Origin of the sequence: Methanocaldococcus jannaschii DSM 2661 (assembly GCF_000091665.1) — an archaeon.
In the GTDB taxonomy this organism is placed as follows: Archaea; AGJL01; Methanococci; order Methanococcales; family Methanocaldococcaceae; genus Methanocaldococcus; species Methanocaldococcus jannaschii.
Genome location: NC_001732.1, coordinates 1 through 57671 on the forward strand (window position 1 = coordinate 1; position 57671 = coordinate 57671).

Annotated in this window: 50 protein-coding genes and 5 pseudogenes (1 of these 55 running past the window's edge); 22 read left to right on the top strand and 33 right to left on the bottom strand. The window is 28.2% G+C overall.

Going from position 1 to position 57671, the window contains the following annotated elements:
• The first annotated feature begins 316 nt into the window (after positions 1–316).
• Complete coding sequence (locus tag MJ_RS08940; RefSeq protein ID WP_244409555.1) at positions 317–1051, top strand: hypothetical protein; 735 nt, start codon at positions 317–319, stop codon at positions 1049–1051.
• Positions 1052–1081: 30 nt separating this feature from the next.
• Here MJ_RS08940 and MJ_RS08945 read toward each other — a convergent pair whose 3' ends face one another.
• Positions 1082–1348 carry a hypothetical protein gene (locus MJ_RS08945; protein ID WP_244409557.1) on the bottom strand — a complete coding sequence of 89 codons (267 nt, stop codon included), beginning with the start codon at positions 1346–1348 and terminating at the stop codon, positions 1082–1084.
• A gap of 25 nt (positions 1349–1373) precedes the next feature.
• Positions 1374–1700, bottom strand: a complete 327-nt coding sequence (locus MJ_RS08950; protein WP_010890050.1) for a hypothetical protein — start codon at positions 1698–1700, stop codon at positions 1374–1376.
• A 233-nt stretch (positions 1701–1933) separates the two neighbouring features.
• On the opposite strand from MJ_RS08950, the gene MJ_RS08955 reads away from it, so the two are divergent.
• Entirely contained in the window at positions 1934–3253 is a 1320-nt protein-coding gene (locus tag MJ_RS08955; protein WP_010890051.1) for an ATP-binding protein, read from the top strand.
• A gap of 11 nt (positions 3254–3264) precedes the next feature.
• Complete coding sequence (locus MJ_RS08960; protein WP_010890052.1) at positions 3265–3453, top strand: hypothetical protein; 189 nt, start codon at positions 3265–3267, stop codon at positions 3451–3453.
• 330 nt (positions 3454–3783) lie between these two features.
• Here MJ_RS08960 and MJ_RS08965 read toward each other — a convergent pair whose 3' ends face one another.
• The 4 genes from MJ_RS08965 to MJ_RS08975 all read right to left on the bottom strand — a co-directional run bounded on the left by MJ_RS08965 (position 3784) and on the right by MJ_RS08975 (position 7388).
• Positions 3784–4134, bottom strand: a complete 351-nt coding sequence (locus tag MJ_RS08965) for a hypothetical protein (protein ID WP_010890053.1) — start codon at positions 4132–4134, stop codon at positions 3784–3786.
• Positions 4135–4278: 144 nt separating this feature from the next.
• Complete coding sequence (locus MJ_RS09545; protein ID WP_162484781.1) at positions 4279–4419, bottom strand: hypothetical protein; 141 nt, start codon at positions 4417–4419, stop codon at positions 4279–4281.
• 138 nt (positions 4420–4557) lie between these two features.
• The gene (locus MJ_RS08970) at positions 4558–5796 is read right to left on the bottom strand and encodes a DNA double-strand break repair nuclease NurA (RefSeq protein ID WP_244409559.1); all 1239 of its coding nucleotides are present in this window, start codon (positions 5794–5796) and stop codon (positions 4558–4560) included.
• A 32-nt stretch (positions 5797–5828) separates the two neighbouring features.
• Entirely contained in the window at positions 5829–7388 is a 1560-nt protein-coding gene (locus MJ_RS08975) for a helicase HerA-like domain-containing protein (protein ID WP_244409562.1), read from the bottom strand.
• Positions 7389–7530: 142 nt separating this feature from the next.
• Here MJ_RS08975 and MJ_RS08980 point away from each other — a divergent pair, with 142 nt between their 5' ends.
• The 6 genes and pseudogenes from MJ_RS08980 to MJ_RS09005 all read left to right on the top strand — a co-directional run bounded on the left by MJ_RS08980 (position 7531) and on the right by MJ_RS09005 (position 12486).
• A complete protein-coding gene (locus tag MJ_RS08980) occupies positions 7531–7740 on the top strand; it encodes an AbrB/MazE/SpoVT family DNA-binding domain-containing protein (protein WP_064496991.1) in 210 nt (69 codons plus the stop codon).
• Between the two features lie 39 nt (positions 7741–7779).
• Complete coding sequence (locus tag MJ_RS08985) at positions 7780–8106, top strand: hypothetical protein (protein WP_010890056.1); 327 nt, start codon at positions 7780–7782, stop codon at positions 8104–8106.
• Between the two features lie 51 nt (positions 8107–8157).
• Positions 8158–8787, top strand: a complete 630-nt coding sequence (locus MJ_RS08990; protein WP_244409564.1) for an AAA family ATPase — start codon at positions 8158–8160, stop codon at positions 8785–8787.
• A gap of 27 nt (positions 8788–8814) precedes the next feature.
• Positions 8815–9162, top strand: a pseudogene (locus MJ_RS08995) (AAA family ATPase); the annotation flags it as partial.
• Between the two features lie 2 nt (positions 9163–9164).
• Positions 9165–9890 (top strand): DUF3226 domain-containing protein, encoded by a 726-nt coding sequence (locus tag MJ_RS09000; RefSeq protein ID WP_010890059.1) that lies wholly within the window; start codon positions 9165–9167, stop codon positions 9888–9890.
• 796 nt (positions 9891–10686) lie between these two features.
• Positions 10687–12486, top strand: a complete 1800-nt coding sequence (locus MJ_RS09005; RefSeq protein WP_244409565.1) for a minichromosome maintenance protein MCM — start codon at positions 10687–10689, stop codon at positions 12484–12486.
• A 214-nt stretch (positions 12487–12700) separates the two neighbouring features.
• On the opposite strand, the gene MJ_RS09010 is transcribed toward MJ_RS09005, so the two are convergent.
• Entirely contained in the window at positions 12701–13939 is a 1239-nt protein-coding gene (locus MJ_RS09010) for a hypothetical protein (protein ID WP_010890061.1), read from the bottom strand.
• A 386-nt stretch (positions 13940–14325) separates the two neighbouring features.
• On the opposite strand from MJ_RS09010, the pseudogene MJ_RS09020 reads away from it, so the two are divergent.
• The 4 genes and pseudogenes from MJ_RS09020 (at position 14326) to MJ_RS09955 (ending at position 18767) form a co-directional block, all read left to right on the top strand.
• A pseudogene (locus MJ_RS09020) lies at positions 14326–15430 on the top strand (ATP-binding protein).
• Positions 15431–15446: 16 nt separating this feature from the next.
• Positions 15447–16544, top strand: coding sequence for an ATP-binding protein (locus MJ_RS09025; protein ID WP_010890063.1), 1098 nt, complete (start codon positions 15447–15449; stop codon positions 16542–16544).
• A 1029-nt stretch (positions 16545–17573) separates the two neighbouring features.
• On the top strand, positions 17574–17720 hold the full coding sequence (locus tag MJ_RS09550) for a hypothetical protein (protein WP_162484782.1): 147 nt from the start codon (positions 17574–17576) through the stop codon (positions 17718–17720).
• Between the two features lie 885 nt (positions 17721–18605).
• The gene (locus MJ_RS09955; RefSeq protein WP_394296061.1) at positions 18606–18767 is read left to right on the top strand and encodes a helix-turn-helix transcriptional regulator; all 162 of its coding nucleotides are present in this window, start codon (positions 18606–18608) and stop codon (positions 18765–18767) included.
• An 821-nt stretch (positions 18768–19588) separates the two neighbouring features.
• On the opposite strand, the gene MJ_RS09050 is transcribed toward MJ_RS09955, so the two are convergent.
• Together MJ_RS09050 and MJ_RS09415 are read right to left on the bottom strand one after the other, a co-directional pair.
• Positions 19589–19834, bottom strand: coding sequence for a hypothetical protein (locus MJ_RS09050; protein WP_064496996.1), 246 nt, complete (start codon positions 19832–19834; stop codon positions 19589–19591).
• A gap of 80 nt (positions 19835–19914) precedes the next feature.
• Positions 19915–20086, bottom strand: a pseudogene (locus MJ_RS09415) (histone family protein).
• Positions 20087–20585: 499 nt separating this feature from the next.
• Between MJ_RS09415 and MJ_RS09420 the strand changes: the two are divergent.
• The 4 genes and pseudogenes from MJ_RS09420 to MJ_RS09070 all read left to right on the top strand — a co-directional run.
• Positions 20586–20742, top strand: a pseudogene (locus MJ_RS09420) (IS6 family transposase); the annotation flags it as partial.
• Between the two features lie 139 nt (positions 20743–20881).
• On the top strand, positions 20882–21508 hold the full coding sequence (locus MJ_RS09055; protein ID WP_244409567.1) for a tetratricopeptide repeat protein: 627 nt from the start codon (positions 20882–20884) through the stop codon (positions 21506–21508).
• A complete protein-coding gene (locus tag MJ_RS09060) occupies positions 21498–22022 on the top strand; it encodes a tetratricopeptide repeat protein (RefSeq protein ID WP_010890066.1) in 525 nt (174 codons plus the stop codon). The genes MJ_RS09055 and MJ_RS09060 overlap by 11 nt, the downstream gene beginning before the upstream one ends.
• 827 nt (positions 22023–22849) lie before the next feature.
• Positions 22850–23293 carry a protein-tyrosine phosphatase family protein gene (locus MJ_RS09070; RefSeq protein ID WP_010890067.1) on the top strand — a complete coding sequence of 148 codons (444 nt, stop codon included), beginning with the start codon at positions 22850–22852 and terminating at the stop codon, positions 23291–23293.
• A gap of 1 nt (position 23294) precedes the next feature.
• Here the strand turns inward: MJ_RS09070 and MJ_RS09075 are convergent, their stop codons facing one another.
• From MJ_RS09075 to MJ_RS09085, 3 genes are all read right to left on the bottom strand, one after another.
• Complete coding sequence (locus MJ_RS09075) at positions 23295–24575, bottom strand: hypothetical protein (protein ID WP_244409569.1); 1281 nt, start codon at positions 24573–24575, stop codon at positions 23295–23297.
• A 275-nt stretch (positions 24576–24850) separates the two neighbouring features.
• On the bottom strand, positions 24851–25090 hold the full coding sequence (locus tag MJ_RS09080; protein ID WP_010890069.1) for a PQQ-binding-like beta-propeller repeat protein: 240 nt from the start codon (positions 25088–25090) through the stop codon (positions 24851–24853).
• 42 nt (positions 25091–25132) lie between these two features.
• Positions 25133–27604, bottom strand: a complete 2472-nt coding sequence (locus MJ_RS09085; protein WP_244409571.1) for an outer membrane protein assembly factor BamB family protein — start codon at positions 27602–27604, stop codon at positions 25133–25135.
• Positions 27605–28068: 464 nt separating this feature from the next.
• Between MJ_RS09085 and MJ_RS09090 the strand changes: the two genes are divergently transcribed.
• Positions 28069–28848, top strand: a complete 780-nt coding sequence (locus MJ_RS09090; RefSeq protein WP_010890071.1) for a ParA family protein — start codon at positions 28069–28071, stop codon at positions 28846–28848.
• Positions 28838–29170 (top strand): hypothetical protein, encoded by a 333-nt coding sequence (locus tag MJ_RS09095; RefSeq protein WP_010890072.1) that lies wholly within the window; start codon positions 28838–28840, stop codon positions 29168–29170. Before MJ_RS09090 ends, MJ_RS09095 begins: the two co-directional genes overlap by 11 nt.
• Positions 29171–29174: 4 nt before the next feature.
• Here the strand turns inward: MJ_RS09095 and MJ_RS09100 are convergent, their stop codons facing one another.
• The 4 genes from MJ_RS09100 to MJ_RS09115 form a co-directional block, all read right to left on the bottom strand.
• A complete protein-coding gene (locus MJ_RS09100) occupies positions 29175–30194 on the bottom strand; it encodes an ATP-binding protein (protein ID WP_064496998.1) in 1020 nt (339 codons plus the stop codon).
• Positions 30195–30567: 373 nt separating this feature from the next.
• The gene (locus MJ_RS09105) at positions 30568–31035 is read right to left on the bottom strand and encodes a C2H2-type zinc finger protein (protein ID WP_244409548.1); all 468 of its coding nucleotides are present in this window, start codon (positions 31033–31035) and stop codon (positions 30568–30570) included.
• Positions 31036–31530: 495 nt separating this feature from the next.
• Complete coding sequence (locus tag MJ_RS09110) at positions 31531–35349, bottom strand: DEAD/DEAH box helicase family protein (protein ID WP_010890075.1); 3819 nt, start codon at positions 35347–35349, stop codon at positions 31531–31533.
• Between the two features lie 867 nt (positions 35350–36216).
• The gene (locus tag MJ_RS09115; protein ID WP_010890076.1) at positions 36217–36420 is read right to left on the bottom strand and encodes a histone family protein; all 204 of its coding nucleotides are present in this window, start codon (positions 36418–36420) and stop codon (positions 36217–36219) included.
• Between the two features lie 634 nt (positions 36421–37054).
• Here MJ_RS09115 and MJ_RS09900 point away from each other — a divergent pair.
• Positions 37055–37146: pseudogene (locus tag MJ_RS09900) on the top strand (hypothetical protein); the annotation flags it as partial.
• 1 nt (position 37147) lies between these two features.
• On the opposite strand, the gene MJ_RS09120 reads toward MJ_RS09900, so the two are convergent.
• From MJ_RS09120 to MJ_RS09150, 7 genes are all read right to left on the bottom strand, one after another.
• Entirely contained in the window at positions 37148–37609 is a 462-nt protein-coding gene (locus tag MJ_RS09120; protein ID WP_010890077.1) for a type II toxin-antitoxin system VapC family toxin, read from the bottom strand.
• Positions 37596–37793, bottom strand: a complete 198-nt coding sequence (locus MJ_RS09125; RefSeq protein ID WP_064496999.1) for an antitoxin family protein — start codon at positions 37791–37793, stop codon at positions 37596–37598. The genes MJ_RS09120 and MJ_RS09125 overlap by 14 nt, the downstream gene beginning before the upstream one ends.
• A 1031-nt stretch (positions 37794–38824) precedes the next feature.
• Complete coding sequence (locus MJ_RS09130; protein ID WP_010890079.1) at positions 38825–40141, bottom strand: hypothetical protein; 1317 nt, start codon at positions 40139–40141, stop codon at positions 38825–38827.
• A complete protein-coding gene (locus MJ_RS09135) occupies positions 40122–41339 on the bottom strand; it encodes a hypothetical protein (RefSeq protein WP_064497000.1) in 1218 nt (405 codons plus the stop codon). The genes MJ_RS09130 and MJ_RS09135 overlap by 20 nt, the downstream gene beginning before the upstream one ends.
• An 888-nt stretch (positions 41340–42227) precedes the next feature.
• Complete coding sequence (locus MJ_RS09140) at positions 42228–43106, bottom strand: hypothetical protein (RefSeq protein WP_244409550.1); 879 nt, start codon at positions 43104–43106, stop codon at positions 42228–42230.
• A gap of 5 nt (positions 43107–43111) precedes the next feature.
• On the bottom strand, positions 43112–45004 hold the full coding sequence (locus MJ_RS09145) for an ATP-dependent nuclease (RefSeq protein WP_010890082.1): 1893 nt from the start codon (positions 45002–45004) through the stop codon (positions 43112–43114).
• A 386-nt stretch (positions 45005–45390) separates the two neighbouring features.
• Positions 45391–45825, bottom strand: coding sequence for an EVE domain-containing protein (locus MJ_RS09150; RefSeq protein ID WP_064497001.1), 435 nt, complete (start codon positions 45823–45825; stop codon positions 45391–45393).
• Between the two features lie 114 nt (positions 45826–45939).
• Here MJ_RS09150 and MJ_RS09555 point away from each other — a divergent pair, with 114 nt between their 5' ends.
• Positions 45940–46098, top strand: coding sequence for a hypothetical protein (locus tag MJ_RS09555; protein ID WP_162484783.1), 159 nt, complete (start codon positions 45940–45942; stop codon positions 46096–46098).
• A gap of 56 nt (positions 46099–46154) precedes the next feature.
• Positions 46155–46868 carry a hypothetical protein gene (locus MJ_RS09155; RefSeq protein WP_010890084.1) on the top strand — a complete coding sequence of 238 codons (714 nt, stop codon included), beginning with the start codon at positions 46155–46157 and terminating at the stop codon, positions 46866–46868.
• Here the strand turns inward: MJ_RS09155 and MJ_RS09160 are convergent.
• The 10 genes from MJ_RS09160 to MJ_RS09200 all read right to left on the bottom strand — a co-directional run.
• Complete coding sequence (locus MJ_RS09160; protein ID WP_064497002.1) at positions 46860–47189, bottom strand: hypothetical protein; 330 nt, start codon at positions 47187–47189, stop codon at positions 46860–46862. The two genes, MJ_RS09155 and MJ_RS09160, sit on opposite strands and share 9 nt — an antisense overlap.
• A gap of 4 nt (positions 47190–47193) precedes the next feature.
• Positions 47194–47964 (bottom strand): PIN domain-containing protein, encoded by a 771-nt coding sequence (locus tag MJ_RS09165; protein WP_244409552.1) that lies wholly within the window; start codon positions 47962–47964, stop codon positions 47194–47196.
• A gap of 80 nt (positions 47965–48044) precedes the next feature.
• Positions 48045–48194 (bottom strand): hypothetical protein, encoded by a 150-nt coding sequence (locus MJ_RS09560; RefSeq protein WP_162484784.1) that lies wholly within the window; start codon positions 48192–48194, stop codon positions 48045–48047.
• Between the two features lie 131 nt (positions 48195–48325).
• Positions 48326–49381 carry a transglutaminase-like domain-containing protein gene (locus MJ_RS09170; protein ID WP_010890086.1) on the bottom strand — a complete coding sequence of 352 codons (1056 nt, stop codon included), beginning with the start codon at positions 49379–49381 and terminating at the stop codon, positions 48326–48328.
• Positions 49382–49452: 71 nt separating this feature from the next.
• Entirely contained in the window at positions 49453–52524 is a 3072-nt protein-coding gene (locus tag MJ_RS09175) for a type I restriction endonuclease subunit R (protein WP_064497003.1), read from the bottom strand.
• Positions 52525–52609: 85 nt separating this feature from the next.
• A complete protein-coding gene (locus MJ_RS09180; RefSeq protein ID WP_064497004.1) occupies positions 52610–53899 on the bottom strand; it encodes a restriction endonuclease subunit S in 1290 nt (429 codons plus the stop codon).
• Positions 53900–53909: 10 nt separating this feature from the next.
• Entirely contained in the window at positions 53910–54245 is a 336-nt protein-coding gene (locus tag MJ_RS09185; protein ID WP_010890089.1) for a hypothetical protein, read from the bottom strand.
• A gap of 22 nt (positions 54246–54267) precedes the next feature.
• Positions 54268–55944, bottom strand: coding sequence for a class I SAM-dependent DNA methyltransferase (locus tag MJ_RS09190; protein WP_010890090.1), 1677 nt, complete (start codon positions 55942–55944; stop codon positions 54268–54270).
• A 239-nt stretch (positions 55945–56183) separates the two neighbouring features.
• The gene (locus MJ_RS09195; RefSeq protein ID WP_010890091.1) at positions 56184–57338 is read right to left on the bottom strand and encodes an ATP-dependent nuclease; all 1155 of its coding nucleotides are present in this window, start codon (positions 57336–57338) and stop codon (positions 56184–56186) included.
• Positions 57338–57671: the final stretch of an AAA family ATPase gene (locus tag MJ_RS09200; RefSeq protein WP_244409553.1), read on the bottom strand. The gene runs 635 nt beyond the window's last position; the window shows 334 of its 969 coding nt (coding positions 636–969); the start codon falls outside the window, past its right edge; its stop codon occupies positions 57338–57340. The genes MJ_RS09195 and MJ_RS09200 overlap by 1 nt, the downstream gene beginning before the upstream one ends.

Here is a 57671-nt window from a genome sequence, read left to right on the forward strand (position 1 = left end):
TATACTCTCGTAATTTATATGTGCTATTTTTGAACTTAGATACCTTTAGGTATCACCATATAATAAATAAATTTACTTTAGCTCTCATCAAGTATGTGAATATACTGTTATTAACTCATGCATACCAGGAATAAATTTTAATTAATTTAGATATTAATCTCATTATAGGTGTTAAAAATGGATTATGAGAGCAAAAAAGTTGATTATTTAGTTAATCCTAGCATAGAAAAACTAATCCAACTTTTAACTAGTGGAATTAACAACAGTGTTATAACCCTATTTACACATTGCAAGGTTTATTATGATGGGAGAGCAATTGGATTATCTTTTAAATATTGTCAAAAATGATAAAAAGTTTTTAGAAACTCTTAAAAACATGAAAATTGACGTAGATTCAGATGAAGAACTTAGTAAAATATTTTTTATAATAATAACATTCCCATTCTGGTTAAGATGTCATGATGATATCAAAAATGCCCTACGTCTAATAGACAAAATTACAAACAAGGGAAGTTTTACTAAAGTATTGGATAACTCAATGAAGGAATATCATGTATTCTATATTTATGATGTGGACAAACTATCTGACCTTATAGCTGAAGAATTAAAAAGATTATACCTTATATGTAAATCAGAAGGAAAAAGTTATTATGAAAATATATTTTTCAGATTGGATAGGAAGTCAATATTAAAATTATTTATGAAAATATCCCCTTTCAAACAATTAGATGTTATTAAAGGAAAGCTCAAAAATCAATTAGATTTCTTTGAAGAATATTTCAATAATATTGAAAAAATTGGTTATTTTTCAATAAGAATGGAAAATAGTCGTTATAATGAGCATATTAAATCACTTCATCCTAAATTAATAATATCATTGAGAGTAGATAAGGTGCATATACGTTTAGAAGCTCAAATAGACTACTACAATATAAATAACGAAAATGAAGAAGCATATAAGAAAATTTTAGAACTGATGAAACTCAATTTACTCACAATAGGTTATAAAGCAGTTGAAAAATTCCTTGAGGAAATTTATGAAGAAGTTTAACCAACTTCCAATATTGGTATAAAAATACTATTATAACTTGCTTGCAATTTCTATTGCAGTTTTTAAATCCTCTATTGTCCTTTGGGAGAGGATATAATTATCCACACAAAATTTTAGATTCTCTTTTAATGATTTTTCTTGGTCTAACAAGGATAATCTTTGGATTATTCTTTTAATTACACCCTGATAATAATAAACTTCTGAATTTTTACTACTCTCCATTTTTAAAATAAGTTTTTTCAATTTGTATATTGCTTCAATTGTTGGTAATTCTAAAAGTTCTTCAAAAGCTGTCATAATATCCCACCAAAATATTCTAAAGTTATTCATCTGGGAATAGACACAAATTACACTTGATAATCCACTTTTTATTCTTATCATCTGGATACACATCGATAATATTATGCTCATCATCAGCATACTCTAATCTTGAAGTCCATGGGAGTGTTTTTAGAGTGGAAATAAGAGCATTCAAAACATTCTTTCTAAAACTATCTTCACTTGAAGATTTTAACAAACTTTCCAAAGATTTTATAAATTCAACCAACTCCTCAATCTCTCCCCTCATAACCTCATCAAAAGTTAATTCTAAATCGCACTTTATAATCCATTCTCCAAAACCACCAACTTGAACCTTACAATCCCTCATTTAACCACCCACAATTAGAATATAATTTAAGTATTCTCATAAGATTTTGTTAAAACTTCTTTCCTTATAATATAAATAGCATCTCCATCGTTATTCCAAATAGCATATTTCTAAACTACTAACAATTAATATTAGGTAATGATACTTGAAGATGAGCGTTTTAAATATTTACCAAAACTCATAAAAATGATAATTTCAATTATCATAATTATAATTATCATTATGGGATTAGTATGTTTGTGGATAGAGAAGAAGAACTAAAAGCATTAAATGAAAAGTTAGATAGTAACAACTTTGAATTCATAGTTATTTATGGGAGAAGAAGAATAGGGAAGACAAAGTTGGCATTAAAAAGTGTAGAAAATAGGGAGCATATTTATTACTTAGCAGTTGAGGGAGATAATTTAAAGCATTTTAAAAGATATGCTTCAAAGGTTGAACCAACAATTGAATATGCTAAAGAGGATTGGGAAGCATATTTTAACTTTTTAAAAGATAAAATCATTATCATTGATGAGTTTCCAAACTTAATTAAAGAAAATCCTAATGTATTATCTCTATTCCAGAGAATTGTAGATATACATTTAAAAAATACAAAAACAAAACTTATTATTCTTGGCTCATCAATATCCATGATGGGAGAGAAGGTCTTAAGTTATAAATCTCCTCTTTATGGGAGAAAAACTGGAGTTTTGAAGATTAAACCATTGAAGTTTAAGCATTTAAAGGAATTTTTCCCAAAAGCTATTTGGGAAGAGTTGGTTGAAATTTATGGTTTTGCTGATGGTATTCCATACTATCTTGAGAAGGTAAAACTTCCATTTTGGGATTACTTAGATAAAGAGATTAAGAGAGTTGATAGTTTTTTGAGATATGAGGTTGATTTCTTGATGAAGTATGAGTTTGAGGAGCCAACAACTTATAAAAAGATTCTTGAGGCAATAGCTTTTGGTAATCACACACTTGGAGAGATAAAGAATTACTTGGGCTTTAAGCATTCAGATTTAACACCATATTTAAAAAACTTGATTGAGGTTGAATTTATAGAGAGGCAAACTCCTATTACAGAAAGTGTAAAATCAAAAAAGGGGAGGTATTACATTAAAGATAATTTTATTGCTTTTTATTTTAGGTATATTTTTCCAAATTTATCTGCAATTGAAGAGGGGATTTTTGATATTGAGGAGATAAAGGCTGATTATAATCAATATTTAGGATTTGTCTTTGAAAAAGTTGCTAAGGAGTTTTTAATTGAGCTGAATAAAATGAATAAATTACCATTTAAGTTTTTAAAGATTGGAAGATGGTGGCATAGGGGAGAAGAGATTGACTTAATTGCTTTAAATGATAATGATAAAAAAGCTTTATTTGTTGAGGTTAAATGGAAGGATTTGAAAGATAGAGATGTTAAAAAGATATATAGGGATTTGTATAGAAAGTCAAAACTTGTTGGATTAGATGATTATGAAAAATATTATGCCATTGTTGGAAAGAAGATTGAGAGTAAAGAGAATGGAGATTGTTTATTATTTGATTTGGAGGATTTCTCATAAAAGTTATTGGGGTGGAAATTATAGCATTATTGATTGAAGAAGGAATCATAATAATAAAAGATAAAAAAGTTGCAGAGAGGTTTTTAAAAGATTTAGAATCATCACAAGGAATGGATTGGAAAGAAATTAGAGAAAGAGCAGAAAGAGCTAAGAAACAACTTGAAGAGGGGATTGAATGGGCAAAGAAGACGAAATTATAATCCTACTAAAAATATTATTAGAAGAATATGATGAAGAAAAAGTAAAAGCTTTATTAAACTCTTTTCTTGCCACAAAAATTTAGATGTTGAGAATTTTTTTTAAAGAATTCTGCAATATTATTTGAAAAATTAAATAAGAGCAGAATATATCTAATTTTCAAAAGAGGGACTAATGATATTTTAGCATACTTCACTCTAACAATCTCTATCTTAAAAATAGTTGATGAAAAAATATCAAAAAAGACATTAATTTTGTATAGGATAATTTAAGTTTAGAATTTAAAATTTATAAATTTTATAATTTAATTGTTAATTGACTTTGAAGTCAATTCACCTTATCAATTTCTCATACTCTTTGTCAATGGCAGTTCTAAGTGCTTCCATCCAATTTTCTGAAAGTTTTATATATCTCCTCGGCCTATTTGCTGGAGCTTCCAATTTTCTTGTTTTTATTATACCCACTTCCTCCAAATAAGTAAAAACCCTCCTCCATTTTCTCAACACAAGAGTAGGATCTTCCTTCATCGCCTCAGCCAAGGCAATATTACACATTTCCATAGGACCACACTTACAATAACCACTCTCAAAATGCCTCTCACAAGCAAAAAGAACTTTTTTAAATTCTTCTGAATGTTCAAGAACTGCAATTAATCTAAATAATGTTCTAAGCTCTACACTCATAATCCCACTCCTATAAAGATGCCAAGGTATAAAAGTCTATTAGTGAATTGACTTTAAAGTCAATTCAGCATTATTATATAGTATATCCCTAATTGTTTATATTTCAAACGGAAAAATAAATATTTTGAAAATGAACAATAGCATTTATTTTTCACATTTTTCATTAGATTCATCTTTTTTAATTGGTTTATCCAACATTTTAGGTATTAAAAGTGTAAGAACAAGAACTAACACTATATACACCAACATTGCAGTAAGAAACACTAACAACCTTCCCTCAACCATTCTAATAACCTCCCAACAAACTAACTAATTTTTTATTCTAAAAAACTTATACTTAGATGCCATTGTGAATTGACTTTGAAATCAATTCACTCTCAAATTTGTATTCCAACAGTGACATGAAAAAGAAAATAAACTATATCATTCTCCCAAAACTTCCCTCCCACTCTGGAAAAATAAGCTAAAATCCCTATTTTTCTCTGATATGTATTTTATCATGAATAAAATTTGCTTTTTAAATTCTTTTTTACTGATTTTCGCCTTATTATGAGCATCTTTCAAATACCTTGGATAACCAAGTTTAGAGTATGGAATAAGCAAACTTATAACTTCTTCAATTGATTTTTTGTTAGTTCTTGGAACTTCAAGTGCTAATATTGGACTGCTCTCGGCAAATCTAACATAAGTTTTAGGAATCATCTCAAAAGGATTTTCCCTGATAACTTCTAAAAATTTGAAATAATCTCCAAACACATCACAAATCTTGTTAATGTGCCTCCTACTCCTTTTTTTATTATAACAATCTTCCAATTTAAGAGTAGTGTATCCCCTCCCTCTAAATATTTGATTTAGAAGTGTAGCATCAAGTAGGATATCAACATTTATGTTGTTTTCCTTTAATTTTTCTGTAATAATTGAATTCTCAAAATTTTTAGCTATGAATGTACAATCATACTCTAACAATCTATTTAAAGAGTGTAGCAATTCTATATACTCAAAATATACTCCCCAACATGCAATTTCCAATCTAGAATTGAGAATATTTGCTGCAAATAACTCTTCCCTAATATCTTCAACATATTCAGAATACGTACTATCAAACTTTTGAAAAATCTTTATTGCTAAGAGAGTATTATCGTAAATATTCCCATCTAAATTCTCCAAAACTTCGTCCCAAAAATTATCCAATGATTTTATAAACTTCCAACCCAAATCTTCAGCTAAATCTGGATAAACAGTTAGAGGGTTAGTATCTCCACTTAAAAGTGGTGGCATTATTAAAGCCCCTGACAAAGTTCCATCTAAAAGGATTAAATCAACATTCTTGCTAACAAGTGTTGCAAGCCTATACTCTAAAGTCATCATTAATCTTCTAACTCTATCCTCTTCTTTAAAAAATGGTAGAACACCCAATTCAAACATTCCCTTTTCAATATTCTTTCCAATAGCATAGGATGAGAGGCCATAAACAATACCACTACAGAATTCAACCTTCCCCCTACTACCATCTACCCCACATAATACCCCTTCAACACCTTTTGGCAACTCATTCCACACTACTTCATCATTTATAATATTTCCAATACTGCTTATATTTTTAAACTCCCAATCCACAAAATTGTAAATTATATCCAAATGATTTTTACTAATAATAAACATTTTTATCACCCCTAAACGTAAATTAAAGGTTTTTAAATTTTTAAATTTTTAAGACCATCTTCTCCTCCTAAAACTCCATCATATTTTTTAATTTTAACCAATGCTGGAAGTGGGAGTGAAGAACCAACTACTATTGCCTCTCCAGTTGATAATTGTGGTAAATCTTGAAGTAAATCCTCTCCAACATTCTCGGAACTCTCTAAAATATATTTTTGGTCTGTTGGCTCTACAATTCTTAAAATTATCTTAGTATTCATTTGAGATAAGACTGTAGGATTCAATTCTTTAGGCCTCTGACTTACTAAACCCAATCCAACTCCAAATTTTCTTCCTTCTTTTGCAATTCTATTAATCCAATAACCAGACCTATCCTTCAAATTCTTTGCTGCAAAAAGGTGTGCTTCTTCTATAATTACTAATGTTGGTTTTTCAAGTGCTTTAATTTCAACTATCTCATCATGGACTGATTTAATTCTCTCTTTTAAAACTCTTTTTAAGAATTCTCCTACAATTGTTATTGCCTCCTCATCCTCAATCTTTTGAAGTGGGAGAACATTTATTTTATCACTCTTAATGTCAAACATTCCCTCATTCTCTCCCAAAATATTTTTATTTTTGTTAATAAACCATCTCAACTTTTCAATAACTCTATTTATTGACATTTCATCATCTTTTTTTACAGTTTTAGNCCTACATCTTGTTCCATCATAATACTCGATATAGATTCTTTTTTTATCTTCAGAATTTGCAATTTTATCAGCACACTCTACAAGTTTTTCTTCAATTTTTTTCAAATATTCCAACCCAGAAATTTGTTTTTTATTCTCCTTACACTCATATTTTACAGTAAGTGCAGCATATACTAAAAATGACTTTTGAACTGAAGAATTCTCACCAATACCAAGTAATTTTGCCAAATGCTCTTCAGGAACCAATATTGGATTCAATTTTGCAGGTAGAATATGAGTATTCCTCATTTTCACGTATTCTCCATGCGGATCAACTATTACAATATTCATTTTTCCCTTATCCTTTTCAAACAATTCTTGGACTAACACGGCTATAGTATTTGATTTTCCAGCCCCAGTCATTGCCAATACAGCAAAATGCCTTGAACAAAGCTCTTTTGCATTTAATTTCACTTTTGTTGAAGACCTTACCTTTAAATAACCTACTTCAATACTACCATTTGAAAATATTTTAGCTAACAAATCATCCTTAGTCAAATAAACATTCTGAGGCACATTTATTGGATATACGTTAGATTCAATACTTCCACTTTCATTATTAATTACTCCCAAAATTTTTGCACTCGCTAAAAATTTAGAAGAATTATTTAACATTTCTTCAGAATATATAACACCCCTAATCTTAGCTAACTCACTAGCATCTTCCGATTTATCACCAATTAGAGCATTAACAGAAACAATCTTGGTAATTTTTGAAAGAAGATAGTCCCCATGTGTATTTTTTGTAATGACAAACTCTCCCTTCTTAATCTTGTCAATAACCTGGTTCTCAATTACAAACTCAAATTCATTAACATTTTTTGAAGCTACAACAGTCCCAACAACTACACTGTTTATAACCATCACCCAACTGTTGTGCGTTTGTCTGCGTTAGTATGTATATACAAACTTCTATATATACTTTTCGATATCTAATAGTGCAGAATAAAGTTTAATAGTACCTAAGGATTCTAGTATTATCATAGCCATAAAACAGGGTGAATGTATGAAAGTGTATGATATTAGAAAAATACAAAAGCGTGTTACAAAATCCAGAGGAAAAACCTACTATACCTATTATATTAACCTCCCAGCTGAATGGATTGAAGATGCAAATTTAAAAGAAGGAGATAAAGTTGAGATATCTGGAGATAAAGATAAGCTATGTTTAAAAGTCGTGTATAGACAAAAAGATGAAAATAATAAAAAACAATAAAATAAGCATACACATCAACATTAAAGGGTGAAAATATGAATGAATTATATGAAATTTATGTGGAATTCAGAAGATGGGTTTATTGTTGAAGAACAACATAAAGAAGAAATTCCATTTGAAGACTGGATTGTCAACACCGTAGAACAACTTAAAAATTTACAATATACTAGATATACTTTTGAAGAACTTACCCCCAAGACAAAAAATTTAGAAGCATACAACAAATTATTGGAAATCTTAAAAAAACATACAAATATGGACATAGAAAATAACGTAAAAAGAATTTATCATTGCATTGCTGAAAATAATAACTACAAATATGAAATTGCCTTTTATATAGTAATAAGTAAAAATTGGAATGAATAAAGAAACATAAAAACCAATTCTATGCATATCCATTTATTTAGGTGTCAATGTATGATTGAAACCATCCACATCAAAAATTTTAGAGGTATTAGAGAGCTTAAATTGGAAAATTTGGGACAGATAAATATAATTGCTGGGAAGAATAATGCTTCAAAATCAAGTATCTTAGAAGCTTTGGCATTGTTTTTAAGTGCAAAGGAGGGGTTTTCATTATTTATAAAAATTTTAAGGGAGATATTACTTTGGAGAGGATGGTATGGTGAAAAAAGTATTTATGATTTGTTCTATAAAAATTCTAAAGAACTTGAAGTAAGTGTTAAGTTCTTAAATCAAGATTTTGCAAATTTAACCCTAAAAAATTCTAATCAAAGTTTTGCAAATAAAAATATTGCAGTAGAACTTAAATCTGATAAAAATTCTTGGAGTGGACGTTTTGATTCACATTTAATACATCCAGATTATATATCATCAATATTAACCTCTGCAGAGGCTACACAAAGTAATTTTGAATTTATAACATCCTTAACATTAATAAAGTTTGGATATATTGAGAGCATATACTCTCAAGCCTATGAGACTCAAGTTTTACAGGATGCTATAAGATTGCTTAGAGAAGCATACCCAGAAGTTAAAAGTCTAAGCCCTCTCCAAAAGTATAACAAGTGGATAATTCATGTTTAAACTGAATATGGAGTTTATCCATACTATGTAATGGGAGAAGGGTTTAAAAGTGCTTTAATAATTGCATTATTAACCTCTATACTAAAAAATGGTTATCTTTTGATAGATTCAGCTGAAGCCTTTCATCACCCCTCCTCACTTGAAATTACTTCACAAATGCTTACAAAATCTGTAAAGAATAATAACGTTCAAGTATTTTTAACCACTCACAGCCTTGAATTGATAGACTTCCTCCTTGAACATGCCAGTAAAGAAGGTATAGAGGGCAGATTAATCTACATGCGTAGAGATGGGGAAAATTTAATTAGCAGTATGGAATCCTTTGAAAATGTTAGGGAAATGAGAGAAACTCTCGGAATTGATTTAAGGGGGTAATCATGAGGATTTTATTACTTGAGGGAATTACGGATGTTGCATTCTTCATTCCAATATTAAAGAAATTATATGGTTTTTCAGAAATTAGTTGTGATGGTATTATTAGAGCAGAAAAAATGGGAGATATATCAAAACCAATATGTTTAGAGAATGAAGATGTTAAGTTGATAGTTTTCCACTCTGGAGGAAAATCAAAACAAAAACATGCTTTGACAGCAATGCTTACGGCTATTAAAATGGGTTATTTATCTAATATTAAAATCTTGGGCATTGCAAGGGATATAGACCAAGAGCATGATGTCAAAAACTGGACAAAGAGTATAATAAAAAATGCTGGATTTGAAGTTAAAGAGGGTGACAAATTTTTGATTATAGAGGATTTAAACTTAAAAATAGCTGTTTTGGGTATTGCTAATTATGATGAGGATGATTTTAACATCCCATCATTTGAACTAAAAAGAGAACTCGAGGCAGTAATTACTGATATGGCTAAAGAAATCAGCATCATAGAAAAATTCAAAAACTCTTTAGAATCATTAAGTAACGATGCTGAAAGAAGATTAAAGCCAAAAGACATAACGCACGTTTTAGCCATTGCTAAAAATTTTGACGGAGACTCCATGTCTGGCTTATATAGGAAATTTATTGAAGAGCAGATAAATAATAAAAATAAAGTGAACTTTTTATTAACACTAATATGTATTCTACCATGCCTCACCATCTTTTAACTCTTTTAAACATTTTGATAAAGATTTATGACATCTTTTACATCCTTTACTTCGACAACATCCTCCTCAATCTTAAAAATCTGCACAATTACCTCAATGTTCAATATTTGGACTTTTATTTTTTGAGATTCCTAAAAAAACTCTAAGGATTGTGCTTATTTTAAAAACACTAACAGGGTGAAAATAAAAAGTTGCAACTAAAAATAAGGAATGTTTTATTAGAATATTTAAAATTAAATAAACACGTTTTGAGAGTTTGTAATCTAACAGTGAATTGACTTCAAAGTCAATTCACAAAAAAGACTCTCCATTTAGAATTACATTATAAAAGTCTCTAAAAATAGTGATATGATAAAATAAACTTATTTAACTTTTACTGTTTTCTTTTGCATGTTTTTGCTAAGTCGGCAGTTTCTTTATCTATTTCCAAAGCTAAATTCTCTAATATCCTCAAGCAAAGTATTCTGCTGCAGCCCTACTAGCTTATTCATTAAAACCTACAAAAATATTACCATTTTTGCATATATGCTGGATAAAAGTTGCTCTATCACTTAAAAGTTGCAGTTTTTTAATTGAAAGTTTTAAAGTTCTGATAATAGAAATTCAAACATTAAAAATAGTATGTTGGATAAAACCATATAAAAACTATTTTTCCATTGAAATCACAATTTTTTCATGATACACAAAAGTTTAAATACTTTTGTTTTGATAAAATTTTGAAAAAAATATTTATACTCGAAATTTTAAAGAAATAAGTATGTATAATCTCAGTTAAAAATTACTGAGGGTGATAAATATGTGTTATAATTTTGAAAATGTTAAAAAAGCTTATGAGGATCAACTTAAAAACTATATAAAAAATAGTTTAATTCCTAACCTCTCCTCACATGCAAATAATGAAGTAGTTAAAATTTCAATGAAAAAACTGGCTAACTTGGGTTTTGGATATTTAGTGGATAGTACATTATCAAGTATAACTGGATATTATAAAGTTAGAGATTGGATTGAAGAATTATTAAAAGAGGAATTACAGAAATCTGGAGAAAATAAATGTTGTAATATAGTATTATGTGATTATCCAGAAGAGTTTGAGATTAGCATGAGGGAAATTCCTTATTATGTTAATAAGGTTGTAAAATTTAATGGTGTTATTATTTCAGCATCATATCCTTGTGTTCTTTCTAAAAAACACTTATATATATGCCCTAAATGTGGAAGGATAAAAGAAGTTTATTTTAGTGAATTATTTTGGGATGATAAGGTTTTTTGTGAATTTTGTGGAGGAAAGATGGAATTTGCAAATGTGATGGATTATGAAAATTTTCAGGAATTAGTAGTCCAAGATTTATCTGATGAGAGTGAGTATTATGGTATTGAAAAAAACCCAATAGTTTGGTACTGTGGTGCAAAACCATATTATTTTGGACATGTGAAAATTACGGGAATTGTAAGGGAAGTTCCCAGAAGCTCAAAAAGTCGTATTTATGAGTTGATAGTTCAAGCTATAAATGTTGAAAAATTGGGAGTTGAAAAATCTCTAATAAATTTAACTGAAGAAGATGTTAAAAATATTAAGAAAGTTGCAAAGAGGGGAGATATTATTGACATATTGGCTGATATATTGATCCCACCACTCCTCTGTGATGATGCGATTGTTAGAAAAGCCATACTTATACAGCAAATAGCCCCATATTTAGAGGACATAGGCAAGATTAACATTCTACTAGTAACGGAAGTTGGTATTGACAAGACAGCCATTCTAAAGAGAATTGGGAATATTCCTGGAAATAATTTTATAAACATAGCGGCGTTGAAGGAGGAGGAATTAGCCACACCTTATGATAAAAGAAGTAATATACTGGGAAAATTTTATACTGTATGTGGAGGTGTAATTCCAAGGACTCTTGGAGTATTATGTATTGATGATTTTAACGAGAACAATAAATTAAGTACAAAATTATCTGAAGCTTTTGAGAGGAATGTTCTTACAACTAATAAGGGTTCATTTTATTGCGTTCCCGCTGAGTGTAGTTTCTTATGTGCATGCTATCCTAAAACGAAATTTAGAAAGTTTGATCAAAAGAAAAGTATTATAAAACAGATAGGGATTTCGTCAATTTTATTAAAAAATTTTGATTTAATATTTCCAATTAGGGATATTCCCGACAAGGATAGGGATGAAGAGGTGGCAAAATACATTTTTCTAAAGTATATAAACTCAGATAATGAAGAAATTGAAGGATATGATTATGTATTTGTAGATGTTGGTGGAGAAAAAATAAAAATTGATTTTGAATTTTTAAAAAAATATGTTGTTTACTCAAGACAAATAACTCCAAAAATAACTGATGAAGTCATAGAAAAAATTTCAAACTGGTATGATGAAATGAGGAAAAATCATTATATCACTGCAAAACAATTAAATACTGTTATAAAACTTAGTATAGCAGTAGCAAGGGCAAAATTAAAAGAGTGTGTTGATGAAGATGATGTCAAAGAGGCAATAGATATAATAATGCACTATTTAAAACAAGTTGTTTATAATCCAAAAAAGGGAATTATTGATGTTATTTTGTTGTATAAAAACAAAACATAAAAAGTATAGGAGATAAAAATTGGAGATACATTTTTAATCTGGAATGCCATAAAGAAAGTATTGTAAATTAACAATGCTCCAGCCTCTTTATTCTTTTCAAATCAAAATTATAACATTCTAAAGCTTTATTATATTCTTTAAACAGAGACAAAGAAGTCATCTAATTTGTATAATAATCCAGTATCAAGGGAATTTTTATTGATTTAGAGTTGGTCTATTTGAGTACTTTTAATATTGTCTTTTGTTCTTCGTTAGTAATGTTTTCTAAAATCTTTTTTATCAATTCTTTTTCTTCATTTTCAACTTCAAAATACATATTACTAAGAATATATACAAAATCTTCTAAGAGTTTTGAATTTTTTTGGCTAATTTTGTATATAGATTTTAGAATAATATCTCTATGTATATGAATGTTTAGTAAATCGTGTAAAAAAGAAATATCATTGTAAGCTAACACGTAATTGCATATTACATTTATAAGTTGGTTGTACATTGTTTTTGAAATTCTCCCACTGTTTAAAAGATTTATTACTATATTTTTAATAGTCCATGATGGATGATCTATAAAAAAACTTAAAGCTTTGGCTTTGATACTAAAACTATCATCATATATCATTTTTGCAATTTTTAGCTGTATAAGTTCTTTAGATTCTTTGTCAATATCCTGCAAACTAAGATATTTTCTAGCAAGTTCAATATATACAATTTTTGCTTCAAAATTATAGCCTAAGTCAATATTATTACTTTTTTGAAGAATGTCTAAATTATACTCTTCTCGTAAAGTTTTTGTAGAAATATTGTTTTTTAGGCAAATATTACAGATTGTGTTAAGAATTTCTAGTGATAATACTTTAAAACGTTCACGTGTTGCAAAAGTGTTACAAAACTTTTTGTATTCCTCTAAACGATAATATTCATTAATTAATAACTCTAGGTGCTCTTTTTCTGCAAAGCTTGTAAATACTCTCAATATTAGAATCCTATATGTTAAATCTTTTAAAACATCAACTTCAAAAATCTCTTCATTATCAATTTTTAGATATTGTGATGTAATTATTTTAATTATTTTCTTTATGGAATATTTTCTTAGTTCTACATCCTTTTCTATAATTCTCCTAAGCTCTAGCATTGCTTGAACTTTAAGACCTCTATGGGCATATTTTAAAAACTTGAATAATGCATCTACTTTCTTTTCTGAGTTTTCTTTTAGTAATATAAGTCCTAAAATAACTCGTTGTATTTCCACACCATACTTATGCACATAATGACTGTTAGGATGAGTTTTAGATCTAATTATTGTCCTATGTGGTTTTATAAATTCTATAAAATCATCATATATTTTATCTGGAATAAAGATACTCTCCTTCAATAAAACTCTAAAAATTTGACGAGAATCAATGCCAAGTTTAGATTTTTTGAGCTGGGCTATAACCCCATCATAATCTAACTTCACAATCCCACCATAAGTAGTTCCAACTTATAGTGATTTATTAGTTTATTTTACGAAGAATATCGAACTTAATATAAATGAACGAAACTCTCCCCTCCCATAAAGAACGTTTAAAACCTTTCATTTATCATCAACAATCGTTATTTAAATCTACTATTATTTAGAAAATCAGTTAGAGGATACTTTTAATATTCCATTCAAACATTGAAAATAATCATTTCAAACAATTCTCCCATTTATGGCTGCTATTACAAGCCCATATTTTAATATTCTGCTAACAATATTATTGATAAAGTTAAACTGTATCTCAAAAAACTAATGGTAAAATTTGAAAATAAAGATACAAACTTTTAAATAATTTTGTTTTATAATTTTTAATTGGTGGTATTATGAAATTTTTCAACAGGGAGAAAGAGATTAATGAGATACTTCGAATTTTAAATAGAGAGCCAGACGATATTTATTTTATATATGGACCCTTAAACAGTGGAAAAACTACTTTAATAAATCACATAATAAACAATGAATTAAAAAAATCCAATAAAAAATATGCTGTCTTTTATGTTAATTTCAGAGAGTATGATATTTACATCAATGGATAATTTTGTTGAGGCATTGTTTGAAATAGACGAAAATTCGAAAGAAAAGAAGATAAAATCATACATAGAGAGTTTTACAAAGGGAGTTAATGATATTATAAACTTATACTATGGGATAAAGATTCCAGAGCCAATATTGGATAAGTTTTTTGGAGAAAAAGAAAAGGGGGGATTGGTTTTTAAGTTTATTAGAGATTTATTTATGAGTTTGAATAAGAAGGGAGTTCAGCCAGTATTCATTTTAGATGAATTGCAGATGATTAAAGATATTGTTATGAATGGAGGAAAGCCATTATTAAAAAGCTTATTCCAATTTTTGGTTTCTTTAACAAAGGAGAGGCACATAGCACATGTTTTTTGCCTAAGTTCAGATAGTTTGTTTATTGAGTATGTTTATAATGCTGGAGAGTTAGAAGGAAGGGCGAAATATCTATTGGTTGATGATTTTGATAAAGAAACTTCCTTAAAATTTATGGACTTTTTAGCAGTAGAAGGAAATATTAACTTAACTAATGAAGATAAAGAGTTAATTTATTCTTATGTTGGGGGAAAGGCAAAGGACATAAAGTATGTTATTGAAGAAAGTAAGTTTAAAGACTTAAGAGAGGTTTTGGACTTTATGTTAAAAGATGAGGTTTCCAAATTGAGAAAATTATTGGTTAAGATAAAAACTAAAAAGATTGCAGAAGTTGAGTATGAAAATGTTGTTAAAGCATTAAAATTATTTAAAGACAATTATGAAATCAACGAATACCTTATGGACGAGAATACAAAAGAATTCTTAATTAAAAGGAATATCTTATTCTTAAACCCCGTAGAGGAGATTTTAAAGCCACAAAGTTATTTAGTTTGGAACGCAATAAAAAGAGTATTACAAAATATAAACGATTTTTAAAATTATTGGTGGGATTATGAAATTCTTCAATAGGGAAAAAGAAATTAATGAAATTCTTTTAATCTTAGAAGAAGAACCAAATAATATTTATTTTATTTATGGTCCTTTAAATAGTGGAAAATCAACCCTAATAAGAGAAGTTATAACTAATAGATTAGACAAGTCAAAATACATACCATTTTTTATTGATTTTAGAACGAGAAATATTTTAAACGTTGATAATTTTATTGAATGCTTGTTTGAAGTGGATGAAAAATCAAAAATAGACGATTTTAGGGAATATGCCAAATCATTAGCTGATTTGTTGGTTAAAGGTAGTGAAGAGATTAGCAAATACTACTTGGGTATGCCTATTAAAGTGCCAAAACCATTCTTTGATAGAATTTTTAGTAAAAGAGATAAATCAGCAGATGTCTATCAATATATTGAATATTTATTTGCTAAATTAAATGAGAAAGGTAAAAAGCCAATTTTAATATTTGATGAATTACAGATGATTAGGGAGATAACTTTAAACGGGAATAGGTTACTATTGTGGAGTTTATTCCAGTTCTTAGTTGCCTTAACTAAAGTTCAACATCTATGCCATGTTTTCTGCTTAAGTTCTGATAGTTTGTTTATTGAATACATCTACGGAAAAGCTGAATTAAAGGGGGGAGTTGATTATATCTTAGTTGATGATTTTGATAAGAAAACTGCCTTAAAGTTTATGGATTTTTTAGCCAAACAAAAGAATATTAATCTAACTAATGAGGATAAGGAGCTAATTTATTCTTATGTTGGTGGAAAGGCAAAGTATATTTATGATGTTATTGTCAAGTTAAAAGCTGTTAAAGATTTGAAATATATTTTAGAGACAAAACTTGAAGAGGAGCGGAATCACTTGGAAGAATTATTGGAGAAGGTTGAAGAAGATTATGAAGGCATAAATTATGATGAAGTCTTAGAAGCATTGAAATTGTTTAAAGATAATTATGAACTTCCAAAAAGTAAGATAAAAAGGAAAATTAGGATATTTTTAATTAAAGAGAATATTTTATTCTTAAATCCACAAAAAGGAACTTTAAAGCCACAAAGTTATTTGGTTTGGAATGCTATAAAGAGAATGTTGTAAATTAAGTTATTTCAATAAAATCTACTTTTTCAAAGTCAAAATCAAGGGTAGTGAGTTATGAGCATTCTCATTTCTAATAAACAATTCAATCATGGGTTAAAGGATGAATTTGCTACTAAAAAGGATTTAGAATTGTTAGAAGAGAGGATTTTGAGATATGTTGATAATAAGTTCAATCAATTGGATAAAAAAATTGATAGGACTTTTTATTTACTTGTCTTCTTTATTATACTGTGGGTATCTCGGGAGGCATTTTTTTATTTGATATAATCCGAACGCCTCCCTCATCGACACCCGCTCCCCTTTACGGGGACAGACCCCCTACTGCCCCGATAGGGACAGCTAGGAAGTAGCCTTAAACTTTAATAATACTTATTATTGATAAAGTATTATACGTTCATACATATAAAAAATGTGAGAAAAATGAGAAAATAAAATATGTAATTTAAATTGTTAAGATTTAATAGTTTAAACGTGTGAAAAATGCTTGTTTTTAGAACATTGTATAATGTATTATGTAAATTATCTTTGGATATAATTAAAAATGTAAGAAAACCATTGAGATTTGGTGTAAAAGAGGGATAGATTGATTATATTGAAAAAAGTTTATGTTGTAAAGTGTATATTCATAATTGGTTTTTACTAATGGACAAAATTATACAGTTTAAAATTTAAGTTTATAAATTAGTATTATTCTCTTTTAGAATTTCTGCTATATGTTTAAAGCAGTTTTTCAATATTTATAATATAATTAAATCGTATGTTTGAAGTGGACTTTAGCCCCAAAGTCCAACAATGGTTAAAAATTTTCGGACACCATGCCAAAACATAGAGCAGATGCCACTGCAGTATATACAATATTATAATATTATATTATCAATGGCATACAGTGGCATCTCCAGAGAAGTGTAAATCCAATATGCCACTGAATATATAAAAGAAAACTATAATAATCCCTATTTTCAAAAAATAACTGTCATTACATAGCCTTGTTTGGTGAAAACACAGAAAAATTTGTAGTGATGTGTTATGGGTATTATAGGTTTTGTTAATGCATTAGCTAACGTCTTTATACTACTTATATTAGGTATGGTAGGTATTTTTATTTTTGCATGGTTTTTGTTTTGCAGAGAAGATGAAGAGACAATTAGAAAAATAAAAGAAGATGATTGGTGAAAGTGTGAAGTTATTAAAGATTTTTCTATTTGTTTTGTTTTGTAGTTAGAGTAGTTCTAAGTTGTGGTTGTATTGGAGATGAATGCACTCCACACCCATAGGCACTATAAGCGCGTTGAAAAGATGAATACAGTTTGTTCATGGAATGTGATAAAATTCATTAAAAATGAGTTTAAAACAATTCTTCACAATTCTTTAGGAGGATACTATGAGGTTGGTAAACTCTTTATTATAGCAGTGGCAACAAAACAGAAACAACCCTAACTCTTTTATTAAGAATACCAACACCACCAAAACATCACCCAAAGCACCCTTATGAATAAAATGAACATCACACGAGAATCCACTCCCCTAACACTCTTTTTACCCAACACCTTAACAACATTCATGAAACACCACACACAAACAAATCCTAAAATCAAAACATGCCACTGTATAAAACTATTGATAATAATTAATAATATAAAAATTATCAAACTTAATACTACCAAAACAAATAAAATAAATTCCCACCACAAAACAAAACAAACAAATATTATAATCACCAAACAATATAAAAACAATAATATTATGTAAATTCCCATTAGGGAAAAGGTGAAAACATGCTCAAAAAACTATTTGGAAAAGACGATGAAAAAACAGACGAACGAATTAAAAAATTAGAAAACAGAATAGAAAAAATAGAATTAGAGTTAAAAACCATAAAAAACACAAGTTCATACCCACAAATTATAAGAATAGAAAAAGAACTCCAACAAATAATAAAAACAGACATTGACAAACTAACAACCCTATACATCAAACTCCAACCCAAACCCAACACCATAGAACAAACAAAAAATCATACAAATACTAAAACACGAACAACCCCTACAATCATCAAAAATAGTAGAAAAACTAAAACCAAACATAAAATCAAAAGGAACAATCTACCAAGCCCTAAAACAACTACAAAAAGAGAAAAAAATAACAAAAGCCACAGTCAAAGAAAATGGTAAAAGAAAAGTATACTACAAACTCACAGATGAAAACACTGATATAACATAGAAAACATCCCTAATCCTAATTGTTAAAAACATTAATTATCAAGGGAGGTTGCCACACTTTTTAAAAAGTGTGGCAACCTCCCAAATATTCCTATAAGAAACAAAATTTACCATAAAGTAATAAAAACCCCATAAACTTATTTTCCTATAGGATAAATGCCATTGACTATTAGAAAAACAACACTCTTTTATGCCACTGCTAACACACAATAAATTTCCACATTCTATACACAATAAAGTGTTTTTAACCGTAATTTTCAACATTGGACTAACCACTCTAACAGAAATGTGAAATACCCCACACACTTCCAAGACATGAAACGCCCCTTATTTTTCAATTTTTCAATTGTATTTACTAACATTCACAAAAGAGGAACAGCCAATTTTTAAAAATTGGCTGTTCCTCCAACACCATAAAAATGCAGACAACAAACCAAAAACCCATTAAGCAACATACTGAGATTGAATTATTACAACCTATAAAAATAGTGTTATATGTTCATACATATAAAAAACATGAGAAAAATGAGAAAATAAAAGATGTAATTTAAATTATTGTAATTTTTCTATTTTTGTGAGTAAATTGTGTTTAGTTTAAGAAGTATTCCCCACTTATTATGTAAGTGGATTATTTACTCCACTAAAAATGTAATAAAACCATTGAGATTTAGTGTAAAAGATGAATAGATTGATTATATTAAAAAAAGTTTATGTTATAAAGTGTACCTTGATAATCAGTTTTCACCAATAGACAAAATTATACAGTTTAAAATTTAAGTTTATAAATTAGTATTATTGAAAACTAAATAATAAATTATGTGTTTAAATATTTATTGTTTTTAGTATTTGTTCAAATTCTGTGTATTTGATTTTGACTGGGAATAATAGTACGTTTCCAAAAAAGTTATTTTTATATTTCAATCCTTTAATGTTATATACCATGCTAATGTATTCTAAGATTGTATCAACAATGCTATCATTTAAGTCTCCCAATACAATTCCATAATAAGTTTTCCAGTAATCAGCAATATCATCTTCTTTTAAAGGATTAAAAAGTGATTTACCCATATTGAATTGACTTTGAAGTCAATTCACGATTATGGAAATAGTGAAACAGTGTTAGAATAAAACAAAAAGGGTAAATAAACTTATTTCTTCAAAGCTAGTTTTACGTCTTCGACTTTTACTGTTTTTCTCTTTGCCATGTTTTGCCAAGTCAACAGCTTCTTTAGCTATTTCCAAAGCTAAATCTTCTATAGCCTCAGCAAAGTATTCCGCTGCAGCCCTACTAACTCTCTCAGCCCCATCCTTTTTTAATATCCTTACAAACGGTGCAACTGAAGCTCAGCCATAACACCACCCAAAAAAACTTATACTCAAAAATTATCAATTAAAACCTACAAAAATATTACTATTTTTGTACATATACACCTCCCAATATTATAATATTCTACAATACAATAATTACATAATACCACAATACAATAATCCAAAATCATGCTAAAGAAAAATCCAATAAAACCCAAAAGAATAACATGATTACATAATAAAACAATACAACAATTAATTAATAACATAATAAAAATAAAAACTTGTTAAAATTATAATATTTTAAACTAACTAAAAAGAAAATAAAAATATAAAAATTAAAAGAGGGGGAGAGCCCGAGAGGGGAAGGGGAGAAAATGAGAAAAGTGGAAATACTATAAATAGAATATGAAACTGTCAGTTTAACTTTTATCAATAATATAGGTAAAAAATAGTAAAATATGAGGCTCACGATAGTGGCTATAAAGGAGAGAATCGTGGAAAAGAAGTATTCAGATTAAGAAATTGCGTAGAAATCCTTCTTATTGCTTAAACGAAGAATTAAAGCATTCTATAACAGATTTCTTAATAATAGTAGATTCAATACGGTAATTAGCTGGATAAAAAGCTTCATGATGTTCTATAATTGGATGCAATTGTTAACTTGACAACCTCTAATAGAATAACCCTACCATCAAGTATTTTACCAGTATTTTTTAGATTTTAAAGGTAAAAGATTTCTTTGGTGTTAAAATAGATTAGGAGTATAGAAAAGTTGATTATTTGGTTAATCCGTAGGTGATTTTTATGTTTCATAGTGGAGCTATGGAGTTGCTTAAAATTGCAGAGAAGTTGTATGACAAAGATTCAGAGAAAGCTGTTGAAGTATATGATAAAGCAATTAAAAAGGCTGAAAGGATTTATGATGATTATGCTAAAGCCGTTATTTTGTCCAATATAGCCAAATCTCTATATAGCAGAGGTTTAACTAACAAGGTTATTGAAGTATACAATAAAGCCATAAAAATAGCAGAGGAGAGTAGTAAAAGAGACGTAATACTATCAAAAATTATTGAAAATTTATGTAGTAATAGGTTGATAGATAAAGCGTTGGAGGTTGTGAATAAGATATCTGATGATTCTTCTAAGGCTATAGCATTATCTGAGATAGCAAAAGCTCAATACAATATAGGAATGCATGATGAAGCCCTTAAGAATTATGATAAGGCAATTTTTATAACTGAGGGTGTTTTTGATGATGAGATTAAATCTTCAATACTGTTTGAAATATCCAGAGATTTTTATAACTATGGACTAGTAGATAAAGCATTTGAAGTTATTGGAAAGATACCTTACTCTAAGTATAGGTTCAGGTTGTTAGATAAAATGGCAGAAGATTTGCATAAGAATATTAAATATATACATGGAGAGTAAAGAGTTTGATGATGATAAAATTAAGATAATATCAATGACTCCAAAGAGTGAAAAATCTGATAAGATAGTAATGCAGATTGTGGAGGAGTTTATTAATAGTTTTCCAGATGATAGATATAAGTTTAGAGTGTTGTTGAAAGTTGCAGAGCTGATTTGTAAGAATGGCTTATGTAATGAAGCATTTTTAATACTTGACAAGATTCCAGATTCCTATTATAAATCTTCAGCACTATATAAAATGGCAGACATATTATATAGAAATAAGGAACATGATAGATTAATACAGATTGCAGAAAAGATACCTGATGACTATAAAAAATCAGAAGTCTTATTAAAGGTTGTAGAGCTATTATGCGAAAGTGGAAAATATGATGAGGCAATAAACATAGCTGAAAAAATACCTGACAATTATTATAAATCAGAAGCATTATTTAAAATAGCAGAAACCCTAAGCAACAAAGGATATTACGACAAAGCAGTTGAAATTGCTGAAAAAATTCCAGACAATTTTTAGAAGAAAAATTATATCCAAGGAATGTTAATAATTCATCTTCTATTAATTCTAGTGGTTATTTTCAATATATTGCACACATAGGAGTTTATGAATATGAAACAGGTAATTACCTCGATACCATATTATTCGTAAGATTTTAATAAAATAGTAAATTTGATACTGTTGTTAGCTGGATTAAATACTTCATGATACTCTAAATGAGGTGAAGTTACTAACTTGACGATCTTTTTTATTAATATGCAAGCATTATATTATAATATTTGTAGATTTTTGTATTTAGTTTCAGAAAAATTTTTAAGAGACCCAACACATTTTCCTAAAAAAGAAAGATTTATATACCCAACATCGTTCCAAAATTTCTTTAGAAATTAGCATTGGCGATAGATATGCCATACGACATTAAATGTGGAGAGGCATATAACATTTCATACCAATTGTAGAAAAGAATAGTATATTAATTTCTAATCGTACTCGTATTTTAAATAACTTGATCAAAATGTGTAATTTGAATATAAAACCAAAAACTGAAGATGATTATAAACGATTCCTATATGATTACTCAAATCAATGTGGAGTAGATTTCAGAAAAGTAGATGTGGGAATAAAATTTTTCAAAAATATGCTGGATATAAAGTAAAAGATTACGGCAGTTCTTGGAAATATTCAGAGTTAGATAATCCTAACTACACAATACAAGATGCGTGCAGAGATTTACTCAAAAATAATGGAGTGAAGTACCTAATTAACAACAGGGCATTAAAGGTATCTTTGAAATAACATTATTTGATGTGATTAAAAAGAATTAAGATTGTATTTTAGGTGGCAGTATGGGAAAATGTAGGCATAATGGAGAGGTTAGTATTTTTGGCGTAAGACCAGCAAGTTTTCCTTACTTTCCATTTAATTTAATGGATAGGATTGGAGGGTTTGTAATATTGGATGAGTTGTGGTTAAGGAGGTGGTGTGAGATTATAGAATATCCGATGAAAATTCCAACTTTATACGTGCCAATTGAGGATTATGGTATTCCTACAGTTGAGGATATGGATTTGATTGTTGATTTTATAAAGTATCATGTTTCTAATGGGAGAGAAGTCGTTGTCTCTTGTATCGGTGGACATGGAAGAACTGGAACTGTTTTGGCTATTTGGGCTGGTTTAAATGGCGTTGAAAATCCAATAGAATATGTTAGAGAATGTTACTGTGAGTGTGCGGTTGAGACAGAAGAACAAGAGGAGTTTGTAATGGAGTATTTGAAAAAGAGATTATGAATTAAAAGAAGATTATATCTAAGAGTTCATCATATATTTCTATTTCACCTTTAAGGATGAGGTCGATAAGTTCATCTTCACTAACGATAATGATTTTACCGTTAATATTGATTTCAAATTGATTATTTCCAATGTATCTTATGTTCGTGTTGTTGATAGCTTTTCTTAATCTTTTAATTAAGTCTTTACATGCTTCTTGTATTGTGTATTTACATAACCTCCTATTGTAATACTTTGCAACTTTGCTGTTAAAGAACCACATACCCATTTCTACATATCTTTGGTCTAATTTGCATTTCTTTGAATATTCATAGAGGAATATTTTATATGGATAAAGAGTTTTAAAATCATTGCTATCTATTTTTGCATTTTTACGAAGTTTTTGAATACATCTACATTCTGTATAATCAAATTTCTCTAAAACTTCATTAATGTCAAAATTATAATTTAATTTACATTTACATTTAACTAATTCCTCAATGACTTTTTTAACTACTCTATCAATAGGCTTGTATAACAAATCCCTGCAATCTCCATATAACATCAAATTGTGAATAATTGAAATATCTCTAAGGAATAGACAAGCTATTTTATCTCCAACTCCTCTAATTCTAATTAAAAAGTTGTATGCGTCGTAGATATTTCCATTTCTTAATAAATTAAGTAGATAAGACACTAATGAAGCTGTTATTTGAGTATTACTAATAATGTATAATAAACCACATTTATTTGTGGTAGTTGAATTTATGTTACAACTCGGATTTATATTGTATCTTGGGTCTAAAGTGTCACTTGTATAGAAGCCCAATCCTAACATTCTTAGATTATTTTCATAGCAATTGCATATATTACTAATCCAAGTATTGTTATGTAAATTGAAATTTCTATCTATGCAAACTGCCCCAATAAATCCATGGATTCTTACTCTTATGGAGCTATAACTACTCCCAAAAGGTCTCATATAAGCATAATTTGAAATAAACAATTGCAATGATTCACTTAAATCATTTAAATGATTTGGGAATATTATCTCCCAAAATGCTTTTAATTCTAGTGCTTCATGTAACCTTCCGACATCTTCAAAGAATTTAAACCATGCACAGATACAATCTTTATTAGCATATTCTCCAGAACAATAATTTTTTCTTAATACTTTAAGTATATCTTCAACTTCTTTTTCTATATTTTTTCTCTCTTTAATAACTGGGATAAAGAACTTTTTAATAATATCTCTTGCTAATGGACAGTTTCTAATCCTGTTGATAAATTGCTGAACTACCATCCCCACTCCTCTCCACATCTTTCAAATATAAATGTACTGCAGTTCTTAAATATAAATTAATATAAATTTTATAAATATTTACACTAAAAGCTCTGCTAATATTTTAACCTCTATTGAGTTTCTATTTTCCTTAACAGAAATCAAATCCATACTAAGTGTTTATTATTAGCAACAATTCCTATAGGTGTAGTTTCTCTTCTTCAAATTTTTGGTAATATATTTTTAATTACATTGAAATCAAATATATGTACATACTCCTTTTCCACATCTTAATATTACAATATTATCAATTCTCGAATTTTCCTTCCTGTTTTTAAATCGATATAAATATGACGTCTTCCATTACATTTTAACATCACACGATTATCTTTTATAGATATTGACTCTATATCCCACTCAGTTTTGAACTCCCAAATTTTATCTCCAGTTTTTAGATTAATGGCAGAGATACATCTTCTTCCACATTCTAATACTGCAATACCACCTCTAATAGATAAACTTCTTAATTCTAACATCTTAACACCATTATCTCTACTGATGTTGAATTAATTTTTGAATCATAATACTTGTTTGATTTTTTGTATTATTGAGTAGTTTTTAATTATATTGAAATCAAGGGCATAAACATGTCCTCTTTTACATCCTGATATTACAATATTGTCTTTGATGGACAAATCTAACACTGCACTTTCTGTTTTAAACTTCCATATTTCCTCACCAGTGTTAATATCAAGAGCATAAAGATAATTATCACATCCTAATAATACAGCATCATTTTTAATAGACAAACCATTCACATCCCCATCTGTCTTAAATGCCCATAAATTCTCCCCTGCATTAATATCAAGAGCATAGACACATTCTCGATTACATCCCAATATTACAATATCATCTTTAATAGATAATCTTAATACAGACCCTACTACCTTAAATCTTTCCATCTTCTCTCCTGTATTAATATCAAGAAGATAAACATAACCTCCCCTACATCCCAACAATACATTATCCTTTTTAATAGATAAACTCTTTACCTCTCCTTCTGCCTTAAACCTCCATAGTTCTCTACCAGTGTCAATATCAAGAGCGTAAAGATAATTATCACATCCAAATAGCAAAATGTCATTTTTTATGGATAAATTCCGTATGGATTTTCCTGATTTTGCTTTAAACTCCCATAACATATTTCCTGCATTAATATCAAGGGCAAGTATATATCCTTTTTTACATCCCAACACAACAATATCGTCTTTAATAGATAAACTCCTTACATCATGCTTTATCTTAGACCTCCATATTTCTCTTCCTGTATTAATATCAAGAGCATAAGCATACCCTTCCTCCAATATTTTTCCATTTTTCAACATGACAATGCTCTCAAATATATTTCCACATCCTAATACAACAATATCATCTTTAATAGACAAACCCCATACTGTATCCTCTGCCTTGAATTCCCATAATTTCTTACCAGTTTTAATATCAATGGCATAAACATGTCCCGAAACACATCCTAATATTACAATATCACCTTTAATAGATAATAACCTTACACCCCCCTCTGCCCTAAACTCCCACAATAACTCATCTACTCTTTTAATCCCTAAAATATCCAATATAAACTTACCAACATTAATTGCTAACTCATCATTTGAGTTATTTACCAATTCAATTAACTTATTCATATAATAATTAAATACAGCCCTATTTTCATTGAAAATGTTTTTAAATCTGCTGTATATTTCTTTATAGTTTGATGTGTTTAAATTATCTATCTCTTGTTTTAGGATTTTGTCAATTTTTTCTGGCCTCATGTCATCTACATTATCTCCTTTAAATTTTGTAATTGTTAATACTTCTGTAAATCTTTCTTTGTATCGTATGTTAAATTCATCTTCAAACTCTACAACAATATCTATCGGTAGTTTTCCTTTAACTTTTGGATTTATAAAAAGGTTAATGACTTTTGTGTCTCTTCCTCTAATTTTTATCGGCTCTATGTCTTTAAATAAAATATCTTCTTCGTTTATTATTGAAATTTTCGATATTGTTATATCTTTTAATGATTTGTTTGTTATTTGTATTGGTAGTTCATCCCATTCATTCAAATTAAGTGATTTTTTTAATAGGGTTAAATCTATCTTTACTATTTCTTTCATTATATTAGTTAGTTGTGGCCTAACTCTTTGTATTTTTGAATACAGGTTAGTATCAAGGGCATAGACACACCCCCACATGTCTGCCAATATAGTAACATCCCCACTTATCAATAAATCACTTACATGCCACTCTCCACCAAACTCTAATATTTTCTCACCTGTTTTAATATCAAGGACATAAAAATATTCACACCCATATTCATCCTCACATCTCAATATTATTTTATCATCTTTGATAGATAACTCCCATACACACCACTCTGCTTCAAACTCCCACAATTTACCTCCTGTCCTAACATCAATAGCATAAATGTATTTATCCCCATCACCCAATATAACAATATTATCTTTGAGAGAAAAACCCCACATACGCTCTCCTACCTTGGACTCCCATATTTTATCCCCAGTCATAACATCAAGAACGCAAACATGCCCACCTCTATATTCCAACATTACAATATTATCTTTGATGAATAAACTATCTACATTGTGCTCTACTTTATATTCCCATATTTTATTCCCTGTCTTAATATCAAGGGCAAAAAGATGGTTACTACACCCTAATATTATAATATTATCTTTGATATCTTTGATGGACAAATCCCATACACTCCCCCCTGCCTTAAACTCCCATATTATGCTATCTTTTAAAATACATAACATAAACTTATCAATTTCAAGTGATAACTCATTATCATCTAAATTTTTCATTAACTCAATTAATTTATCCACGTAATAATTAAATATATCTCTATTTTTGCTAAAAACATTTTTAAATTTGTCATATATTTCTTTATAGTTTGATACGTTTAAATTATCTATCTCTTGTCTAATGTTTTCAACTCCATTGATTTTATTTTCTACAAAAACCATTCTCATCACCAAAAAAACTTTTATTTATTTCAAAATTTTTCTAATAACACACCATTCAATTATCGAAATTAGATTAATAATTCCATTACAAGTGTCTCTAACACTTCACCATATTTTTATTATAATTTCATTATACCTTAATAGCATATTAAATTCAATAACCCAACTTTAATTTTGCACTTATTAAGATTTGTAACATTATCAATGCCCCCTACCATAATTCCATAATGAGTTTTTGGAGGTTTCACTAAAAGAAGTAATCTACAGCATTCTTTAATTATATGTCTGAATTGACTTTAAAGTCCATTCATCCCTTAACATTCCTTATAAAGAAATACTCTATAAAAGTTTATTATTACATTATTGCATTAAACAGTTAAACATATAACCAATAATTTAAATATGAAATAATGTAATGCCATAATACTGTAATAAAATAATAGAATATCTAATGGTGAGAGTTTATGGTTGTAATTTCAATTGCAAATCAAAAAGGGGGTGTTGGAAAAACAACAATAGCATTAAACCTATCATTTACACTTGCAGAAAAGGGGTATGATACTTTAGTAATCGATTTAGACCCACAATTCAACTTATCCTTTGGAATTTTGGGAATGAAATTATTAGATTATGCTGATAAAAATATTGGAATACTATTATCAAAAAATTCTGTTAAGAAGAAAGAAATTGAAGAGTCTATTATAAAAATTAATGATAAGTTAGATTTAATCCCCTCCCACTTGCAGCTTTCTGCTGTAGAAAAAATGTTAGTTAATGCTTATGCAAGGGAAATGAAGTTGAAAAATATCATTAACCAAATCAAAGAAAATTATGACTACATAATAATTGATAATGCCCCATCATTAGGACTATTTTTAATAAATTCATTAGTGGCATCTGATTATATTATCATCCCATGTGAGCCAAGTTATTTTAGTATTGCAGGAGTTCAACTAATGTTAGATACTGTTGAGGAAATAAAAGAATCAAACTTGAATCCAAAACTTAAAGTTTTAGGGTTTATTTTCAACAAGTACTCTAAACAATCAAAAATTCCACAAAAGAGGTTAGAACAGTTAAAACAACTCTATCCTAACATTCCAGTAATTGGAGTAATTCCAAGAACTATTACTGTTGAAAAGGCAGAACGTGAGGGAAAACCTGTGTTTAAATTTGATGCTAATAATCCTGCAAGTGTTGCATTCTCAGAACTTGCTGAGTGGGTGATAGAAAATGTCAAATGATGATTTGAATGCATTAAAAAAATTAAAAGAAATTAGTTCTGGGACAGTAAAACAGATAACTTCACTACCAAAAAAAGAACCACAAGAAGAAAAAATGTCAAAAACTCTAAGGATAAAAAACACTACTCATGAAAAAATTATTGAAATGTATGGGAAAAAAGTTGGTAGCCAAGGAGAAGTTGTAGATAAGGGTGTTGCAGTCCTCTATGCATTATGGAAAATACTTCCAGAAGAACAATTTAAAAGGGTTGTTAAACTGGCTGAAGAAGATAGGTTTGAAGAATTTGCTGATAGGTTGGGTATTGAAATAAAAGAAGAATAAATAATTATTGCATTGCATTTATAATCTCCTTTATAGCATGCCATTCGATAATAGATGTCGGTTTGATTATTCCATTTATCACATCATAAAACAATATTTCATTCTCAATTAGGAATTTTAAATATTTCATTTCCTCTTTTTTAACTTCCTTATCATAGGAGATTTTTATCTTGTCCTTGAATTTAGATAAAACATTATAAAGCCCCTCCTCATCTAAATCGGTTGTATCTATAAGGTATTTTAGCCCATCTTTTTCAACATTAATCCACTGTTTTATAGTTTGTTCAACAGATAAACCTAACTTCTTATTATTTATCAGTTGAGAAATCTCATAAGGCAATGATAAATAGTCTAAAGCATAATTAATCTCTTCTTCGCTAAAACCTTCTTCTTTTAAAATATTCCTTATAGTTCCTTTTCTTAACCAGTCAATTAAATAATACTCAGAGGCATTTTTTAATGTTGAATTCCTATAGATTTCATCAATAAATAATGTATCAGAAGTTAAGCATATAACATGGCATAAATGTTCCATTTTAGTTAGAGAGACGAATAAGTTAAACAATTCGTTTAATAATGACTTTCCTCCATTAAAATAAATATTCTTCAACTTTTGTAACTCATCAATTATTAAAACTGGCTTTTTTCCTTCTTCAACAACTGCGTTAATACTCTCATTTATCTTAGCAAAGACATCATTTAGGCATAAGTTATTAAAGTCAAAATTCTCTTCAATTCCAAACTTACAAACTCCCAAGTTAAGTTCTAACTTATTTAATAGATATTTTTTATCCGACTTTTCAAAAAATACTCTTAAAAACTCATCCCTTGTTGGTGTTGCATATTTTCTTAAATTATAATAGAAAAACACTATATTACTGTTTTCTAACTCCTTAATAACTCTCCTCATTACCGTAGATTTACCAGATGATTTAGGACCATAAACAAAAAGGATAGAATTAGGTTCTAACTGACAGTAGGTTTTTAGATAGTTGAGTTCTTTCTCTCTATCATAGAATTTCATAATTTCACCCAAATAAACTCTTTATTTTAATTAAAAATATTATTTTAGAGTATTTAAAAGTTGAACATGCCATATTACATTAGCTGTGAATCTAAAGTTGAAAATTAACCTTTACTGTCTTTATGACATCATAACCACACTACCTATTGTATTATTTTATTACATCATAATTTAATTGCATTATAACATAATAACATTATTCCATAATTCTTTATACAATAATTATTTAACAATGGCATTAAACAATTACTTAAAAATTTAAATACACAAAACAACATTGCAATATTGCAATAATAAAATAATTCATTAACTAAAAATAATAAAGTGGTGAATTGACTTTGAAGTCAATTCACAGTTATAGATAAATAATGACCTAAAGCTTCTCCAAATCCAATGGAACATATTTTACAATATAAGCCTTATTTACAATAACAACATCTCCCTTTCCAACATCAACCAAGACAGTATAAGGGTCCTTACAACAGCATTTGCCCTCCAACACTTCACCATTAGCCAAATGCAACCTAACCTTATGATTATGGCAAAAGAATAAAACATAATCTTTTCTCTCTTGAGTACTAACACACGTTTCCCTAACCCTCTTTGGCTGCTTTTTACCTTTGCCCTGTTTTTTCTGGCCAGTTTGTTTTTTACCATTATTTTTAGATTTTTGACTTTCCAACTTTTTAAGCTCTTTTTCAATCTCTTCTAAATGCTTACTTTTAACGTGTTTCCTAACAACCTTAGCATCAGCATTAGTATAATCACAAAAAGGACATTTATAAAAACCAATATCATTCTTTTGAAGCTCTAACTTCTCAACATACTCATCAACATTCACAATCTCACCTAGAATATCCAAAATTTGAAAAATAGCAAAATGTCAAATGCAATGTATTCCCCCATACTATCAATATGTAAAGTAATCCATATTTAAAACTATCCTAAGCCTAGTAACAAACACAAAGAATGCAAATAAAAAGAAAAGATGAAAAATGTGACATTTAGCACATTAAATGCCATTGTTATAAAATAAACAAAGACAAAACTTTCCTCCCTAGCAATTTTGAGTTAAGAGAGACAACCAACCTGCAGCAATTTTTGAGAATTTTAGTAAAGGGAATTATCCCTTACATAATACACGCAAAAAGTGCAATCTTGTTGCGGAAATTCATTCTTACTTTTAAATTTATTATCTATTTGTTTGCATAAGATTTAAATGTATTGTTATATCTATTAATTTTTGCTAATGTTTATTAATAAAATATTTAAATATATTGATTAATATTATAAAACTCTTAAAATTCATCATCACTTTTTTGTATTGTTGTTTTAATTAGGTAATCCGCAGCAATCCAGGTTTTGGCTCGTATATTACCCCCAACTTTTTCAACTTTTCTAATGCTTTATAGAATACTTCTTCAACAAACTTCAATTTTTCAACAATTAGTTCATATAATTCCATTTCTAATATTTCCCCTCCATTTTCTTCAATTTTCTTTTCAATAACTTTTTCACACTTTTCAACACTGTTAGAGTTAATATTTTGTTTTATAATCTCATATAGCGTTTTAAACTCTTTGTTAAGTTCTTTTATTTCAACTACTGCATTTTCCCCCAGTTTTTTTACTCCTCTAATTACACAATTAAATATTGCTCTTATCAATCTTCTAACTTCATCCAAGGTTAGAGTGAATCCACATTCTTCTTTTATAACCTCTATTAATTCTCTAATTTTGAATTTTTGTCTTTCAATGGCAAAATCTCTAACTTTTATTAACACTTTTGCAACTAATGACCTTAACCCTAACTTTCTCCTATCTAATCTCTCATCATCTTCTCCTACTACAATATTCCATACTGCTCTTATAATCCTTTGAATCTTACCCCATTTTGATGGAGGGCATAAGAATGTTTTTAGAATTAGCTCTTCTATAATTCTTGCCAATGTTGAGAGTTTATCCTTATGTTCCTCTAACAATTTCAAATCAATATGGTAAATTTTCTTTGTTTTTCTATCTTCATTTTCATTAATTTCTTTAACAATTTTCTTATACTCGTTAATTTCTTCTAAGCATTTTTTAATAGTATTTTCATCTAAGTTCGATTTTTTATCATCATCTTTTCCTTTATTCAACATTAGGTTATACACTTCTATAACTTCTGGAATATTATAAACATCTTTTAACACGTTTATACTCCTGTTAATCCTTTTTGAGTGTTTTTTTATTAATTGTGGAGTGTATTCATCCCTACAATCTTTAAATTTCTTATAATTATTATATTCCAAGGCATTTTTGATTTCATTCACTCCATATTCTTTAAATGCAATAATTATATGTTTTGCACTAACTTTTTCAAGATATTCGAGATAATTATATTTTAAGAACTTATCCAGCTTACTTTCTTTTAACTCTTTTATTGTTTTAATTGCAAACTCATAGCCAGTAGTTTTTTCTAAATACTCTTTTAGTAATTTATAATCTCTTGTAATATGGGCCTCTAATAGACTATTATAAATGTGTGCTATTTCATCTTCATCTAAAACCCAATCCTTCTTTTCCTCATCATAATATATTGCATTTTGAATTTGAGAAATCAACACTTTCTTATAATTTTTATCCAATTCTTTTAAAACTTCAATATCCGTTTCTAAATACTCTTTTAATAGTTTATAATTTTCCTTAAACATTTCAATCATTGCATTATAATCAATAATCATTGGCTCTTCTTCTCTTTCTTTAAAAGGTGCTGTGACAATTAACTCTCCCCCACCATTCCTACATCTGGCAATAAACTGTCTAATGGTGGTAGCACTCTTACAATACAATGCCCATACCAAATCAACATGATTTTTAATATTAACTCCCTCAGAAATGACTCTTGTGGCTAAAATTAACCCCTCTTCTGGTACTTTTTCTTCATTAATAATCATTTTACTTGCCTTGTCAATTCCAACAGTCTCTCTTGTTATAACGTAAATTGGCTTGTTAAAACCATACAATTCTAAAGTATATTTTATATTCTCAATCATTTTCTTATTATCAACTAAAACTACAGCATTTTTTATCCATCCCTGTCTAAACATTAGTAGGATGTATTCACAAAACTCTCCAATAATATTTTTTGCAATATGGATAGAACATCTTTCAAATAATTTTTTCTCATCTTTAAATTCCACTTCTATAACTGGATAGTTATTCAAATTAATTAACTCTGGAGTTGCAGTTAGTAAGACACAACCTCCAGCCCTGTCTATACACTTTTTTACCCCTGTTATTGCCCTTTTTCTAAACTCTTTTTGGATTACTAAATCATGTGCTTCATCTATTGCCAATAGAATATCCTCTTCATTAGCAACTTGAATTTTCTCCCCTTTATAAGTGTCATAACATAAATCATTAAGCATATTTTCAACTTGGTCGTAGGTCCCAATGGTCAAATAATGAATAGTATTCTTATCCAATTTTTTCCCATCTTCATAATACATTGGAACTACTACTCCATCAGCGTGTAATCCTGCCCCTACTTGTAAAACTTGTATTTTATATGGGAATGCCACTGCTATAGCATGTTTTTTAAATACCTCTTTAATTTCTCTTGTATTTCTTGTTAGAGTATAAGTTTTCCCCCTTCCAGTGTCTGCTTTAAGAAATACTGGAACTCCTTGTTCAATAGATAATTGGTATGCTTTTATTATAGCCTCTTTTGGTAAGTATCCTTCTGCTTCTATCTTTATTGTTTCTCTATCGAGTAGTTCATTCATTATCTCTCTAACAGTCCTATAAGTGGATGGCTTTGGATTAATATTGTGTAATTTTAAAAATTCTATTATTTTATCCCTAAATTCTTTAATCATCCATAATCCTGCTAATGCAATAAATCTCATATTTGGATCGTGGAAATCTACCATTACTGCATTATATCCCTCATTAATGTAAATAGAACAGTCAGGATTTTTCCCATCATCAAAGAATAAACTCCATAAGTCTAATCTGGTTCCATTTTTACCATATTTATAATCAATTCCCAAGTAGGAGAGGAGTTTTTCAATCCATCTTTTACCCAATTTTTTAGTTAATTTATCTTGTATAGTATATAACCATTTGTAAATTCTTTTATTTATATCTTGCAATATAGTTTTATTAAGATTTGGTTTTTTTATTAATCTATTAATTGTTGTGGTAATGTTGTTTAATCCTCGCTTATTGTATAATTCTTCTCTTTTTTCATTGAATAATACTTCAAATTCTTTATAATTTTCAATAATTCCAAACTTCTCATACAATATTATTGGAGTTAACAATTTTTCAATATCTTCTTCATCTGTCAACTGGGCTATTGTAACACATGGTCTTGGACTACCATATTTTTCCTTATAATTGTAAGTTCCTACCAGCCTATCAACTCTTGCCAAATCATACATTGCAATATCTGCCCCTAAATCTTCAGCAATCATTCTTAGTAGTATTAATTCTTCTTCTAAAATAGGTCTTTCAGGATATAATATGAATCTTAATCCTCCCCCAGTAAATGCCACTTTATGTGGAAGTATATCCTTCTCTACGAATTTTGATAAATATTTAATCAATTTTTCCATAATTTCTTCTTCTGTAGGCATTTTGTTTGTCTTCCACTCTTCAACGTCAAAATCAAATGCAATATAACTCCAAGCAGTGGCAGCTCCCGCATCCCCTCTTTTTTCCTTTCTTGGGGCAATTCCGACATAAACCCCATCTAATCTTCTTTTCTTTTGTTTTTTAATATACTCATACTGTTTTTTTATTAATTTTATGATTTCTTCAGTTTTTTCTAAAATATTATCAACGTGTAAATCTGAAATATCTATGAAAAATTGTTTTTTACCCTTAAATTTTCCTAAAAATCTAATTTCTAAATACTTAAACTGTTTTACTAATTTTTTCAAAATTTTTTCTAAATGAGTTTCTCCAAGATATACTGAAAATTCTTCTTTATGTTTGACAATCAAAAATAGCAACTGTGCAATGTGTAATTTTAAATCAGATTCTAAAATATCATCTGAGATATTGTAAATTCCACTAACATTTATTTGATACTTATCAAAAATAGCTTTTACAGTTTGATCATCCCAATACCGCAAACTTTTTATACTATTAGATAGTATATTATTCATTGGTCACTCACCTTACTGTGGGTAGTATATATTCATTGGTCACATCTCTTGGTCATACACCTCGACCATGCCTACACTAAATACTCCCTAATGTTGCAATACCTTAACATATAATGCAATACAATACTGAGCTCTTTTGATACAATCTATGTAATTTAAAGAGTATAAGAAACATTTTCAGGGGGCGACCATTTCTATATTATTTTTTGAAGTATATAAACTTTTAGTTATTTTTTGAATTTGTATATTTGGATTTATATCATATAACTTTTTCTGAAAATTTTTCCTGACATATCTATTAGGTAGTTAGTATATATATATTTTTCGGATTTTTGCATGTTTTTACACTTTATCTTCTAATTTTATAACTAAAAGTTTATATTTTTCAAATAAAAAGGTTTATATACTATGAAATCATAGTATTGCTTGATTACAAAATTATTTTTTTGATAATAATGCCTATTTTTTCTTAATTCGTTGTGTGGTTGATAAAATTGTTAGCAGCATTTATGTTTTATATTTTAAAAAGAAAAGCATTAAATCTACATTTATTGTTATTATCTTATTTTTTGTGTCTTTTTTATCTTCTGTAAACTCTTATAAATCTCTTATATAGTATTATAATTATTCTATAAAAATATGTGGATTAAGTTGGGTAAGAAAAATGTGCGAAATAGGGGCTAAAATAATATTAAAACATTAATGTCTTTTGTCTAGTGTTACATTTTTAGTTACGTCTTTAACCACTTTTATTAGTACAGTGAATTGGCGTTGAATTCAATTTACAAAAGAGACATTCTATATATATAATTTACTTATAATTATATTCAAAAATAGTGTTATAATAAACAAATGGATAAAATGGGCTTATTTCTTTAAAGCTAATTTTATATCTTCAACTTTTACTGTTTTTCTCTTTGCGTGCTTAGCTAAATCAACTGCTTCCTTAGCAATTTCTAATGCAATTTCTTCAAATGCCTCTGCTAAGTATTCTGCTGCAGCCCTACTAACTCTTTCAGCTCCAACTTTTTTCAAGATTCTCTCAAATGGTGCAACTGGAAGCTCAGTCACAACACTACCTCTTTGTATATGTAGAGTGTAGAAGCTCTAATAACCTACAAAGTGGGAGTTCAAATTTGCTAAACTTTAAGCTCCCTTAATGGAAACTCGAAACTAAAATAAGTAAAACCATAATACAATAATACAATCATTCAATAATATCATAAAATCATAATTTAGTAATGCAATAATCCAATAACTCCACAATAACATAATAAAATAACTTTGAGTTTCCACTAAAAGAAATTCAAAGGTGGGGTTAATAAATTTCTTATATGAATTGACTTCAAAGTCAATTCACAAAAAAGAAATGTCACCCATCACATCATAAACACATCCACCGACATACTAATCAAAATTTAATTATTGAATTATTAAATTAAACAATAACATAATAACATAATTATTACATTATGTTATTATTTAAAATAACCATAAAACTCCAGATAGTATTATTGGGTCCTCGTAAAAATATAGTCGTTCAATTGAACCATAATATTGCTAATATTGGTCATTCTACTGAACCAATATATAAATGTTTTTTATCATTAGTTAGGGTTCAAATTGGCAACTTCACCTTATTTATATAGTATTTCATGAAAATGTAGTAATTTTCAAACTACTATTTGAATTAACTTTAAAATCAGTTAAAAGAAATATTTTATTCTTAATCCTATTGAGGGAACTTTAAAACCACAAAGTTATTTGGTTTGGAATGCAATAAAAAGAGTACTGTAAATTATTCTTTAATTATCTCAATAAAATCTACTTTTTCAAAGTCAGAATCAAAGGTAGCTAATTTATTTATCCTATAATATTTACAAGTGGCTATTATGATTGCATCGTTTGTTAAAAGGTTGTATTTTTTACCTATTTCAGGAGCTAATTTTAAAACTTCCCAATTTGTATCTAATATTTTTAAGTAGTTCATTTTAATCATTTTATCAATTTTTTCTCTAACTTCTTCATATACCCAAGAATATCTATTTAAATTCTTTTTTAAATCATAAACTCCTCTAATTCCATCTTCTAATGCTATATGAAATGTCACTTTAAACATTGTTTCAGAAAAGACTATTGGATTTATGCATAACATAAAACCATCATTTATTAGTTTAGATAATAATTTATGAGCTTTTTCATCTCCAATAAATAATCCAACCATGACTGAAGAATCAATAAAAACATTAGAAGGACTCATAATATGCCTCTTTTAATTTTTTATAATCGATATCTTTACACTTTTTTATTATCATAGATTTTAAAAACTCTTCTACATCATCATTAACAATTTTAATTTTTAATCTCTTTTTACCCTTTATTTTTAATGGTTTTAATGGTTTTAAAACTCCATCTTCGTAAATAACTTCAATAATTTCTGACATATAAATCACCAGAGGCCTTTATTTTTCTATTTTTCTAAGGTAATATTTAAACCTTCTTTCGAAGTGTATATTATTGTTTTTTGAGAATTGAGAAAAGTTTAATTTGACAGTTTCTTAAATGATAGACAGAGAGTATATGATAATTATATATTTAACTTTTTATTATTTTATACTCTTCGTTTATACTCCCTTATCTTGGTTTCTGAACGTGCAGCATTTTTAGGCTGCCACCTGAATTGACTTTAAAGTCAATGCACTCTCTTTCTAACGATGAATATATAACATATAAACAGAGAAATAATACTACTAAAACATCTATATTTAAAGGTGGTGCTTACATTTTTCTTATTTTTCTCCCCCTCCCTCTCGGGCTCTCCCCTCCCCCTCTTTTTAATTTTTCTATTTTAAAATTTAAATTAATATAATTATTAATTTGACAATTTGACAAGTTTTTTTATTTTTTATTATTGTTTTATTTTGATTGTATTTTTTGTTTTTGTTTGTTTTTATCCTATTTTTTTGCTTGTTTTGTTTTCTTTTGTTTTTTGTTTGATTGTATTTTGCATCGGTATTTTGTATTTTCTTTAGTAGGAGTTTGTATTATGTTTTTATTGTATTGTTGGATTATGTTGTCATGTTATTATTGTATTATTTAGTTATTGTATTATAATTTGTATTTTGTATTTCCTTAATGGAGAGAGGTTATTTATTTTATTGTTTTATTGTATTATTTTATTATGTTATTAATTAATAGTTGTATTCTTTTATTATGCAATTATGTTATTCTTATGGTGTTGTTGTGTTTGAATTTCTTTTAGTGGAAATTTGAATTATGTTATTGTTGTATTATGTTATTGCAGTGTTATTTAATTGTTGTATTATTTTACTTTGTAATTATGTTGTTCTCGTGAGTTTGTTTTTTTAGGTTTTAATAGAGTGTGTTCAAAAATAGGTTGTAAGATATGGTTAGAATAGTCTTTGCTAAATTAAAAATAATTAGGTGGTAGAAAGATGAGGGTTTATTTTTCTGATTAGTCTAAGGTAGTTTGCCAACTTTTTATAGCTCCAATTTCTTCTTTACATGATTCTTTAAATTTTCTTGCCATTCTTTTATCTTTAATCACTTTAATTCTCCATTTTCTTGATACTTTCTTAAGATATCCTTTTAAATTTCTATTACTAAATAACTTTAATGTTTCTTCAATTCGTTTACTGACTATGTTTTTATAATCCTTATAGAAATAATCAATTATGGAGATACTTGTGCTTCTGTATAATGCATCCATTATAGTCCCTACAGTAAACTCTTTTTCAACAAGTGAGTCCATATTTATAGAAATATTGAGAGCATCAATTAACTTAAGAACATTTGCATTTAGAGGTTTATTTTCTGGTAATATTACAATATCTTTATCTACTCTTAATAATTTATTTTCTTTGTCTATTATACATTTCTTCTTACAAAGTTTTTGTATAATGTTTTCAATTTCTTTAAAATCATCTTCTTTTAAACTTTCTAATGAGTATTCACCTTTTGGGAGAATAATCTTTTTACTAAATACCATCCCCACTTCTGGCTCATCGTGTCCAGATAATGCCATAGATACGAGTTCTCTAAGTATAAGAATTTTAAATAAACTTCCCTCTTTGTCATTCTCAGCATCGCAAATCAGTAAATCATAGGAAGGTTTCTCTTTTTCTCCCCAAGTTATTGGAAATATTTTATTTAGCTTTTGATTTTCATAATTACCACGTTCGAGTGAAATTTCTCCAGGTGAAACTTTTAAAATTTGAATGTCTTCTGTATCTTTTAAAACAGGATGTGTAGTTAAGTCATCAAATGACATGTAACTTACATCAGACTTATATAATCTAGGATTTTTTGTGACAGAAATGTATCCTTTGTTTATAATAACATGTAGATTCTCTTTTAATTTCAGATATTTTTCTAATTGCTCTTTTTTGATACTTTTAGATTTGCATTCAAAAATAAGAACATGTGTATCATTATCATTAACAAGTATAACATCTGGAGTTATTTCTGCAGGATTGCCATTTTTAGTATAATATATTCCATCAAGAACGATTCTTACACCAAGAGTACTACCTTTTTTGGGTCGATATCCCAAGTCATATAGATGATGGGGAAAATATTTTATAGGATAAACAAGATTTAATATTATGTTGATTAGTTTAGTATGTTGAGATTGATAATCTTCAAGATTTTCTGAAATTAAAGCGGTTATATATTCAATAATATCTTTATATGAAGGTTCTGTTGAGGTTTTCTTCTTTCCATATTTCTCGAAATAAAAATCTAAAGTTCTGTTATCTAATTCTTTCCCCATACTTTTCCACCTCTAAAATTGTCTCAGAATCATACGTCTGTTGGATATTAGATAGTAATCTTAGAGCAGTGTTTCCACATGAGCCTTTAGGTAAGTATAGTCTCATCCACCATGGAGTAACTTCTAATGAAAACCTATCTCCATTGTGCAAATCCACTCCTGAAATGTAATACATATCTTCTTCAACTTGTTTGGCTAACCCCCAAATTTTAAAAGGTTCTTTTACTGATATTAGTCCCTCTACAAAGTTTTTTAAATCTTCAATTTCTTTTTCAAATTCGTAAATTAGTGGTATTCTATCGCCCCAATCACTTGAAGTATAGTCAATTAGAGAATCTTCAATAATTTCAATTTTTTGTTCGTAATTTTCTATAGTTTTATCTACAATTTCATTGTGTTTTTCTATTGATGTTCCTTTAACTGTAAATTTCCCCCAATAATAAATATCCTCCAAGACAAATTTATCTTTATCATCTTCTGAAACTATCTTTATTTTTGATTTTGTAATTCTCATTAAGTGTTTAAATTCATGTAATTTTTTGATAGTGTTAAATATCTTTTTTATTTTTGTATCATTTAACAATTGGAAATCCTTAATTAGTTTTTCAAATTCTTGAATCTCATCTGAAGATAATGATTGGATAATTTTAATTAACTCATAGACACTTTCCCCATTACTACTAATTGATAATTTATTAGCCCTCTCTTCAACATCATTATCTAAGTAAAATGGAGTTTCATCATGTTTAGTTGATAACCCCCTAACATAATCTGCTTTTTTTAGGAATTTTTCTAAATCACCTGTGGGCATCCATAGGTTATCTAATCTTGATTTTATTGGACTTATTAATTTATTAAAATATTTATCAGACTCTTCTGATTTTTGTAATGTGTATAATTTCCAAAATCTTGGGTTTTTAGCATCTATGAAAAAGTAACCTTCATCACCAATACGTAACATGTAGAACTCATATTCATCTAATGGTTTTATTTTTCCAGTTTTTATTATTCTTGATAATTTTTTGGGATGGATATTCGACTCTAAAATATATGTTTTTACAACATTTTGTTCGGGTTCTAATTTCGTATCGTCTAAAATGTCTTTATAAGACCTTTCCATGTTTCTTTCTAACCATTCGTATAACTGAGGACGATTTGTTATGTCGGGTATAGCACTTCCAACAAATATTGTGTCCATAATTATCACACTCCTTAATAACAGTAAAAACAGTGTAAGGTATTAAAAAACCGTCCTAATAAATACCAGCTTATTTATTTTTTGAATAATTTGTTTTTAATGAATAAAAAATTTTCTTTCTCACTGGTGTGTCCAATATTAGAGTTGTGAGTATTATATACTCATAGCAACAAAAGATGGAAATCAGAGTCGTGGTTTATTAAACATAGGATAAAATCTTGAAAATATTCGATAATGTCATTAAGAATCTACTTTACTCTTAGATTTGAATTCAATAAATGATAGTGTTAATGTTATTGTTTTTAAATTTGGGTCTAATAATACTATGTGAATTGACTTTGAAATCAATTCACGTGAGGATCTTATCCCCTCATAATACTCCAAAAAACAAAAACTATTACTTGTGTATGTAGAGTGCAGAAACTACACCTCAAAGTATGAACTCTAGTCCGCAATTTTGAATTTTCTTTAATTATGTTATTATTGCATTGTTGAATTATGTTGTTATATTATTATTAAATTATTTATTTATTGTATTATTGTCTTGTAGGCTATTATAAACTTGTATTTTGTACTTCCTTATTAATGGAAATCATCCATTATTGCTTATGTGGGCGTTATAGTATTATAGGAAGTTTATATTGTTAGAATTAACATTAAAAAGCTCTAAGTATCTATTTTCTAGATTTTTAGATTTTTATGACTAAACTCAAATTTCAAAAACATGGATTGTGAGTCTATACCGCTACATATAAAAAGTGTGAAAAGATAACAATCTCAATTTTATTGGATTCTAAATTGCATTACAAAATTAAATTGAAATATTAAATGAGCTTAAAAAAAGAAGAAATTACCAACCACTGAATAAAAATATGATTAAATTTGCAATTATTCTTTGTTTTCGCATTTTTTTTGAATGACTTCTAAGATTTCTTTTTCTAATTTTAGTATTTCATTTATTGTTGTTTTAAAGGTATCTATTTCAGACTTTAATGTATTAAATTTAGTATCAAACTTTTCATCAATCTTATTTACTTCTTCGGATAAAATTTCAATTTTATTCCATATTGGAGTTGTTACATCTCTTGTCGCAACACCGAGTATACCTCTAATGAATTGTTTTGTTACCAACTCTTCCTTATTTATTGGGAAATCATAGATTCTTACAAAACCAGATGCTGATTGCTTATAGGATATTATAAAAGCGTGTGCATACTGTACATTATCTATGGCTACAGCTAATGGATTAATTGAAACTCCAGAAACTCCATGAGGTGGTGTCTTATTATGAGGTTTTGTACCAACCCATAGGGGAAGACTTAACACTATACCTGATATTGTCAAACTAATACGTTTATTAGTAGTAATATAATTTGGATTCATGCTAAGCACGTTTTGCATAACTGGCGGATTCAATTTCTGATTATCATCTGCTCTCCCAACATATTGGGGACTATCACCCATCCAAACAATAATTTGACCTGCATTAAGAAATCTCCTTAGTAGGCTGTTTGATGTAGGATTATCCGGATTATCTAAAACTAAATCAGGAACAACATCTTGAGCAAATACTACCACATATTCTTTATTTGTATCTTTAGAACCCTCCCCTAACACCCTCTGCAAACTGGGAGCGTCAATAACTTCAAAATCATATTTTTCTAGTTCTTTAGATATATGCTTAGCCACATTATGAGGTATCCAGCTGTAAGGATAACGTTCATCATAGTATACATACAACTTCTTTTCAGTTAGTCCTGGTGTCATATGTTTCACCCTAGTTCACTATCTATATTTAAAATAATCTTCTTGATATCTTCTGGAACTTCAGTAAGTCTTGATACTATCTTTTCTGCGATTTTACATTTCAAATATCGTTCAATCGATCTACCACTGTCCCACCCTAATGTAATAATAAACTCTTCGTCTACATTTTTTAAAACTGTGAATAATTTTCCACTAAGTTTGTGCAATAAATCTTTTTCATTTTTACCTTCTTCATTCTTACAAGCACCAAAAATTTTGATTTCATCTATAATAGATTTAATTTCTTCGTCTTGGAGAACTTCTTCATATTTATCTTTGAGACATTCTCTTAGTAATTCATCAAGTGCGAGAATGAAATCTTCAGGTTTTATGTATCCTAGTATATCTTTTTTCTCTATTATAAATACTTCAAAATTCTCACGTAAGCCCATATCCTTAGCTATTTTAACATTCTTTAATCCCTCTTCATCATTATCAGCAATTAAAAACACTTTAATCCCGTAATCCTCCTTAAATACTTTTATCATCTCTTTTAGACTTCTTTGAGCATAGGGTATTATAATATAGCTAAATTTAGGAAGATTTTTAAGTTGTTCTATGAGCAAATCTATGTAACCTTGCAGTATTATCCGATCGCTGTTTCCTTCGACAAGTATTGCGACATCTGAGAAAAGGAAATAACCTGGTACAACACCCAGATCTCTAGCAAGTGATTCACTAAGCCTGCTACCACGGAATGGATAAAAGATTCTTGTAGCTAGAAGCTCTGTTGGGTATCCTTCAAAGTTAATTTTAATTGAATCTTTTCGAACACCTATAACAAACCTCTTATCTTTAAGAGTGGCAATGAAATCTGGAGAATGTGTAACTATGATTAACTGAACATTTAAATTATTAGCTAAGTCTTCCAACACCCTTGCCAAACGTCTTATATATGCAGGATGTAAGTGAATTTCTGGCTCTTCTATCAAAAATATATGATGTTTTCCTTTAGATATTATTGAAGCTAATATTCCATCAATAATCTGATCTCCACTTCCAAAAAGTTCATAATTTAATGACATACCTTCATATGATTTTGTTAAAATTTCAGTTCTATCAGGTTGTTCATACGTGTCTACACTTCCTTTTATCTCTCTAAGACAATCATATAACATTCTAAGTCGTGCAAAATCTTTTATCGTGTTTTTAATGACATTTATTAATTCAGAAGATACCATAGGATGGGCAAAAAGGCCTTTAATTGGGATATTTACCATTTTATAGATCTCAGGGAATGTATTCACATAGCATATCTTATTTTTTATAAGATCTATGAATATATTAAAGACATCTTTATTTTTTATAGTACCGCTTTCCACAATTACACATGGCACTAAAGAATCTCCAGTCTTTGACTCGATATTATGCCCTGTCACCTTACTGTGGATTTCTTTCATTTTCTTTAAAGCTTCTTTTGCAATCTTGGATGTCTCTGATACGTAACCAAATATTATCACATTTTGGAGCTTCCATATAATTTGATTATTATTACTCTCAATGGATACTTCAATATATGCTTTCTTAACATTACTTTCTAAACCACATACCTCCCTCAATTTGTCGCCTTCTCCTTCATCAAAGTTTAGCCATACAGCAAGTTTTATAGGGTAATTCTGGTAAGTGTAAAACCATAATCTTCTAATTTGATCTTTTAAGTTTTGTTCAGTTATGGTAGTGATATTAAGATTTTTCTCAGTAGAATTAGTGTCGAGATTTTCAAATATGATCCTTATAACATTAAGTATCGATGTTTTTCCAGAACTATTTTTGCCTATAAGCACTGTAACTTTCCCAAATTCTACAGTTAGATCATAAATGCTTCTAAAGTTTTCTATTTTAACCTGTTCTATTTTCATACACTACAACCCCTTAGTAGATTGTAGATATAACATAAAAAATATACTAATATCATTAATTTAAAAATTTTCATTATTATTAAATTTACTATTATTCTAGAAATTTGTTATAGAGTGCTATGGTTCTTCATTAAGCAATAAGAAGAAGCTTTCTACCATTTCCACTAAAATAAACATAAAAAATCAAACAAAAAAACAAAACAAAATAAAAATAAGTACAAACAAAAAATACAATCAAAAATAAAACAACAATAAAATAAAAACTTGTCAAAATAAGTAAATTAATAATTTTTAAACTAAAAAATAAAAAATTAAAAGAGGGGGAGGGGAGAGCCCGAGAGGGAGGGGGAGGAAACAGAAAGAAAATAAAAACAGAAAACAGTAAACTAATTCCCCACAATCAACTTATAATCCTCCTCAGGAATCTCCCTCATAGCCTTACCCATCAAATGCCCACTCCACCTCTTCTTATTAGTAATAAATTTAAGCTTCGGGATCAACTCCTTAAAATTAATTGGTGGTTCAAAGACTTTAATTTCCTTTAATTTAACTCTATATGGAAACTTCTCATTAGGATTTCTTGGAGTTGGCTTAAAAATTTTTGAACTATCCTTATAAACCTCTGAAACAACCTCATAAACTCCTCTTATGTATGGGGGTTTATAATCCTTTCCACTCCTCTGAATCTCATAAATAATCAGCTTATCTCCTACTTTAACTTTGTTTATGGTGTTTTTGTACCTCTCTGCTACACCCCAAATCTTCTTCTCTTTTATAACCTTCCAGTTATCCTCGTTGGTTATACAGAGCCAGTATGCCATAAGATCCACTATAATTAACTTTTTAATAACTTTTTCAATAAAAAATATTTTTAGAGCTTTTGTAATATATAACCTATTAGATTTGGGAGGTACTTTCTATATTTGGTGGTTGTTATGAGATTTTTAACGCTTGTGGTAGTAATTATTTTGCTGTTATTCCCAGTATTTGCTGGTTGTATTGGTAGAGTTTGGGATAATGACTCTGGGGGAGGTTTTTTGTTAATACTTTTAGAAAATGAGACTTCAAATATACATTTAATACATCTGATGTAGACATTTTTAAATTCTGTAATATTTCTAATAATGAAACCTGTATTGTAATTGGGAAAATGAATAATTTTAGTAAAAATTTAGAAGAATGTTTTCAAAAATATGGATATGAGAATTTTACACTTTTATTGGCTGGATATATTGCAAAATATCCTAAATATGAAGAAATCTCTAACAATACCAAATTTCTAAATGAATATCATAATGAAGTATCAAATATTACTACTTGCCTACATGTTTATAAAAACTTAGCAGAGGGTGTTAAAAGAGATTTCAACCTTGATTTACTATATCTTAATGATTATGAAATTAAAAAAGTAAAATCTATGGTTGAGCCTAACGTAATTAGTGATGCAATAACCGTTGTAACACTTGTTAATGATTATAATAATCTTATTGATGCTGCAAGAAATGTTAAAAAGGGAGATAAAGAATCCTATACAAAATTCTATATTGCATTGGGAATTGTAGTGTTTGATGTAATTTTAATAAAAGAGAATGTGGCTTATAAGGTAAGTTATAAACTTGTAGGAATTTTAATTAGTAAAACGGGCTTCTATAAAGTTATTTACAAGTATGGTGGAAGCACAGCATTAAAACCTATAGAGAGTTGTACACATTGGATATCTCGAGGAGAAATTAATAGTATGCCCAGTAAATTGTATAACAATTCAGATAAATTAACAAACATTTCAATAAAAATTAACACTTCAAAACTGTATAACAAGAGTATAAACACTATAAGAAGTAAAATAATGGAGGTTTCAAGTTAGATAATAGAATGTTTGATTGTTGGGTCTGTAACTCTCTAATTTTTTTATTTCGTTAATTGTTTTAGTTGTTCTATAAAACAAATATCCAACAGCTTTTATGTTAAATTTTACAAATAATAATAAGGGTTCTAAAATGTTTTTTACACTTTTAATCAATTTTAGGAACATATTTTTGATTTCTTTAATAGTTTCTTTAATTGAGTCTATTATTTTAGATTTATTTGTTAAGAAGATAACGAATAAAACTCCAAATAGAATAATTAAGAAATCTTCGGGGATTTTTGATAGTGAGTTAATTCCTTCTGTGATTATTGTTATCAATATTTCAATTAGTTTTTTTTATAATGCTTGTAACAATTTCAAGTATTGTGATAATAATAGACGTGCATATTTTAAATGCTAAAGGTGCTGTAACATTCATAATGCAAAATGAAAATGAACCTTGACTTAGTTCAGTGAGTACAACTTTTACTTCTCCAACTTTCCAAATTTTTATAATTTTTTGGTCTTTAAAATCTTTATCACGTGTTATAATTCCATGGGTATCAAGTGAAAGAGCTAAAGTTACAAAAGGAATATCCTTTACATCCCTATGACCTATCAGATTATATGCAATTTTACTCCAATTATTTGATTTTTTATCATTTATTATTTTAATATTGGACAGTATAATATTAGCAATTTTTATTGCCTTAGATTTTGCTTTATTTTCGTCAATATTCTTCTTTTTACATTTTTTTGGGAGAACATTCTCAATCTTATTTTTTAACTCATCTACAATTAATTGTGGAGCATATAATTCTATAAAAGGATTATTGATAAAATCCAATATCCATGGGAGTTCACCTTTTGTAACATAGGATAATACTTGTGAGAATATAATATTAGTATCAACAACTAACTTTAATTTAAACTCTTTACCTAACATATATACTAAATTCTTCTGGAAATAAGCACTAAGATAATTAATAAAGTCTCTTCCTAAAGTTTTTTCTATTTCATTCCATAATTTGTTAAATTCATCATCAAACTCCTTAAAATACTCCCACTCACAATCATGAAACCTTTGAACTTCAATATTTGTGAGAGATTGCATATTAGCCACATTTAAAGATTTATTAGTATTTATCTAAAACTTTGATATTATAATTGCTATAACATGTAAGGATTGATGAGTTATTTGATTACCTGATTTCTGTTATTCCCTAAACTATGTCTAACTATATCCATTAGAGTATATCTCTTGTCATGAAACTTAATTATTTCTAATAACTTTTCATTTTCTTTAGTTTTCATTTTCACATATTCCTCATTGTAATTGACCATTTTATCACCCTTTCATTGTTGTTGGATAATATTTTATTTAACTTTAACAACATTATAAAATATATGTTCTATATATTTAAATGATTATATATTTAAATAAATAGAATAATTATTATAAGAGTGTAAACTTCTCATTTAGAGTTAGGAATAGAATTAGGAATTTCATAATATACATTTACAGCAAATTTACCTTCATCTTTTTTTATTTCAATATTGGATACATTTTTAATATTCGTTAAGAATTTATTGTAAATTTCTTTAGAAATTACCCTTACAATAGAGTAATGTGTTATTTCATCATAGTTCTCAATCGGAATTGATAATTTTACTGGTATTGGTTCAACTTTCTTATTATATTGCTCTGCATTTTTAATTTGTAGTTCTTTTTTAACATCTTCTTCTATTTTTCTAAGAATGTCATCACTAATTTCACTTTTAAGGTTATTTTCATTTTTATAGTACTTTTCAACAAATTTCAATTTTGAGTTGTATATATCAACTGGAGTATAAATTTTTACTTTTTCTTTTCCTAATTTTTTTAACCATACATCTATTTTGTATATGGGCAATTTTTGGTCAATTACATAATAATAATCATCTATTTTTACAGCAACTGCAACGTGAGTTGGATAAACCAAAAAGTAATGCTTTATATTTAAATTATGAAGAATTGCAGAAGTTAATTTTGCATAATCTCTACAAATTGCATATTTGGTCTTTAATATGGTTTTTAAAGATGTAGATATCCAAATTAGACTTAATGTAGTAAATAATCCTTCCTTTAATTTTAATATTTTACTGTCACATTTTGATAAAGTAAAGAACGTAGCCCATAAGTGTAAGAATGTTCCTACCACCCCACATAAGAACAAGAATAGTATTATAGTAATTATAAAATATAAACAGCATATTATAATGTGTATTGTAGGTGATATGCAAAATACTTGTTCGCACCATAACCAAACTTCTGGAAATATTGCCCATACTAACCCTACTATAATGAAAAATGTAATAAAGTAATATACATTCGACTTTTCATAACAATAACGTATATTACTATCTTCCCATTCTAAAACATTAATTATTGTTTTAATGCTGTTGTTTTTGTATTTTAATATTTCAGCAAGATGTTTTGTGTCCTTCAAATCCTCATCATTTAATTGAATATGCTCTAATAAAATAGGCACAACACTTCACCCTGTAGTTCCCGAATGTAATTTTCCTACATCTTTAAGTCTCATGAATTTTGATTCTACTCTTATATTGCATATATATTTTTTGCATATTCAAATAAATCATCTGAAATCTTATTTATAAGTGAATAATCTTTTATCCCTTCCTTCATTAGAATGATTTTAAGTTTAGCTCGTATTTTAGATTGGAGATTTTTCTTCTTTTTCCAATCACGAGCTTTAATATAACCAGACATCATTCTTGCAATTTCTTTTGCAATTTTTTCTACTCTTTTTTTATCTGTTAGGGGTATATTGGGATATGAAAGTAAAAGGTCATAAAATGCCAACTCCTCTTCAGTTAGTCCCAATTCTTTACCTTCTTCAGCAGCTTTTCTAATTTCTTTAGCCAAATTAACTAGTTCTTCAATCATTTCGGCAGTGGTTATTACCTTTATACGGTATTTCTCTATAACTTCATTTAACCTTTCTGAAAACTTTTTAAATCTTATCGGATTCTTTGCCATACGAACTCTTATATCATCATTTAGAATTTTGATAAGAACATCTCTTACATAATCTTTGTATTCTATTTTAGCAATCTCAGATAAAAATTCATCAGATAAAACGGAAAGCTCCGGTTTTTCTTTTTTTAGCATTTCAAAGACGTCTACTAGCTCTTTAGCACTAATACTTTTAGATATTAAACTTTGTATGTCATTTTCAAGGTCTTGAGAAATCTCACGGATTTTTTTAGTGGAATATTTAACAATCATCTTTTTTATCATTTCAAAGAATTCTAAATCATCTTTAATACCTATTGTTTCAGGATGAGGTCGAGCAAGTAAGTAAAGCTTTTTTAATGCTATAACATTCCTAACAAATTCTTTTTTGGTATTATCATCTTTTGCTACTCTTTGATAAGCTTTTACTGTAAGTAGGGATAAGTCTTCTGAAGATAACTTTTTCCAATCTTTGTAATTAATATTTTTAAAGTATGATGTTACCTTTTCATATCTACGCTTCATCTCTTCAATAACTACTTTAATGTCAGTCATTAAATCCTTTCTCGCCTCACTTGAATATTTAGAAAGGGATTTAGATAAATCATCGGCAATTCCTATATAATCTACAATAAGCCCTCCTGGTTTATCTTTAAATACTCTATTCACCCTTGCTATTGCCTGTGCTAATGAATGATTTTTCATCGGTTTTAAGAAATACATCGTATGTAAGCAGGGAACATCAAAACCTGTAAGCCACATATCGACAACTATAACCATCTTTAAATCTGACTCTGGGTCTTTGAATTCTTTGGCTAAGTTTTCAAGCTCCTTTTTTGTTCTTATATGTGGGTGGAAATCTTCAGGGTCTTTTGATTTATTCCCAGACATTACAACGGCAATCTTTGGAGCATTTGGCTGTTTAGTAATCCATTTATATAATTCTACTGCTACTTTTCTACTAATAGTAACTACCATAGCCTTTCCATCGAAATCTTGAAGACGTTTGTTAAAATGCTCTATAATATCCTTTGAAACCTTGGAGAGATAATCCTCTGTAAGCATGATTTTTTCAAGTTTGGCAAATACTTCTTTTATACTCTCTTTTGTTTCTGGGTCATTGGCTACTCTTTCAGAGATTTCATCAAACTCTAAATCAATGAATTCATTTGTAAGATGTAATTCTACAAGTCGGGCTTCATAATAAATTGGAACAACTACTCCATGCCTCTTTGCCTTATCAATTGGATAGGCACTTATATAATCTCCAAATACTAAGAATGTTGAACGGTCTTTGTAGTCTATTGGAGTGGCTGTGAATGCCAAAAATGATGCGTTAGGAATAGCTTTTCTAAGATTTTGAGCTAATGTTCCATAATGGCTTCTATGGGCTTCATCTGCAATTATGATTATGTTGTTTCTATCAGTTAGGAAAGGGTAGTGTTCATCTTTTGACTTTCTACCAAATTTTTGTATTGTAGCAAAAATTATTCCTCCAGGTGTTTTCTTAATGAGTTCTTGAAGCTCAGCTATACTTTCAGCTCTTTCAGCCTCTGAAAAAACACTTGAAAAAACATTATATAGTTGTTCATCAAGTTCTAATCTATCTGTGAGGAATACTAAGAGGGGATAATTTAATTCTTTCTGTTTAAGTGCTTTTTTGGCATAAAATAACATTGTTATAGATTTACCTGTCCCTTGTGCATGCCATACAATACCGATTCTCCTATCTTCAGGAGTTTCTCCATAAAGTACGGATTTTATTGTTCTATCTACGGCTTTTTTAACTGTATAAAATTGATAATAAGTGGCTATAATCTTTTTCTTATCATGGATGATAAAGTCCTCGAGGAATTCAATAAGATGTTCTTTTTTAAATAAACCCATTAAAAGTATGTCTAAGCTTGTATATGGGTTTCCTTTATATTTATACATTGTATTTCCATAATTATCAACTTCTATAACTTCAACATCGTCATCACTTTCAACTCCTTCCCAAACAAAGAATCTATCCCAATCACTTGTTGGAGAACCGTATTTTGTTTCTAAACCGTCGCTAACAACGAGTATTTGGGCATATTGGTATAGTTGAGGAATATCTTTCATTTTTGTTTTATGGTCGTTAAATGCATCTTTGGCTGTTTGATTGGATTTTGGGCTTTTAAATTCAAAAATTGCAATGGGAATTCCATTTATAAATACAACTAAGTCGGGTCTTCTAAATCTTCCATTTTCATAATAGTATTCAACCTCAAATTGATTGGCTACTAAAAATTCATTTTTATTTATATTTTCAAAGTCTATCAATTTTACAAATCTTGTTTTCTTTTCTCCATTTTCTTTAAATTCTAATTTAACTCCATTAATTAGCATTTCATAAAATATTTTTCCACGCATATTGAAATCTGGGTTATCTATGTTGGTTACAGTTTTATAAACTTTAAGTGCTAATTCTTCAGTAAGCCATGGGTTGATATTCTTTATAGCTTTTATAAATCGGTTTTTAAGTATTGCATCTCTGTAAGATTCCCTCTCATTATATTCTGGAGTTAGTTCAGAACCATGTTTATAGGAATAACCAAGATTTTTGAGTCTTTGTATCGCTGCATTTTCTACAACGTAATCTTCATTTAATTTTGCAGCTTCTTTTTTCATTTTATCACCAATGAATACCCCCACTAATAAAAAATATTTATTTGCAGATATTGGCATTATCTAATTTAGCAATTAAAAAAAATTTTTATAATTCTTCAACTCTCAACTCTCCAAATACCAATTTTGGTAATAAAGCATCTCTAATTTTTTTCAAAACCATAATTTGTTTTTGATTGTTTATAATTTTTTCGAACAATGGTTGAACTAATGAATGGAATTTTTGTAGTATTGGTTGTGGTGGGATAATTATATATTTATTTTCAATATCTGAAATTTTTAAATAAGGTAAAGTAGTTCCTTTTACACTATATACAATTTCTTTTAGTAAAAATCTCAAAAGACAGTAAATAAAGTAATGCTTTTCATTTAGCATGCTACTATCTATAACAGCAAGATGATTTACTGCAGTAAATTTAAAAGGAACTATATTTACTCGAGCTTCTTTCAAAGACTCTCCACTTTTTTGAAATATGATACTTTTTTCATTATATAATTTCATTTTATAATCTTTTAAAGCCAATTCATTTATAAAATCTGAAGATTCAATACAAACTCCTTTTACTAAATGTTTTACTCTTACAAATGGGATTTTAGCGTTTTCAAAGTATATTTCTCTTTGTGGTGCATTACTTCCAGATTCAACTTTTAAAATATCTCCCAATCTCTTGACTTCCCAACCCTTCGGAATCTCTTTATCCAATTCATCATTATAAACAAACTCTTCATTTTTAAACGGCTCAAAATCTATAAACCAATTTTTAAATAATTCTAAAGCTATTTTTTCTAAAATTTCATTTTGTTTTTTCTTATTTTCAATTAAATCATCAAAATATGATAAAACAGTTGCTATTTTTTGTTGTTCTTCTGGTGAAGGATATGGTATTTCAACTTCTTTTAATGTGCTACCTTTTAATTCTGGAAATGTAGAACCTCCAGAAATATCTTTCAAATATTCACTCATTGTTTTTGTCTTAAATAAATAGTAAAGATATTCACTAACCACGCCATCCTTTGGAATAATATTTCTAAATCCTTGATTTGTTGTTAGTGGATTTTTTGCAATAGCCACATAACCAATAGGTGCTCTTGATGTTAGTAAGATTGTTCCTTTTGGAAATATTCTCAATGAACACTCTTTAACAGCTTTTTCTGTAATGTTTCTTTCCCCTCTTGAAATGTAAATATACTCATAATTAGCAAGGTCTTTTGGAGTTATCCAAGGAATATCCCCTCCCCAATATTCTTTAATTTTTGTAGAAGGTGTTGAACCACCAGCAACTTCGCCAATATCTTTAATTTTCTTAACATCCCAATCCTTAGGAATTTTCCCAATATCTGTTTCTTTAAATTCTGTTTCCCATCTAAATTTAACCATAAATAACACCTCAATATGTAATTGCTCCCCAGAGTAAAACTAAACCAGTTATAAATGATGAACCAATGGATGCTATAATGTAAAATTCTTTTGGTAATGAAATTCTAAAAATATAGCTAAAAAAGGCAACAATCCCTATAATTGTCATAATATCTATATAAATAACTAACCAAAGAGGCAAAGGATGCAAATTATAAAAGTAAGTAATTAAAGCAACAAAATTTAAAAMTAATGCCATCCTTCCAGTATAATGCTTTTCAACAAAATGTCCTACTAAGAGTAATGAAAATGGTCCTATTAAAGGTATTACATTATCTGGTAAAAAATATGCCAACAAAATTTTCATTCAAACCACCAAAATATTTATTTTAAAACCCTAAAGCATCCAAAATCTCTTTAACCTTATTCCTCAACTTCTCTTCTTCATCTAACAACTTCTTTAACTCCTCAGAATACTCTTTCATCTTAACCTCAAAAGGTATTCCATCATCTTCAATCTTAACCCCAACATACCTACCAGGAGTTAAAACATATCCATTTTTAGCAATCTCATCAATAGTAGCAACCTTGGCAAAACCAAGTTCATTTATTTTGTCTTCATCTTCCCCACTTTCAAACATTCTAAACTTATCAACAATCTTTTTTATATGCTCTTCAGTTAAAATATTCTGCCTTCTTGAAATCTGCTTATATAAATTCTTCGCATTAATAAACAAAACCTTTCCCTTCATATAATCTGGCTTCTCCTTCCTTATAAACCATAGAGAAACAGGCAAACTTACATTATAAAACAACTTTGGAGGGCATGCAACAATTCCATACACAAGGTCGTTCTCTATTATTGCCTTCCTTATTTCCCCCTCTACATTTCCAGCAGACAATGCACCATTTGCCATAACAAAGCCAGCTTTTCCATTGGGTGCTGTATGATAAATAAAGTGTAGTATCCACATATAGTTTGCATTACCATTTGGAGGCACTGGGACTTTTTTATTTCCAATTCTAAGTCTTGGGTCATCTGGTTTTATTCTATTTGCATCCCATTCACTATCATTAAATGGAGGGTTAGCAACTACATAATCAAAAGTCATATCCATAAATTTATCATCATGATATGAATCATCTATACGAATATCTCCTTCAGCCCCTCTAATAATAAGGTTCATTTTTGTGAGCCTATAGGCCATTGGGTCAGAATCTTGTCCATAAATTGATAACTCATTTATATCTATTCCCTCCCTCTCTAATTTTTCAAGTGCTGAAACAAAAAATCCACCGCTACCACAAGCTGGGTCAAATATACTCCCTCCTTTGACATCTAAAACATCCACAATAAGTTTTGTTAAAGACCTTGGAGTATAAAACTTTCCTCCAAGTTTTCCCTCAACCTCTGTAAATTTTCCTAAGAAATATTCATAAATCCTACCAAACACATCTTTAACTCTATGTTCTTTCCCAAAACTTATTTCTGAAAATTTATTTATGAGATAGGAGTAGTCATGGTTATCAAGGGGAGATTGTGCATAGATTTTAGGAATTACATCTTTTAACCTATCAGGATATTTTTCCTCTAATATCTCTATAGCTGTATCAATAATTTCTCCAATATTTGGACTCATTACATTTTCTACAAAATAATCCCATCTTGTTTCCTTAGGAAGATAAAGAACTCCTTCAGAGAGATAAAAATCTTCATCTTCGAGAATCATTTTTCTAAGTTCTGGGTCTTCAGTGTATAACTCACTATTTGGATTAGAAAGTTCCTCTTCAATCTCTTTTCTCCTCTCATAAAATCTACAAGTTAAAGCTCTCAAAAATATAAGCCCCAAAACAACATACTTATACTGATGAACTTCCATCTTCTTTCTAAGCTTATCTGCCACTTTCCATAACTGATTTTCAAACTCTGGTGTGAGTTCAAAATGGTCATGTGATACCAATGATTCAGAAGTTTTGTTAGATTTAGATGATTTTTTCTTACTTTCTTTCTTTTTAGTTTTTTCATCATTTTCTTTAATACTTAAGAATTTATCGAGTGTTGCCATAATACATCACCATATACATTGTAATTTTTAGTGTATCTTTCTGCGGATACTAGGAATGGAATAATATAAACTAACCTCTAATTTAATCCTAAGCTTTCTATTCATTTAAGTTATAGGATTTTTACAAATATATTTAAATATTAGTTAATGATAAACAAATCTCTTTACATAGAGAGGTTATGGCACTCCTAACAGATATTCGATTTTAGTTATCTCCTAAACTATACCAAGTAATTTTTTTAGATTATTTTGCCATTTAGGCAATCAATGATTTTTTCAAATTTATTAGCAAGTTCTGGATTTTCATATAATTTTCTTTTTATTGTTATTGCTACATCGACTTTTGAGAAATCTCCTAAGTTATTTAATCTAAACTCATTATTAAGTTCTTCAATTATTTTAGATTTTGATTTTCTTAATTTTTCAACGATTTCTTTAACTTTTTTGAACTTTTCTAGGTCATGAGTGAAGATTCTTTTATAAGTTTCTAAGACACAATCTAAATAGAAGTTTTTATCAATTAAATCTTCAATTTCTTGATTTTCATCTCCTAAAAATATTATTTTATTACTTATTTTATCTCTTTCAAATTTTTCTTTCTTATCCCCATCTAATAAGAAATAGTATTTAATTTCTTCAAAATTTGATAAGCATGAATATAGTCTGACTTTTTTAACTATCTCGTTATCTTCAAGTTTATCTCCACCAGACAATGGATGAATATACCAATTTTTTAAGTTTTTAAGTGTTTCTAATTTTCCTAATCCTTCTAAAATAAATTTATCCGAAATTCCTTCAACAAATAAAATTTTACTTAAATTTTCTTTGAATAGTATTTTATCAACTCCTAATGCTCTCCTAATTGGATAAATTATGTCTTTTTGTTCATTACTCCAAGGTCTCTTTATTTTTGTTCTATTTTCTTTATCAAGATATACTAATAAGACTCTATCAAGCTCTTCTTCATTAAATAACGACATAAGATGGGTATTATATAGGATTTGATATTCTTTTGATAATTCTTCAAGTTTCTCTAAAAATGATTTTTGAACATTTGGATGCAAATAAACTGCAGGGTCGTCAAGCAGTAAAACTATATCATTATTCCCCCCATTTTTTAAAATTCTCAAATATTCAAGTGTTATAAGATAAGCTAAATACCATTTAAATCCTTTAGACCTATATTCCGGAAGAGTTATTTTAATAGGTTCGTTTTTATTATCACGCTCTTCAATTTCAAAAGACATTTCTCTTTCTGATATTTGTATCCCAATCATTATATTTTTATCCCAATATTTTTTTAACATTTTAGAGAACTCTATACAACTATTTCTTAAAATTATTCTCTGTATATATAATGGCTTTTTTTCGAAATCTTCTATGTCTATATTCATTACTCTAAAAAGTCTGGCATTAATAGAGTAGTCTTATTCTCTTCTTTTAATGTATTACTCCAAGATGTATTTTTTATAACCGCTCCTTTTAATTCCATTTCTTCGTCTAAATAAACAAATTTTGGCTTTAAGTTTATAAATGCAATAGTAACTATTGAATTAAACTTAGTAAGAATTTCTGTGAATATATTATACGGGTTTAATTGGATGTTTCTACCTGGAATAGATATAGATACAGAAGTATTTGGAATACTTTTAACTATATTTTCAATTCGTTTGCATATTTCATAAAATTCTTCAAAAGTATTCAACGTTCTAATCTCATCTAAAATT

Coding starts and splice junctions, on each gene's coding strand:
- MJ_RS08945 (WP_244409557.1), bottom strand. CDS start 1,348: ATGACAGCTTTTGAAGAACTTTTAGAATTACCAACAATTGAAGCAATA.
- MJ_RS08950 (WP_010890050.1), bottom strand. CDS start 1,700: ATGAGGGATTGTAAGGTTCAAGTTGGTGGTTTTGGAGAATGGATTATA.
- MJ_RS08955 (WP_010890051.1), top strand. CDS start 1,934: ATGTTTGTGGATAGAGAAGAAGAACTAAAAGCATTAAATGAAAAGTTA.
- MJ_RS08965 (WP_010890053.1), bottom strand. CDS start 4,134: ATGAGTGTAGAGCTTAGAACATTATTTAGATTAATTGCAGTTCTTGAA.
- MJ_RS09545 (WP_162484781.1), bottom strand. CDS start 4,419: ATGGTTGAGGGAAGGTTGTTAGTGTTTCTTACTGCAATGTTGGTGTAT.
- MJ_RS08970 (WP_244409559.1), bottom strand. CDS start 5,796: ATGTTTATTATTAGTAAAAATCATTTGGATATAATTTACAATTTTGTG.
- MJ_RS08980 (WP_064496991.1), top strand. CDS start 7,531: ATGAAAGTGTATGATATTAGAAAAATACAAAAGCGTGTTACAAAATCC.
- MJ_RS08985 (WP_010890056.1), top strand. CDS start 7,780: ATGAATTATATGAAATTTATGTGGAATTCAGAAGATGGGTTTATTGTT.
- MJ_RS08990 (WP_244409564.1), top strand. CDS start 8,158: ATGATTGAAACCATCCACATCAAAAATTTTAGAGGTATTAGAGAGCTT.
- MJ_RS09000 (WP_010890059.1), top strand. CDS start 9,165: ATGAGGATTTTATTACTTGAGGGAATTACGGATGTTGCATTCTTCATT.
- MJ_RS09005 (WP_244409565.1), top strand. CDS start 10,687: ATGTGTTATAATTTTGAAAATGTTAAAAAAGCTTATGAGGATCAACTT.
- MJ_RS09025 (WP_010890063.1), top strand. CDS start 15,447: ATGAAATTCTTCAATAGGGAAAAAGAAATTAATGAAATTCTTTTAATC.
- MJ_RS09550 (WP_162484782.1), top strand. CDS start 17,574: ATGGGTATTATAGGTTTTGTTAATGCATTAGCTAACGTCTTTATACTA.
- MJ_RS09050 (WP_064496996.1), bottom strand. CDS start 19,834: ATGGGTAAATCACTTTTTAATCCTTTAAAAGAAGATGATATTGCTGAT.
- MJ_RS09055 (WP_244409567.1), top strand. CDS start 20,882: ATGTTTCATAGTGGAGCTATGGAGTTGCTTAAAATTGCAGAGAAGTTG.
- MJ_RS09060 (WP_010890066.1), top strand. CDS start 21,498: ATGGAGAGTAAAGAGTTTGATGATGATAAAATTAAGATAATATCAATG.
- MJ_RS09070 (WP_010890067.1), top strand. CDS start 22,850: ATGGGAAAATGTAGGCATAATGGAGAGGTTAGTATTTTTGGCGTAAGA.
- MJ_RS09075 (WP_244409569.1), bottom strand. CDS start 24,575: ATGGTAGTTCAGCAATTTATCAACAGGATTAGAAACTGTCCATTAGCA.
- MJ_RS09080 (WP_010890069.1), bottom strand. CDS start 25,090: ATGTTAGAATTAAGAAGTTTATCTATTAGAGGTGGTATTGCAGTATTA.
- MJ_RS09085 (WP_244409571.1), bottom strand. CDS start 27,604: ATGGTTTTTGTAGAAAATAAAATCAATGGAGTTGAAAACATTAGACAA.
- MJ_RS09090 (WP_010890071.1), top strand. CDS start 28,069: ATGGTTGTAATTTCAATTGCAAATCAAAAAGGGGGTGTTGGAAAAACA.
- MJ_RS09095 (WP_010890072.1), top strand. CDS start 28,838: ATGTCAAATGATGATTTGAATGCATTAAAAAAATTAAAAGAAATTAGT.
- MJ_RS09100 (WP_064496998.1), bottom strand. CDS start 30,194: ATGAAATTCTATGATAGAGAGAAAGAACTCAACTATCTAAAAACCTAC.
- MJ_RS09110 (WP_010890075.1), bottom strand. CDS start 35,349: ATGAATAATATACTATCTAATAGTATAAAAAGTTTGCGGTATTGGGAT.
- MJ_RS09120 (WP_010890077.1), bottom strand. CDS start 37,609: ATGAGTCCTTCTAATGTTTTTATTGATTCTTCAGTCATGGTTGGATTA.
- MJ_RS09125 (WP_064496999.1), bottom strand. CDS start 37,793: ATGTCAGAAATTATTGAAGTTATTTACGAAGATGGAGTTTTAAAACCA.
- MJ_RS09130 (WP_010890079.1), bottom strand. CDS start 40,141: ATGGGGAAAGAATTAGATAACAGAACTTTAGATTTTTATTTCGAGAAA.
- MJ_RS09135 (WP_064497000.1), bottom strand. CDS start 41,339: ATGGACACAATATTTGTTGGAAGTGCTATACCCGACATAACAAATCGT.
- MJ_RS09140 (WP_244409550.1), bottom strand. CDS start 43,106: ATGACACCAGGACTAACTGAAAAGAAGTTGTATGTATACTATGATGAA.
- MJ_RS09145 (WP_010890082.1), bottom strand. CDS start 45,004: ATGAAAATAGAACAGGTTAAAATAGAAAACTTTAGAAGCATTTATGAT.
- MJ_RS09150 (WP_064497001.1), bottom strand. CDS start 45,825: ATGGCATACTGGCTCTGTATAACCAACGAGGATAACTGGAAGGTTATA.
- MJ_RS09555 (WP_162484783.1), top strand. CDS start 45,940: ATGAGATTTTTAACGCTTGTGGTAGTAATTATTTTGCTGTTATTCCCA.
- MJ_RS09155 (WP_010890084.1), top strand. CDS start 46,155: ATGAATAATTTTAGTAAAAATTTAGAAGAATGTTTTCAAAAATATGGA.
- MJ_RS09165 (WP_244409552.1), bottom strand. CDS start 47,964: ATGCAATCTCTCACAAATATTGAAGTTCAAAGGTTTCATGATTGTGAG.
- MJ_RS09560 (WP_162484784.1), bottom strand. CDS start 48,194: ATGGTCAATTACAATGAGGAATATGTGAAAATGAAAACTAAAGAAAAT.
- MJ_RS09175 (WP_064497003.1), bottom strand. CDS start 52,524: ATGAAAAAAGAAGCTGCAAAATTAAATGAAGATTACGTTGTAGAAAAT.
- MJ_RS09180 (WP_064497004.1), bottom strand. CDS start 53,899: ATGGTTAAATTTAGATGGGAAACAGAATTTAAAGAAACAGATATTGGG.
- MJ_RS09190 (WP_010890090.1), bottom strand. CDS start 55,944: ATGGCAACACTCGATAAATTCTTAAGTATTAAAGAAAATGATGAAAAA.
- MJ_RS09195 (WP_010890091.1), bottom strand. CDS start 57,338: ATGAATATAGACATAGAAGATTTCGAAAAAAAGCCATTATATATACAG.